Origin of the sequence: Oryzomicrobium terrae, assembly GCF_008274805.1 — a bacterium.
GTDB classification, from domain to species: Bacteria; Pseudomonadota; Gammaproteobacteria; order Burkholderiales; family Rhodocyclaceae; genus Oryzomicrobium; species Oryzomicrobium terrae.
Genome location: NZ_CP022579.1, coordinates 1,294,271 through 1,349,469 on the forward strand (window position 1 = coordinate 1,294,271; position 55,199 = coordinate 1,349,469).

At 65.5% G+C, this 55,199-nt stretch carries 47 protein-coding genes and 10 tRNA genes (2 of these 57 running past the window's edge); 24 read left to right on the forward strand and 33 right to left on the reverse strand.

Features of this window, described 5'->3' with window-relative positions:
• The 4 genes from OTERR_RS05930 to OTERR_RS05945 form a co-directional block, all read right to left on the reverse strand.
• Positions 1–11: the beginning of a short-chain fatty acid transporter gene (locus OTERR_RS05930; protein WP_054622478.1), read on the reverse strand. The gene continues 1,333 nt to the left of window position 1, outside the view; only the first 11 of its 1,344 coding nucleotides appear in the window; it begins with the start codon at positions 9–11; the stop codon falls past the left edge of the window.
• Positions 12–150: 139 nt separating this feature from the next.
• Positions 151–1,356 carry a 3-oxoadipyl-CoA thiolase gene (gene pcaF, locus OTERR_RS05935; RefSeq protein WP_149425133.1) on the reverse strand — a complete coding sequence of 402 codons (1,206 nt, stop codon included), beginning with the start codon at positions 1,354–1,356 and terminating at the stop codon, positions 151–153.
• Between the two features lie 34 nt (positions 1,357–1,390).
• Positions 1,391–2,035, reverse strand: coding sequence for a 3-oxoacid CoA-transferase subunit B (locus tag OTERR_RS05940; protein WP_149425134.1), 645 nt, complete (start codon positions 2,033–2,035; stop codon positions 1,391–1,393).
• 14 nt (positions 2,036–2,049) lie between these two features.
• Positions 2,050–2,730, reverse strand: a complete 681-nt coding sequence (locus OTERR_RS05945; RefSeq protein ID WP_054622481.1) for a 3-oxoacid CoA-transferase subunit A — start codon at positions 2,728–2,730, stop codon at positions 2,050–2,052.
• A 391-nt stretch (positions 2,731–3,121) separates the two neighbouring features.
• On the opposite strand from OTERR_RS05945, the gene OTERR_RS05950 reads away from it, so the two are divergent.
• The gene (locus OTERR_RS05950; RefSeq protein ID WP_149425135.1) at positions 3,122–3,970 is read left to right on the forward strand and encodes an IclR family transcriptional regulator domain-containing protein; all 849 of its coding nucleotides are present in this window, start codon (positions 3,122–3,124) and stop codon (positions 3,968–3,970) included.
• A 97-nt stretch (positions 3,971–4,067) separates the two neighbouring features.
• On the opposite strand, the gene OTERR_RS05955 is transcribed toward OTERR_RS05950, so the two are convergent.
• The 3 genes from OTERR_RS05955 to OTERR_RS05965 are packed head-to-tail and all read right to left on the reverse strand — an operon-like array spanning position 4,068 to position 6,230.
• Entirely contained in the window at positions 4,068–4,370 is a 303-nt protein-coding gene (locus OTERR_RS05955; RefSeq protein ID WP_149425136.1) for a putative quinol monooxygenase, read from the reverse strand.
• A gap of 9 nt (positions 4,371–4,379) precedes the next feature.
• The gene (locus tag OTERR_RS05960; protein ID WP_149425137.1) at positions 4,380–5,567 is read right to left on the reverse strand and encodes an AraC family transcriptional regulator; all 1,188 of its coding nucleotides are present in this window, start codon (positions 5,565–5,567) and stop codon (positions 4,380–4,382) included.
• 18 nt (positions 5,568–5,585) lie between these two features.
• Positions 5,586–6,230, reverse strand: a complete 645-nt coding sequence (locus tag OTERR_RS05965; RefSeq protein WP_149425138.1) for a TetR/AcrR family transcriptional regulator — start codon at positions 6,228–6,230, stop codon at positions 5,586–5,588.
• A gap of 296 nt (positions 6,231–6,526) precedes the next feature.
• Here OTERR_RS05965 and OTERR_RS05970 point away from each other — a divergent pair, with 296 nt between their 5' ends.
• Positions 6,527–7,036 carry an HPP family protein gene (locus OTERR_RS05970; protein WP_149425139.1) on the forward strand — a complete coding sequence of 170 codons (510 nt, stop codon included), beginning with the start codon at positions 6,527–6,529 and terminating at the stop codon, positions 7,034–7,036.
• 119 nt (positions 7,037–7,155) lie between these two features.
• Here the strand turns inward: OTERR_RS05970 and OTERR_RS15980 are convergent, their stop codons facing one another.
• The 4 genes from OTERR_RS15980 to OTERR_RS05990 form a co-directional block, all read right to left on the reverse strand.
• Positions 7,156–7,830 (reverse strand): Asp23/Gls24 family envelope stress response protein, encoded by a 675-nt coding sequence (locus OTERR_RS15980; protein WP_187775318.1) that lies wholly within the window; start codon positions 7,828–7,830, stop codon positions 7,156–7,158.
• Between the two features lie 149 nt (positions 7,831–7,979).
• The gene (locus OTERR_RS05980) at positions 7,980–8,981 is read right to left on the reverse strand and encodes an MBL fold metallo-hydrolase (protein WP_149425140.1); all 1,002 of its coding nucleotides are present in this window, start codon (positions 8,979–8,981) and stop codon (positions 7,980–7,982) included.
• A 288-nt stretch (positions 8,982–9,269) separates the two neighbouring features.
• Positions 9,270–9,827: a DUF2939 domain-containing protein gene (locus OTERR_RS05985; protein WP_187775319.1), complete on the reverse strand. Its 558-nt coding sequence runs from the start codon at positions 9,825–9,827 to the stop codon at positions 9,270–9,272.
• Between the two features lie 303 nt (positions 9,828–10,130).
• Positions 10,131–13,028, reverse strand: a complete 2,898-nt coding sequence (locus OTERR_RS05990) for an adenosylcobalamin-dependent ribonucleoside-diphosphate reductase (protein WP_149425141.1) — start codon at positions 13,026–13,028, stop codon at positions 10,131–10,133.
• 816 nt (positions 13,029–13,844) lie between these two features.
• Here OTERR_RS05990 and OTERR_RS05995 point away from each other — a divergent pair.
• Positions 13,845–14,270, forward strand: coding sequence for a hypothetical protein (locus tag OTERR_RS05995; RefSeq protein ID WP_149425142.1), 426 nt, complete (start codon positions 13,845–13,847; stop codon positions 14,268–14,270).
• Between the two features lie 46 nt (positions 14,271–14,316).
• Here OTERR_RS05995 and hpnE read toward each other — a convergent pair whose 3' ends face one another.
• From hpnE to hpnC, 3 genes are read right to left on the reverse strand one after another with little or no spacing between them, the layout of a single operon-like run.
• Positions 14,317–15,642 carry a hydroxysqualene dehydroxylase HpnE gene (hpnE, locus tag OTERR_RS06000; RefSeq protein ID WP_149425143.1) on the reverse strand — a complete coding sequence of 442 codons (1,326 nt, stop codon included), beginning with the start codon at positions 15,640–15,642 and terminating at the stop codon, positions 14,317–14,319.
• Between the two features lie 46 nt (positions 15,643–15,688).
• Positions 15,689–16,522 carry a presqualene diphosphate synthase HpnD gene (gene hpnD / locus OTERR_RS06005; protein ID WP_149425144.1) on the reverse strand — a complete coding sequence of 278 codons (834 nt, stop codon included), beginning with the start codon at positions 16,520–16,522 and terminating at the stop codon, positions 15,689–15,691.
• Complete coding sequence (hpnC, locus tag OTERR_RS06010) at positions 16,519–17,358, reverse strand: squalene synthase HpnC (RefSeq protein ID WP_149425145.1); 840 nt, start codon at positions 17,356–17,358, stop codon at positions 16,519–16,521. The genes hpnD and hpnC overlap by 4 nt, the downstream gene beginning before the upstream one ends.
• Before the next feature lie 144 nt (positions 17,359–17,502).
• Between hpnC and OTERR_RS06015 the strand changes: the two genes are divergently transcribed.
• The 9 genes from OTERR_RS06015 to OTERR_RS06055 all read left to right on the forward strand — a co-directional run bounded on the left by OTERR_RS06015 (position 17,503) and on the right by OTERR_RS06055 (position 26,414).
• A tRNA-Leu gene (locus OTERR_RS06015) sits at positions 17,503–17,587 on the forward strand.
• An 85-nt stretch (positions 17,588–17,672) separates the two neighbouring features.
• Positions 17,673–18,974 (forward strand): trigger factor, encoded by a 1,302-nt coding sequence (gene tig, locus OTERR_RS06020; RefSeq protein WP_054622494.1) that lies wholly within the window; start codon positions 17,673–17,675, stop codon positions 18,972–18,974.
• A 120-nt stretch (positions 18,975–19,094) separates the two neighbouring features.
• Entirely contained in the window at positions 19,095–19,721 is a 627-nt protein-coding gene (gene clpP, locus OTERR_RS06025; protein WP_054622495.1) for an ATP-dependent Clp endopeptidase proteolytic subunit ClpP, read from the forward strand.
• Positions 19,722–19,822: 101 nt separating this feature from the next.
• Positions 19,823–21,088, forward strand: coding sequence for an ATP-dependent Clp protease ATP-binding subunit ClpX (clpX, locus tag OTERR_RS06030; RefSeq protein WP_054622496.1), 1,266 nt, complete (start codon positions 19,823–19,825; stop codon positions 21,086–21,088).
• A 156-nt stretch (positions 21,089–21,244) separates the two neighbouring features.
• Positions 21,245–23,653 (forward strand): endopeptidase La, encoded by a 2,409-nt coding sequence (gene lon / locus OTERR_RS06035; RefSeq protein ID WP_149425146.1) that lies wholly within the window; start codon positions 21,245–21,247, stop codon positions 23,651–23,653.
• 215 nt (positions 23,654–23,868) lie between these two features.
• Positions 23,869–24,141 carry an HU family DNA-binding protein gene (locus OTERR_RS06040; protein WP_054622498.1) on the forward strand — a complete coding sequence of 91 codons (273 nt, stop codon included), beginning with the start codon at positions 23,869–23,871 and terminating at the stop codon, positions 24,139–24,141.
• 24 nt (positions 24,142–24,165) lie between these two features.
• Positions 24,166–24,241: transfer RNA gene (locus tag OTERR_RS06045), tRNA-Val, on the forward strand.
• 19 nt (positions 24,242–24,260) lie between these two features.
• Positions 24,261–24,337, forward strand: a tRNA-Asp gene (locus OTERR_RS06050).
• 166 nt (positions 24,338–24,503) lie between these two features.
• On the forward strand, positions 24,504–26,414 hold the full coding sequence (locus OTERR_RS06055; RefSeq protein ID WP_149425147.1) for a SurA N-terminal domain-containing protein: 1,911 nt from the start codon (positions 24,504–24,506) through the stop codon (positions 26,412–26,414).
• A 178-nt stretch (positions 26,415–26,592) separates the two neighbouring features.
• Here the strand turns inward: OTERR_RS06055 and fabI are convergent, their stop codons facing one another.
• Positions 26,593–27,399: an enoyl-ACP reductase FabI gene (gene fabI, locus OTERR_RS06060; protein ID WP_149425148.1), complete on the reverse strand. Its 807-nt coding sequence runs from the start codon at positions 27,397–27,399 to the stop codon at positions 26,593–26,595.
• Between the two features lie 116 nt (positions 27,400–27,515).
• On the opposite strand from fabI, the gene OTERR_RS06065 reads away from it, so the two are divergent.
• Genes OTERR_RS06065 through OTERR_RS06075 form a run of 3 tightly spaced genes read left to right on the forward strand, consistent with a single transcriptional unit; the run spans position 27,516 to position 30,538 of the window.
• Entirely contained in the window at positions 27,516–29,711 is a 2,196-nt protein-coding gene (locus OTERR_RS06065) for an ABC transporter substrate-binding protein (RefSeq protein ID WP_149425149.1), read from the forward strand.
• Between the two features lie 45 nt (positions 29,712–29,756).
• A complete protein-coding gene (locus OTERR_RS06070; RefSeq protein ID WP_054622502.1) occupies positions 29,757–30,089 on the forward strand; it encodes a YnfA family protein in 333 nt (110 codons plus the stop codon).
• A 2-nt stretch (positions 30,090–30,091) separates the two neighbouring features.
• Positions 30,092–30,538: a GNAT family N-acetyltransferase gene (locus tag OTERR_RS06075; RefSeq protein ID WP_149425150.1), complete on the forward strand. Its 447-nt coding sequence runs from the start codon at positions 30,092–30,094 to the stop codon at positions 30,536–30,538.
• A 21-nt stretch (positions 30,539–30,559) separates the two neighbouring features.
• Here OTERR_RS06075 and OTERR_RS06080 read toward each other — a convergent pair whose 3' ends face one another.
• A complete protein-coding gene (locus tag OTERR_RS06080; RefSeq protein ID WP_149425151.1) occupies positions 30,560–31,183 on the reverse strand; it encodes a ParA family protein in 624 nt (207 codons plus the stop codon).
• A gap of 136 nt (positions 31,184–31,319) precedes the next feature.
• Between OTERR_RS06080 and OTERR_RS06085 the strand changes: the two genes are divergently transcribed.
• The 3 genes from OTERR_RS06085 to OTERR_RS06095 are packed head-to-tail and all read left to right on the forward strand — an operon-like array spanning position 31,320 to position 35,890.
• Positions 31,320–32,297 (forward strand): ABC transporter permease, encoded by a 978-nt coding sequence (locus OTERR_RS06085; RefSeq protein WP_149425152.1) that lies wholly within the window; start codon positions 31,320–31,322, stop codon positions 32,295–32,297.
• Positions 32,298–32,327: 30 nt separating this feature from the next.
• On the forward strand, positions 32,328–33,761 hold the full coding sequence (locus OTERR_RS06090; RefSeq protein WP_149425153.1) for an ABC transporter permease: 1,434 nt from the start codon (positions 32,328–32,330) through the stop codon (positions 33,759–33,761).
• Positions 33,758–35,890, forward strand: coding sequence for an ABC transporter ATP-binding protein (locus OTERR_RS06095; RefSeq protein WP_149425154.1), 2,133 nt, complete (start codon positions 33,758–33,760; stop codon positions 35,888–35,890). The genes OTERR_RS06090 and OTERR_RS06095 overlap by 4 nt, the downstream gene beginning before the upstream one ends.
• 243 nt (positions 35,891–36,133) lie before the next feature.
• Here the strand turns inward: OTERR_RS06095 and OTERR_RS06100 are convergent, their stop codons facing one another.
• The 9 genes from OTERR_RS06100 to gltX all read right to left on the reverse strand — a co-directional run bounded on the left by OTERR_RS06100 (position 36,134) and on the right by gltX (position 41,395).
• On the reverse strand, positions 36,134–37,924 hold the full coding sequence (locus tag OTERR_RS06100) for a LysM peptidoglycan-binding domain-containing protein (RefSeq protein WP_149425155.1): 1,791 nt from the start codon (positions 37,922–37,924) through the stop codon (positions 36,134–36,136).
• Between the two features lie 226 nt (positions 37,925–38,150).
• Positions 38,151–38,954, reverse strand: coding sequence for an NAD-dependent deacylase (locus tag OTERR_RS06105; protein WP_149425156.1), 804 nt, complete (start codon positions 38,952–38,954; stop codon positions 38,151–38,153).
• 150 nt (positions 38,955–39,104) lie between these two features.
• Positions 39,105–39,181: transfer RNA gene (locus OTERR_RS06110), tRNA-Asp, on the reverse strand.
• Between the two features lie 66 nt (positions 39,182–39,247).
• A tRNA-Glu gene (locus tag OTERR_RS06115) sits at positions 39,248–39,323 on the reverse strand.
• A gap of 6 nt (positions 39,324–39,329) precedes the next feature.
• Positions 39,330–39,405 (reverse strand) — tRNA-Ala (locus OTERR_RS06120).
• Positions 39,406–39,585: 180 nt separating this feature from the next.
• Positions 39,586–39,662: transfer RNA gene (locus OTERR_RS06125), tRNA-Asp, on the reverse strand.
• An 81-nt stretch (positions 39,663–39,743) separates the two neighbouring features.
• Positions 39,744–39,819: transfer RNA gene (locus OTERR_RS06130), tRNA-Glu, on the reverse strand.
• Between the two features lie 15 nt (positions 39,820–39,834).
• Positions 39,835–39,910: transfer RNA gene (locus OTERR_RS06135), tRNA-Ala, on the reverse strand.
• 90 nt (positions 39,911–40,000) lie between these two features.
• Positions 40,001–41,395 carry a glutamate--tRNA ligase gene (gene gltX, locus OTERR_RS06140; RefSeq protein WP_149425157.1) on the reverse strand — a complete coding sequence of 465 codons (1,395 nt, stop codon included), beginning with the start codon at positions 41,393–41,395 and terminating at the stop codon, positions 40,001–40,003.
• A 137-nt stretch (positions 41,396–41,532) separates the two neighbouring features.
• Here gltX and OTERR_RS06145 point away from each other — a divergent pair.
• A tRNA-Val gene (locus tag OTERR_RS06145) sits at positions 41,533–41,609 on the forward strand.
• 163 nt (positions 41,610–41,772) lie between these two features.
• On the opposite strand, the gene dnaQ is transcribed toward OTERR_RS06145, so the two are convergent.
• Genes dnaQ through OTERR_RS06160 form a run of 3 tightly spaced genes read right to left on the reverse strand, consistent with a single transcriptional unit; the run spans position 41,773 to position 43,687 of the window.
• On the reverse strand, positions 41,773–42,495 hold the full coding sequence (gene dnaQ, locus OTERR_RS06150) for a DNA polymerase III subunit epsilon (RefSeq protein ID WP_149425158.1): 723 nt from the start codon (positions 42,493–42,495) through the stop codon (positions 41,773–41,775).
• A gap of 3 nt (positions 42,496–42,498) precedes the next feature.
• Positions 42,499–42,960 (reverse strand): ribonuclease HI, encoded by a 462-nt coding sequence (gene rnhA / locus OTERR_RS06155; RefSeq protein ID WP_149425159.1) that lies wholly within the window; start codon positions 42,958–42,960, stop codon positions 42,499–42,501.
• Positions 42,950–43,687, reverse strand: a complete 738-nt coding sequence (locus OTERR_RS06160; RefSeq protein ID WP_054622512.1) for a class I SAM-dependent methyltransferase — start codon at positions 43,685–43,687, stop codon at positions 42,950–42,952. Before OTERR_RS06160 ends, rnhA begins: the two co-directional genes overlap by 11 nt.
• Before the next feature lie 65 nt (positions 43,688–43,752).
• Between OTERR_RS06160 and gloB the strand changes: the two genes are divergently transcribed.
• Positions 43,753–44,604: a hydroxyacylglutathione hydrolase gene (gloB, locus tag OTERR_RS06165; protein WP_342780114.1), complete on the forward strand. Its 852-nt coding sequence runs from the start codon at positions 43,753–43,755 to the stop codon at positions 44,602–44,604.
• Between the two features lie 61 nt (positions 44,605–44,665).
• On the opposite strand, the gene OTERR_RS06170 is transcribed toward gloB, so the two are convergent.
• Complete coding sequence (locus OTERR_RS06170; protein ID WP_054622513.1) at positions 44,666–45,085, reverse strand: response regulator transcription factor; 420 nt, start codon at positions 45,083–45,085, stop codon at positions 44,666–44,668.
• A 66-nt stretch (positions 45,086–45,151) separates the two neighbouring features.
• Positions 45,152–46,111 (reverse strand): diguanylate cyclase, encoded by a 960-nt coding sequence (locus OTERR_RS06175; RefSeq protein WP_054622514.1) that lies wholly within the window; start codon positions 46,109–46,111, stop codon positions 45,152–45,154.
• A 213-nt stretch (positions 46,112–46,324) separates the two neighbouring features.
• Between OTERR_RS06175 and OTERR_RS06180 the strand changes: the two genes are divergently transcribed.
• Complete coding sequence (locus tag OTERR_RS06180) at positions 46,325–49,996, forward strand: DUF748 domain-containing protein (RefSeq protein WP_187775320.1); 3,672 nt, start codon at positions 46,325–46,327, stop codon at positions 49,994–49,996.
• 36 nt (positions 49,997–50,032) lie between these two features.
• On the opposite strand, the gene OTERR_RS06185 is transcribed toward OTERR_RS06180, so the two are convergent.
• Positions 50,033–50,470, reverse strand: a complete 438-nt coding sequence (locus OTERR_RS06185; protein WP_149425161.1) for a hypothetical protein — start codon at positions 50,468–50,470, stop codon at positions 50,033–50,035.
• 116 nt (positions 50,471–50,586) lie between these two features.
• On the opposite strand from OTERR_RS06185, the gene OTERR_RS06190 reads away from it, so the two are divergent.
• Both OTERR_RS06190 and OTERR_RS15985 read left to right on the forward strand, forming a co-directional pair.
• On the forward strand, positions 50,587–52,101 hold the full coding sequence (locus tag OTERR_RS06190; protein WP_149425162.1) for a DNA recombination protein RmuC: 1,515 nt from the start codon (positions 50,587–50,589) through the stop codon (positions 52,099–52,101).
• A 202-nt stretch (positions 52,102–52,303) separates the two neighbouring features.
• The gene (locus OTERR_RS15985; RefSeq protein WP_187775321.1) at positions 52,304–52,729 is read left to right on the forward strand and encodes a DUF3293 domain-containing protein; all 426 of its coding nucleotides are present in this window, start codon (positions 52,304–52,306) and stop codon (positions 52,727–52,729) included.
• A gap of 260 nt (positions 52,730–52,989) precedes the next feature.
• Here OTERR_RS15985 and OTERR_RS06200 read toward each other — a convergent pair whose 3' ends face one another.
• A complete protein-coding gene (locus OTERR_RS06200; protein WP_054622519.1) occupies positions 52,990–53,403 on the reverse strand; it encodes a cupin domain-containing protein in 414 nt (137 codons plus the stop codon).
• An 11-nt stretch (positions 53,404–53,414) separates the two neighbouring features.
• Complete coding sequence (locus OTERR_RS06205; protein ID WP_149425164.1) at positions 53,415–54,662, reverse strand: polyhydroxyalkanoate depolymerase; 1,248 nt, start codon at positions 54,660–54,662, stop codon at positions 53,415–53,417.
• A gap of 262 nt (positions 54,663–54,924) precedes the next feature.
• Here OTERR_RS06205 and OTERR_RS06210 point away from each other — a divergent pair, with 262 nt between their 5' ends.
• On the forward strand, positions 54,925–55,199 hold the start of the coding sequence (locus OTERR_RS06210; RefSeq protein WP_054622521.1) for a serine/threonine protein kinase. Its footprint extends 2,116 nt past the window's final position; the window shows 275 of its 2,391 coding nt (coding positions 1–275); its start codon is at positions 54,925–54,927; the stop codon falls past the right edge of the window.

Below are 55,199 nucleotides of genomic sequence, written 5' to 3' on the forward strand. Positions count from 1 at the left end.
AGCTTGTTCATACAGTCTCCAATTTACTTTTAACTATCCAACCCTAGGGGTGTGATTCCACGGCCGGGAATTGGCTCCCGGCGCCGGGAAATGCGTCACCTCTGACGGGTGCTTGGCTGAAAAAAACGGTGCGTGTTCGATCGCTGGCGGTCAGACCCTTTCGATGATCAGGGCCAGGCCCTGGCCCACGCCGATGCACATGGTGCACAGGGCGTAGCGGCCGCCGCGGCGTTCCAGTTCGTGCAGGGCGGTGGTCACCAGGCGGGCGCCGCTGGCGCCCAGGGGATGGCCCAGGGCGATGGCGCCGCCGTTGGGATTGACCCGGGGATCGTCGTCGGCCAGCCCGTGGTCCCGGGTCACGGCCAGGGCCTGGGCGGCGAAGGCTTCGTTGAGCTCGATCACGTCCATCTGGTCCAGGCTCAGGCCGGCCTTGGCCAGCACCTTGCGCATGGCCGGGGCCGGGCCGAAGCCCATGATGCGCGGCGCCACCCCGGCGGCGGCGGCCGCCACCACCCGGGCCCGGGGCGTCAGGCCGTGGCGGGCGACGCCGGCTTGCGAGGCCAGCAGCAGGGCGCAGGCGCCGTCGTTCACCCCCGAGGCGTTGCCGGCGGTGACCGTGCCGTCGGGGCGTACCACGCCCTTGAGCTTGGCCAGGGAGTCCAGGGTGGTACCGGGGCGCAGGTGCTCGTCGTGCTCGACGCGCAGGGGCTCGCCTTCCTTCTGCGGGATCAGCACCGGCACGATCTCCGCGGCCAGGCGGCCTTCGGCCTGGGCGGCGGCGGCGCGCTGCTGGCTGCGCAGGGCGAAGGCGTCCTGGTCGGCCCGGGCGATGGCGAAGTCGGCGGCGACGTTTTCCGCCGTCTCGGGCATGGAGTCAACACCGTGACGGGCCTTCATCTCCGGATTGACGAAGCGCCAGCCGATGGTGGTGTCCTCGATCTTCATGCTGCGCGAATAGGCCTGGTCGGCCTTGCCCATGACGAAGGGGGCGCGGGACATGCTTTCCACCCCCCCGGCGAGGAGCAGGTCGGCCTCGCCGCTCTTGATGGCGCGGGCGGCGGTGGCGACGGCATCGAGGCTGGAACCGCACAGGCGGTTGAGGGTGGTGCCCGGCACTTCCACCGGCAGACCGGCCAGCAGGGCGGCCATGCGCGCCACGTTGCGGTTGTCCTCGCCGGCCTGGTTGGCGCAGCCGTAGATCACGTCGTCCACGGCGCTCCAGTCCACGCCGGGGTGGCGTTCCATCAGGGCGCGGATCGGCAGGGCCGCCAGGTCGTCGGCGCGCAGGCCGGCCAGGGCACCGCCGTACTTGCCGAAGGGCGTACGCAGGGCGGCGCAGATGTAGGCGTTTTCCATGGGTCTCCTTGTCGTTGTTCTCTGGGGGGGAGGGTCAGGCGCCGGCATCCACCAGGGGCACGGGCACCAGGGCCTGCAGGTCGGCGAAGCTCAGGCCGTCCACCCGCTCGCGCACCAGCAGACCGTCGCGGGTGATGTCGATCACCGCCACGTCGGTGTACAGGCGGTTGACGCAGCCGATGCCGGTGAGGGGGTAGGTGCAGTACTCGACCAGCTTGCTCTGGCCGGTCTTGGTCAGCAGTTCCATCATCACGAACACCTGCTTGGCGCCGATGGCCAGGTCCATGGCCCCGCCCACGGCGGGGATGGCGTCCGGAGCGCCGGTATGCCAGTTGGCCAGGTCGCCCGTGGCCGAAACCTGGAAGGCGCCGAGGACGCAGATGTCCAGGTGGCCGCCGCGCATCATGGCGAAGGAGTCGCCGTGGTGGAAAAAGCAGCCCCCCTGAAGCAGGGTCACCGGCTCCTTGCCGGCGTTGATCAGCTCCGGGTCTTCCTGGCCGGGGGCCGGGGCCGGGCCCATGCCGAGCAGGCCGTTCTCGCTGTGCAGGAAGATGTCCCGGTCGGCGGGCAGGTAGTTGGCCACCTTGGTGGGCAGGCCGATACCCAGGTTGACGTAGGCCCCTTCGGGAATGTCGCGGGCCACCCGGGCGGCCATTTCGTTGCGATTGAGTCGATTCATGGCGTGGCTCCGGGTCAGCAGGCGGCGGTAGCGGTGGCGGTGGCCACCACGCGTTGGACGAAGATGCCCGGGGTGATCACGCCTTCCGGATCCAGCTCGCCCAACTCGGCCAGTTCGTCGACCTGGGCGATGGTGCAGGCCGCCGCGGTGGCCATGATCGGGCCGAAGTTGCGCGCCGCCTTGCGGTACACCAGGTTGCCCCAGCGGTCGCCGCGGTGGGCCTTGATCAGGGCGAAGTCGGCGCGAATCGGGTACTCCAGCACGTAGTTGCGTTCGCCGATGCGACGGGTTTCCTTGCCCTCGGCGAGCAGGGTGCCGTAGCCGGTGGGGGTGAAGATGGCGCCCAGACCGGCGCCGGCGGCCTGGATGCGGGCCGCCAGGTTGCCCTGGGGCACCAGTTCCAGCTCGATCTCGCCGGCCTGGTAGAGGGCATCGAACACCTGGGAGTCGGCCTGGCGGGGGAAGGAACAGATGATCTTTTTCACCCGCTTGGCCTTGAGCAGGGCGGCCAGGCCGGTTTCGCCGTTGCCGGCGTTGTTGTTGACGATGGTCAGGTCGCGGGCGCCCTGGGCGATCAGGGCATCGATCAGGTGGTTCGGCATCCCGGCCGTACCGAAGCCGCCGATCATGACGGTGGCGCCGTCATGGATGTCGGCCACGGCCGCATCCAGGGATGAAACGATCTTGTCGATCATGGTCTCGCTTGCTGGTTCTCCCCTGCGGGGAGACCTCCTATGGGTGATGAAGGACGAACGTGCGACGATCTTTTGTGCGATAACCGCACGTAGATTCGTATTTCGCACAAAGTCTAGGAGGGCGAATGCAGCAGCGTCAATGGCGATAATCGAAATATTGTTCGATTATCGAACGTACAAAACTGGTGCGCTGCACCATCGGTCCTGGGTGTTGTCGCCTGGAATCCAGGGAAGGGAGGGGCAAGGCGCAGCCCAGGCGTGCGCGATAATCGTTGGCTTGTGCGATATTCGGATAGTTGGTTATGCTGATCGCTTGATGGCTGCCCCGGGCACCCGCCGGCTCCCGGCGCCGGCACCCGGGCAGCCGCGAGAGCCACTGGAACCGAGCCCCATGCACAACACTCCCCCCGCCTCCGACGACCTGCCCGACGCCGCCGGCGACGAGGCCGCCGCCACGCCGGCCGACGACATCTCGGCCCAGGCCGGCGATCCCAACTTCATGGCGTCCCTGGCCCGGGGGCTGGCGGTGATCGAGGCCTTCTCGCCGCAGCGGCGGCAGATGTCGATCTCCCAGATCAGCCAGAAGACCGGCATTCCCCGGGCTGCCGTGCGCCGCTGCCTGTACACCCTGGCCAAGCTCGGTTTCGTCAGCGCCGAGGACGGGCGCAACTTCGCCCTGCGCCCGCGCATCCTGTCCCTGGGCCACGCTTACCTGGCCTCCACGCCCCTGGCCAAGGCGGCCCAGCCGGTGCTGCGCGACGTCAGCAACCGGCTGCACGAGTCCAGCTCCATCGCCATCCTGGACGGGGACGAGATCCTCTACATCGCCCGGGCGTCCACCTCCCGGATCATGACCATCGACCTGGATATCGGCAGCCGCCTGCCGGCGGTCTATACCTCCATGGGCCGGGTGCTGCTCGCCCACCTGCCCGAGGACGAGCGCGAAGCCTGCCTGGGCCGGGCCAAGCTGATCCAGTACACCGCCCACACCCTGATGACCGTGGAGGCCCTGCGGACCGAGCTGGCCCGGGTGCGCGCCCAGGGCTATGCCGTCATCGACCAGGAACTGGAAATCGGCCTGCGCTCCATCGCCGTGCCGATCGCCGCGCCGGACGGCAAGGTGGTGGCGGCCATCAACGTGGGTCTCCAGGCCGCCCGGGTGTCGGTGGCGGAAATGGAGGAACGCATCCTGCCGGTGCTGCGCGACGCGGCCGCCGAACTGGCCCTGCTGTTGGCCTGATACGCGCTCCGCTACGTCGGGACGCACAACGCAAAAGCGCCGGGGAAGTCCCCGGCGCTTTTGCGTTGTGGCGGCGCGGCAAGAGCGTGCGGCGGGATCAGTCGGCCAGGCCGGCGGCTGCCAGCAGGTCGCCCTGAACGAGCCGGGGCGGGACTGCGAGTAGGGTCTCGAAGCGGGCCAGGGCCGCCTGGAGCGGCGGCGAGGCCAGGTGGGCAGAACAGGCCGCATCGTCCCGGTACAGCTCGTAGACGATGAAGCCGTGGGGCACGTCGCGGCGGCGGTGCACCGCGTAGGCCCGGTTGCCCGGCTCCTGGACGGTGCTTCGCACCAGGTCGCGCAGGATGGCTTCGACGGCGGCATCGCTGTCGGGGCGGGCGGTCAGTTCGGCGAGCAGCAGCATGGAGGCTCCTTATCGTGAGGTGGGGGAAGGAGCCGCCAGGATGCCCGCCGACGAGCCGGGCGGATTGTAAAAATGCGTCCCGCTGGCCAGCAGCGTCCGGTACTGGCCCGGGGTCAGGCCGGCCAGGGCGCGGAAGTCGCGGATGCAGTGGGCCTGGTCGTAGTAGCCCAGGGCCAGGGCTGTGTCGGTGAGGGAGGCGTCGGGCGCCAGGGCCAGGCGGCGGGCAGTCTTTTGCAGCCGCACCAGGCGCTTCCAGGCCACCGGGGCGAGGCCGGTGAGGGCGCCGACGCGCCGCTCCAGCTGGCGCCGGCCCAGGTCCAGGTCGGCGGCCAGGCGCGCGATGCCGGCCGCCGCGTTCCCGTCATCGTGGGCGCCATGCCCATCGCCCGCGCCGGCCGGCGACTGGCGGTAGAGCCGCGCCACCGCGGTTTCGGCCAGGGCATCCAGGGCGTCGGCACGCAGCCGGGCGCGCAGGAAGGCCTGCAGCAAGGCGGCCCGGGCGGGCAGGGACGGGGTTTCCGCCAGCCGCACCGCCAGGTGCGCGCCGGCCGGCCCCCACAGGTCGCCGGGGGTGAGGAAGGCATCGGCCAGTTCGGCCCCGGGGATGGCGGTGAAGCGGTGCACCATGCCGGCGCGAAAGCGCACGGCGATGAAATCGACCCGGGGCGCCGGCAGCAATTGCACGGTGCGGCGGCGCAGGGCGAACAGGTGGGCACCGGGCAGCGTCTGGGCGGGGGGCATGACACTTGCCGACACCGCTCCCGTATTCAGCCCCGTATTCAGCCCTGTATTCGCTCCCATTTCTGCTCCCGGATGTCCCACCGCCAGTGCGGGGGCGTGCATACCGGGCGGGGTGCTCGGCAATGGGGGCGGACAGGGATATTCCACCGCTCCGGCCCGGGTAGCGGCGCCAGGGGCCAGCGACGGGGGGGGGCCCTCCGTCGGATCGAAGGCTGCGGCGGAAAACGGCGTGTCGCGGTGGAAATAAACCTCGGCGCCGGCTCCGGGCAGCAGCAGCGGCAGGGCAAGGTCCTGGCCGTGGGGCTGAGAGCGGTGCTGAGGGCGGGGCCGGACGGGAGCCGGCTCCCGGTCCGCGCCCGGCGCCGGGTGTTCCGGGTATTCGGGGTATTGCCAGCCCCAGAAGCGGTCAATGAAGGGCCGCAGGTCCGGGTCGGGGCGCAGGTGGAAGACGCGCATCGGGTTCGTCCGGCGCGGTCAGGCGGCCGGGGGGGCGGCCCCTGGCGTGGTGGGGGGCGCAGGGGAGGCCTGCGTGGTCGGGGCAATGCTCCACCCGGCGGTGAGGGCCGTGGCGGCGGCCCGGGCGGCGGCGGCGAAGGGGGCGATGCTGCCCACCTGGCCAGCGACGATGATGCCCTCGCCGAGGAGGAACACCGCCTGGGCGTTCTGTTCCGGCGCCGGCGCACCGCCTTCGCCCAGGGCCTGGGCGAGGAATTCCAGCACCAGGCGTTTGTGCTCCCAGGCCAGGCGGTGGATCGGGTCGTCGGCGCTGGCGTATTCGGCCGAGGCGTTGATGAAGGCGCAGCCGCAGAAATCGTGTTCGCCGGCCCAGGCGAGCAGGAAGTCCAGGTAGGCCCTGGCCCGGGCGGCGGCCAAGGCCCCCGGCGGACTGCCGGCGGCCACCTTGGCGCCGTGCACCGCCCGCTCCATACGGGCGCGGAAGTCCTCGTCGCGCAGGCGCAGGGCGGCCAGCACTAGGGCTTCCTTGGTGGGGAAGTGGTTGTAGAGGGTCTTCTTGGTGACCCCGGCCTCCCGGGCCAGCTGGTCCACCCCGGTGGCGTGGAAGCCTTGCCGGTAGAAGAGGCGCAGGGCGGTTTCGACGAGTTGGGGGCGTTTGCTCATATACCGAACGGTACACCTAATCACCGCAACCAACATAGTGGTTGTTCTACTAGTGGTTGAAAAAGTAAACAGATCGGTTTAGTTTATATATACCGATCGGTTTACTTTTGTGTCCAACATACCTTTCACCTCACCCCCGCCTTTCAACCACATCATTCACATCAACCCAGCTCAACCCAGCTCAACCCAGCTCAACGCAGATCGATCGCCGCGCTAGCCGCCGGGGCCGGGAAGTCCGCTCCCGATCCCGGTGGCCCGGTCAGCGCTGCCTGCCTTCACCCACTTGGAGATTACCCATGTCGCGCCTGTTGTCCCTCCGCCTCCCCCGTTCCGCGGCCCCGGCGGCGCCTGCCCCCTTCGCCATCCTGGCTTCCATGGCCGGCGCCTTGCTCGCCATCGGCGCTGCCGGGGCCTTGTCCCAGTGGTCCGGCGCCCCCTGGCTGATGGCGCCCCTGGGGGCCAGTTGCGTGCTCGCCTTCGGTCTGCCCGACAGCCCCCTGGCCCAGCCGCGCAGCATCGTCGGCGGCCATCTGATTGCCGCCCTGGTGGGTCTGCTGGTGCTGTGGGGATTGGGCGATGCCTGGTGGTCCGCCGCCCTGGCGGTGGCCCTGGCCCTGGGGGCGATGCAGCTGACCCGCACGGTTCACGCTCCGGCTGGGGCCAACCCCCTGGTGGTGATGGCGGCCCATCCGCCGGCCCACTTCCTGGTCACCCCGGTGCTGCTCGGCGCCTTGGTGGTGGTGGTCTGCGCCCTGATGGTGAACAACCTGCGCCAGCGCGGAAGCTATCCCCGGTATTGGCTGTAAGGGCTGTCGGGCGGCGCGTGCCTCCCGGGACGCGGCGGTTGGCCGGGTCCGGGCCAAAGAAAATCCCGCCGCAGCGGGATTTTTTACTTCCGTCGTTGCTGGATTCCAGGAAGCCGGAATCATGGATGGTGGCTTGTGCCGTAGGGGTTGCCACCCACATCCACGCCGCCGGCCATGGGCAGCCCCGAGGCCGGATTGACCCCGGGGGCGCCATAGGCGTTGCCCATGGCATCGACGCCGCCCACGCCGCCCTGCATCGGCAGGCCCGTGGTGGGGTTGATGGCGGGAGCGTCGAGATAGCTCGGGTTGTGGCCGCTGGTGATGACCACCGTGCGCCGCGAGCGCCCCCGGATCAGGTCGATGAAGAACCAGAGGATGCCGATGGTGAAGCCGGCCAGGGCGCCCAGGACGGCCCAGGCGGAAAATTCGTTGTCGAACACGTAGCCGGCGATGCCGCCGGCCAGCCCGGCACCGAGGCTCAGCGCCAGGGTGTATTGCAGCGAGACAAAGACGAGGATCACCCCGGTAATGCCAGCCGCCCACAGGCCGACCGTCTTGGCGCGGGCCCAGACACCGCTGGATTCCGCCTCGGCGGCCTTGGTGCTGTCCTGGGCTGGAGCGTTCTTCTTGGTGTCCCGGGCGACGTTCTTTTTCGCCCCCTCCTTGGGCTTGGCCGCTTTCTTGGCCTCCGTGGCGGCCGGGGGCGCGGAAGACTCGCTGTCGGCGGCGGCGAGGCCGCTACTGGTCAGAAAAGCGATGAGCAGAAGGCCGGTGATCTTTTGGCAGAACGTCATGGGGTAGGAACGGGCGTGACGATGGCAAGGGGCCGGATTGTAGCGTGCCGCGCTGCGGCGTTGCCCCGGGCCGGAGGGTCGTAAACGGCGCCGCCCCGGCCCGGCATCCGCGCGGGAGCCTGGTCGGGGCGGACGTGTCGGGATGGGACTCAGCGCAGCGGGCCGAATTCCACCGGGACCCAGCTGTAGCGCTTGCCGTCCTGGCGAACGTGGCCGATGCCGGGGAAGGGCAGGTGCATGCCGGCCACCAGCAGCTTTTCCTTGGCGGCATAGGCGAAGATCTTCTGCCGGGTGCGCACGGCCTGGGTCTTGTCGCTATCGAACTCGATGGCCACCGCCGGGCGGGCGAACTGCACCGCGGCGTTGTGCACCAGGTCGCCCCAGATCAGCAACTTCTCGCCGTTGGAGGTGAACAGGTAGCCGCCGTGACCGGGGGTGTGGCCCCGGGCGGCCACGGCGCGCACGCCGGGCAGCAGCTCGGTTTCGCCGCTAAAGGGCTTCCATTTGCCGGCAGCCTGGTAGGGGGCGGCGGCGTCCCGGGCCATCTTGAAGAAGCCCTTGAAGTCCTCCGGCGCCTTGTCGGCGTTGCCCTGGCTCAGCCAGAAATCGCTTTCTTCCTGGGCGACGCGTACCTCGGCGTTGGGGAACACGGCCTTGCCGTCGGGGCCGACCAGGCCATTGGCGTGGTCGCCGTGCAGGTGGGTGAGCAGCACCACGTCCACCTGGGCCGGGGTGTAGCCGGCGGCCCGCAGGTTATCGACGATGTAGCCCAAGGTCGGGCCGAACAGTTTGGCGGCGCCGGCATCCACCAGCACCAGCTTGCTGCCGGTGTTGACCAGGTAGGCGTTGACCGCGGTCTGCATCTTCGGCGCAGAGAGGAATTCCCGGGCGAGCAGGCGCTGGATTTCGGTCTGGCTGGTGTTCTTGAGTAGGGCCGGGTCCAGGTCGATGAAGCCGTCGTAGAGGGCGGTGACTTCGAAGGCGCCGTGCTGGTAGCGGTAGTAGCCGGGCACCTGGGTCTTGACCTGGGGTGCCTCGGCATGGGCCGGGGTGGCCAGGGGCGCAGCAAGGGCGGCGGCGGTCAGGCACAGGGCGGCGGCGCGCAGCAGGCGCTGGGCACGGTGGAAGAACAGTGGCTGGCGTGGGGTCATGAAATGTCCTCGCAGGAACGACGTTGCAACAAAACAGCCGCTTGTGGCGGCGGTGCGACCGAATAGTTTGGCACATCCCACCGGGATTGCGGACGCCATGATGATCGGATGGCCGGAAAGCCACGACTGGCGCGGCGTTTCAAGGCATGTGCCCGGAGAGCCTTTATTGGCGCTGGGTTTGGCAGGGTGGCGGACGGAGTCACGCTGCCGGCACACGGGGGCGTGCAAAGAGAATGGGCCGATCCGGGCCGGGGGCGGTCGTAACCCGGGGCGGCCCGTCCGTCGCGTCTACAGGGGCAGCTTCATCCCGACCAGCTTCCAGCTGGCGAAGCCTTGCCGGGCCAGGATCAGGGTGGTGCGACGGGTGGGATCGTAGCGGTCCGTGGCGGTCATCTCGAAGTGATTCCAGCCGGCATAGCCGGTGCTGATCGTGGTTTTCTGCTCATCCGAGGGGGTGGCCGGAGAAGGCGGCGGCACATCGGTGGGCATCGTTGGTTTGCCCTGGGACGTGGTGGGGATGACCGCATCCCCCCTGACCAGGGTCGCCAGCCCTTCGGGGGTGACGAACGTGTCGATGGTCGCATTGATCATGGTGTTGGCCACCATGGCACCGAAGGTCCCGGCCATCGGATTGTGGGCGGATTCCCGGGCCATCATTTCCATGGCTTTCGGGCGCAGCGCGTCTTTCAGGTTTTCGCGCAGGGCCGGGTAGTCGACGTAGGCGGACAGGGCCTGGCTGTCCTTGGCCTTGGCCGCGGCTTTCATGGCGGCCAGGGAGATGTAGGGGGTGGCGTAGTACCAGCCGCCGAAGGCGACGGCGGCGAGGGCAATGAGGCCTTTGCGCATGAAGATCATCGGTTCGTCTTGGTGAGGAAAGGTACGTCGGTCGATGGCAGCCCTTCCCGGGGCGCCGGTGCATGGCCGGCCCGGGGCGGGAGGTGGGTGCCGCGATAATGACGTTGAATTATCGCATGGTTATGTTTTTGGCATTGCGAGCGGAGGGCGCACTCCCACCTCGAAATGTTTCCCCGTCAGGCTTGCGGTGCCGATGTCTCGCTCGGCAATCAAAACAATGAAAAAGGCGTGTGTCGAGCGATCGACACACGCCTTTCGGGGCCCACCGCGGTGGGCCAGGGAGAATCAACCGGGTTAGCCGCAGGTCCCCACGGCGCCGCAGGCGGTGCAGAAGTCGCAGCCGTCCTTGCGGATCATGGTGTAGTTGCCGCAATCGCCGCACAGCTTGCCTTGCATGGTCTTGGGCGCGGTGCCGCCCTCGGCGTTTTCGAGAATGCCCATCTGCTGCAGCGGCAGGCCGTTCTCGTCCAGGATGCCGAGCATGGCGTAGCGGTGGATCACCAGCTGGGCCAGGTAGGCGACGGTGGACGGGTAGGTCTGCTGCTTGCGCGAGCCGGGCACGAAGGCCATGAAGTCGCCCAGGGGCTCCGGATAGTCGAGCAGCTTGCGCAGCTTCATGCCGATCCAGGCCGGGTCGAGGACGCGCATGTCCAGGGACAGCATCTTGCACAGACCGTCCAGGGAGCGCGGGTAGTTACCCGACAGCCACATGGAGTAGGGACGGGTGACGCCGTCGGGCAGGGTGATTTCCTTCAGGCCCAGGACGAAGTCCTCGCCGGTGGCCGGGTTGAAGACATCCACGGTCCAGGACAGGGTGCCGTCGGTGCCGGTCTTGGGTTCCTTCAGGCTGAACATGGCGTCCAGCACCGGGGAGGGGCCTTCCTGGTTGAGCCAGCCGAGCTGCTCGACGCGGTGGCGCATCAGCTGGGCCATGGCGGACACCACCGAGGGCATGCGCTTCAGCTCGCCGTGGGGCGGGAAGGGCATGTCGAAGGATTCACCGGAGGGCGTCTTGGCCAGGGTGTCGAGCTTGAGTTGCAGCCAGGCCCGGTCGTTGGCGCGCATGTCCATGGACAGGGTCTTGGCCACGGCGCCCAGGCCGCGGGGTTGGGCCGGACCATTCACCCACACCTCGAAGGGCCAGGCCTTGCCTTCCTGCTCGACGTGGCCGATGAACAGGGCGAACTTGCCCAGGGGCGACTCGAGCATGTAGGTCCAGGCCAGATTGCCTTCCGGGATGTTCGGGCGGCCCGGCCACTGTAGGCTGGACAGCACCGGAGCGGGCAGGGACTTGATTTCCAGGCGGCGGTTGGCGTCGGAGACGAAGTCCTGGGGGTTGGACTTTTCTTCAGAACCGACCGGGGCGGCCGACGGGGTGGACTCCACCGACAGCACCGAGCCGAGCACGCTGTTGGGCCGGTAGGTGGCCAGGCCCTTCAGGCCGGACTTCCAGGCTTCCATATAGAGGTCCTGGAATTCGGTGTAGGGGTAGTCGGCCGGCACGTTCACCGTCTTGGAGATGGCGGTGTCGATGTAGGGGGCGACGGCGGCGACCATGTCCTTGTGCGCCTGGGCGGACAGCTCCAGGGCGGTGACGAAGTACTCGGGCAGCTTCTCGACGTTGCCGCCCAGGTGCTTGTACAGACGCCAGGCGTAGTCCTCGACGGCGTATTCCTTGAGGGTGCCGTCGGGCATGCGCTTCTTGCGGTTGTAGGTCCAGGAGAAGGGCGGTTCGATCCCGTTCGAGGCGTTGTCGGCGAAGGCCAGGGAAATGGTGCCGGTGGGGGCGATCGACAGCAGGTGCGAGTTGCGCAGGCCGTGCTTGCGGATGGCCGCCTTGATGTCGTTGGGCAGACGCGAGGCGAAGTTGCCGCCGGACAGGTACAGCTCGGAGTTGAACAGGGGGAAGGCGCCACGCTCCTGGGCCATGTCCACCGAGGTCAGGTAGGCGGTGTCGCGCATGAATTCGGAGATGCGCGAGGCCATGGCGCGAGCTTCCGGGCGGTCGTAGCGCAGGCGCAGCATGGCCAGGGTGTCGCCCAGGCCGGTGAAGCCGAGGCCGATGCGGCGCTTGTTCATGGCTTCTTCGTGCTGGCGCTCCAGGGGCCAGTGGGTCACGTCGAGCACGTTGTCGAGCATGCGGGTGGACACCTTGACCACTTCGGCGAAGGCGTCGAAATCGAACTCGGCCTGCTCGGAGAAGGGATGGCGCACGAACAGGGTCAGGTTGATCGAACCCAGGCAGCAGCAACCATAGGGGGGCAGGGGCTGTTCGGCGCAGGGGTTGGTGGCCTCGATCACTTCGCAGTAATTGAGGTTGTTGTCCCGGTTGATGCGGTCGAGGAACAGGATGCCCGGTTCGGCGTGGTCGTAGGTGGATTTCATCACCTGGTCCCACAGGTCGCGGGCGCGCACCTTGCGGTACACCCACAGGCCGTCTTCGCGCTGGAAGGCGCCGGAGCGCTTCATGTCGGCGTTGGGCTCGGCGCGGTGGGTCAGCTCCACGTCCTTGTCTTCTTCCACCGCCTTCATGAACACGTCGGTGACGCCCACCGAGATGTTGAAATTGGTCAGGTCGCCGTGGTCCTTGGCGTGGATGAATTCCTCGATGTCCGGATGGTCGCAACGCAGCACGCCCATCTGGGCGCCGCGGCGGGCGCCGGCGGACTCGACGGTCTCGCAGGAGCGGTCGAACACGCGCATGTAGGAGACCGGGCCGGAGGCGCGGGACTGGGTGCCCTTGACGTGGGCGCCCTGGGGGCGGATCGAGGAGAAGTCGTAGCCGACCCCGCCGCCGCGGCGCATGGTCTCGGCGGCCTGGGCCAGGGCGGTGTAGATGCCGGGCTTGCCATCGACGATCTCGACGATGGAGTCGCCCACGGGTTGGACGAAGCAGTTGATCAGAGTGGCCTGCAGATCGGTACCGGCGGCGGAGTTGATGCGGCCGGCGGGGACGAAGCCGTTTTCCTGGGCCCAGAGGAATTTCTCTTCCCACTTGGCCCGCTCTTTTTCGGTTTCGACAGCCGCCAGCGCCCGGGCCACCCGGCGACGCACGTCATGGACACTGATTTCCTTGCCCTTGGCGTATTTTTCGATCAGTACCTCGACGGAAATTTCCTGCTCGGGCAGGGGACCCACTTCGGGGGCGTCGGGGATGGCGGTAAGCGACAGCTGTTCGGCAACCTTGCTCATGATTCGGCCTGTCTCCAGAGGGAATTTGGGGGGTGGTGCAGCTTGAATAAATCCAAAAAGCATGGACCCGGCTAGGGTCCGATTCGGGGCAAAATCTACTACATGTAGTGGTTGGGGACAACGTCTTGACTAAATATAGGATTTTCTGGGTCAGGGCGCAAAGCCTATTTGATGCCTTGCAATGACGGGCTTTTATCCTTGATCGGGCGGCAAAATGCGGCCAACGCGCCCGTCATTGGTCGCGGCGATCCGCATGAAAAAATACCGATGACCTAACCGCCAGTCGCCGACGGAAGGGCGGCAGCGAAAATTTTCGGCGTGGGGGGCGGGGAACGGCGACCCGGACCGGCCGATCGTCGAGGTGGTGAACCGGGCGGGCAGCGGGGAAGGCCATGGGAGGAGCACGGGGTGTAACGCTGGGGACGGTCCCTATGGACCCATTCAGGGGCCAAGCGTTCCTTGCATCGCCCGGCGGCTTCCCTATTCCCGGAGCGTCTGCCCGGTTGCTGCCTCCATGGCTGCCAGGTGGGGGGGGGCGATCAAGAGCGTTGCGCTGGTGATACCGGCCCAGCGATTCGCCTAACGCGTTATCGTGAGGGACGGTGCGGGTCCGGCAACGGAGGAGTAATGCAGAGGCGATCGACTACGTGGAGCGGGGCGAGGCGGGCGGGGCTGGTCGTCGCGATTGCCCTGTCGCTGACGGCGGGCAATGTATCCAGCCAGGTTTTGTACGAGAAGCGCGGACCCGATGGGCCGGTCTTTTCCGATGCGCCACTGCCGGGCGGACGACCGGCCGCCGTCCCGGCGGATAACACCATGGCCGCTCCGGCCAAGTCCCGGCCGCCGGCGCCACCGTCATCTCTGGACGCCATTCCTGACGCCGCGCGGGAGCAAGCGCGCCCATTTCGCTACAGCAGTTTTGCCATCGTCTATCCGGAGAATGCCGGCAGCGCCTCGGCCAACACCGCTGCGTTCATGGTACGAGTGCGCATCGAGCCGCCGTTGCGCCTGGATCTGGGCCACGCCATGGCGATACGCCTGAACGGCCAGCCGTTGCCGGGGCGTTATACCCAGGAAGATTTCGTGCTGCCACCCGAGGCATTCGGCGACACGGTGAGCCTCAATCAGCGTTACCGGCTTGAAGCGAGCATCGTTGATGCGCAGGGCGTGGCGCTGATCAGCGCTGCTCCGGTGGATTTCTATTTGCGCCTGGCGCCGCGTTTACTCCGGCCATCCCGCTAGGACCCGTATCGGGCTGCGCTGCCCGAAGGCGGGAGAGAGGGCGGGGCTAGTGGTTGGCCAGCACCGCTCGGGCAGCCCGGCGTCCGGAACGTACCGCCCCTTCCAGGGTGGCGGGCCAGGGCGCCCAGGTCCAGTCGCCGGCCAGGTGCAGACCGGGGGCCAGGGTGATCCGTTCCGGCCGGGGCAGACCGGCCGTAGCGGCAAAGGTGGCGCGGGTTTCCACGATCCGTCTCTGCCAAGCCAGTATTGGCGCGGAGTTTGACGGTACCCCCTTGGAGATCAAGAAGGGGCGCGCCTTTTCAAGGAGGCGCTGCGCCAGTTCCGCTTCGGACAACGTCTGCCAGGGGCCGCTGGCGGAGATGACGCAGGCGAGCACCCCGGGGTTGCCCAGGGGCGCCCGGTCGAACACCCAGACCGGGGCATCGTCGGCGCTGGGGCCGTCGATTTGCACGATGGGTCGGCTCAACCCCGTGTCGGCTGGCAGGCCCAGGTACACCGTGGCGATCGGTTCGTAGCGGTAGGTGGCCAGCTGTTGGCGGATTTCCTGGGCGGCCGGCAGGTCGGGCAGCAGGGCGGCCGCATGCTGGGGGGCGACCGCCAGCACTACCTGATCCGCCGTGATGGCGGCGTCGTCCAGGCGGATCTGCCAACCCTGTCCCTGCCGGGCGATGGCGCGCACCCGGGCCGAGGTGCGCACCTCGCCGCCGTGGGTGGCGACCCAGGTCGCGGCGGGGGCGGGGAACAGGGTGGAGAGGTCGGTGGCGGCCACCAGGTAGTCGGTGGCGCCAGGGGCGTTGGCCCCGGCCCCCAGGGAATCGCCCAGCACCCGGGCGAACACAGCCATGGACGCGGCTTCCAGGGGGGTGTTGAGGGCGGCCAGGCACAGAGGGGCATAGAGGCGCCGGGCCAGCACGCTGCCGGCCAGCCCGGTGGCGGCGAGCCAGCCGGCCACGGTTTGCTGCGGCGGGGCGCTCCAGCCGGCGGCTTCCAGGGTTTTCATGGCGCGCACGGCGCGGAATTTTTCGCCCCAGCCGGCGCCGCGGGCCAGGAGTAGCCCGGCGGCCACGTCCAGGGGCGGGGGCAGGGCGGGCAGGGCAAGGCGCAATTCCGGCGATGCGACGAACAGCCGGTGGCGGCGCAGCACGGTTTTAGGATCAACGCCGATCCGGCGCATTAGGTCCAGGGTGTCGGTGTAGGCGCCGATCAACAGGTGCTGGCCGTTATCCAGCGTCTGGCCATTCAATTCCACCCCCCGGGCCCGGCCGCCCGGCTGGCGGGCCGATTCGAGCACCAGGGGGCGCTCCCCGGCGGCGGCCAGGTCGATGGCGCAGGCCAGACCGGCCCAGCCGGCACCGATGACGGCGACGGTCATGCGTAACGCGAAGGGTGGGGGAAAAGGGGGCGGACCACGACCGGCCTCAGCTGCGCAGCCAGACCTTGAAGACCAGCCACAGCTTGCGGGTGGGGGGCAGGGAGGTGCGATGGGTGAGTACCCGGCAGCCGTCCCGCTCGATCTCGGTGAGCAGGGTCTGGTAGATCTCGGCCATCATCAGCCCGGGGCGCTGAGCCTTGCGGTCGGCCGCCGGCAGGTGGGCCAGGGCCTGGGCGTAGTACTGGCGGGCGCGCTCGATCTGGAAGCGCATCAGGGCCTGGAAGTTGTCGCTCTGGCGCGATTCCAGGATGTCCTTGGCCGGCACGTTGAAGCGCTGCAACTCGTCGATGGGCAGGTAGATGCGGCCGCGACGGGCATCCTCGCCCACGTCGCGGATGATGTTGGTGAGCTGGAAGGCCATGCCCAGGTCGTGGGCGTACTTTTGGGTGCGGTGGTCGGTGCTGCCGAAAATTTCGGCGGCGAGCAGGCCGACCACGCTGGCGACCCGGTAGCAATAAAGAGAGAGGCCCTTGAAGTCCAGGTAGCGGGTCTGGGTCAGGTCCATCTCCATGCCGTCGATGATCTCCAGCAACTGCTCCTGGGGCAGGTTGAAGCGCGGCAGCACGTCCTTCAGGGCCTGGGTTACCGGGTGGCTCGGCTGGCCGGCGTAGAGGGCGGCCACCTCGCGGCGCCACCAGGCGAGCTTGGTGGCGGCCAGGGCGCTGTCGTGGCACTCGTCCACCACGTCGTCCACCTCGCGGCAGAAGGCGTACAGGGCCATGATCGCCTGACGCTTTTCCTGGGGCAGGAAGAGAAAGCTGTAATAGAAGGACGAGCCGCTCTTGGCGGTTTTATCGCGGCAGTAGTCGTGGGGATTCATCGCAGCAGGGCGGAAGCAAGAAGGCGGAACCAGTCGCCGGCCCCCAGGGTGGGGCGGCGGGCGAACACGTCGTAGGAATTGGCCTGGATTTTATCGAGAATGCGCTCGCCTCCGGCCAACGTCAGGGCGATTTCCCACTTGAGTCGGCCGGAAAGGGCGCCGAGCAGCGGGCGGCCGGCATCGAACAGGGCCCGAGTGCGCTCGACTTCGAAGGCGAGCAGGGCGCGAAAACGTTCGTCGGCCACGCCCCGGGCCAGGTCGGCCTCGGTGACGCTAAAGCGTGCCATGTCTTCCTGGGGCAGGTAGATGCGGCCGGTGGTCTCACCGTAGCGGTTCTTCTGCCAGTCGATGCCCACGTCCTGCCAGAAGTTGGTCAGTTGTAGGGCGGTGCAGATGGCGTCGGACTGGGCCAGGTGTGCGGGCTCGGTGCGGCCGAACAGGTGCAGCACCAGCCGACCCACCGGGTTGGCCGAGCGGCGGCAATAGTCGAGCAGGCTGGCGTAGTCGGCGTAGCGGGGCGTCACCACGTCCTGGGCGAAGGCCGAGAGCAGGTCGCGGAAGGGCTGGAGGGGTAGGTGGTGGGCCGCCACCGCCGCCGCCAGGGGAGTGAAGATCGGTTCCAGATCGTCGGGCGGCGGCCCGCACTGCGCCATTTGCGTCAGGGTTGCATCGAGGCGTTGCAGCTCGGCCAGGCGTGGGGCGGCCGGCGCGTCGCCCTCGTCGGCCACGTCGTCGGCGTAGCGGGCGAAGCGGTAGATGGCTTCAATGGGTTGGCGCAGGCGGCGGGGCACCAGCAGCGAAGCGACGGGGAAGTTTTCGTAATGATCGACCGGCATGGAGGGGCGCCAACGTTGGCCGGGGAGCGGCCGCGGCAAGCCGGGCGGAGGGTGGCCCGGGCGGGGTTTTTATAGGTGTTGTTGCAGGCGGCTGACAGTATAGGGGCCGCTCGGTTAAAATGGCAGGCTTTGGCTCACGCATGTGCGGGCGTGGCGGAATTGGTAGACGCACTGGATTTAGGTTCCAGCGCCGCAAGGTGTGAAGGTTCGAGTCCTTTCGCCCGCACCAGAATATTTAGGGTTTTCCGAGGGTTATCTGTGTTTTCCCCGGAATTCCGGTTCATTTTTTCGGATTACTGCACCAAGGACATTTCATGGAAAACACCCAAGTCGCCAACGCCCTGGAGCGTCGTCTCGATCTGACCATCAATGTGGCCGACCTGGACAAGGACGCGGATGCGCGGCTTAAGAAGCTGGGTCGTACCGTCAAGATGGCCGGTTTCCGTCCCGGCAAGGTGCCGTTCAACATGGTCAAGCAGCAGCACGGCCATCAGGCTCGCCACGAAGCCCTGACCGAAGCGCTGGACCGCGCCTTCGGTGAAGCCGTGGCCGCCCAGAACCTGCGCGTTGCCGGCTATCCCCGTATCGAGCCGAAGGATTCCGCCGATGAAGCCCTGATGGCGTTCACCGCGGTGTTCGAGGTGTATCCCGAATTCAAGATCGCCGATCTGTCCGGCAAGGAAATCGAGCGTCCGGTTCTGGAAGTGACTGCTGCCGAGGTCGATCAGACCCTGGAAATCCTGCGCAAGCAGCGCGTGCATTACAAGAATGCCGAGCGCGGCGCCCAGAAGGACGACCGGGTGGTCATCGACTTCCTCGGCAAGAAGGACGGCGTACCCTTCGACGGCGGTCAGGCCAGCGATTACCCCTTCGTGCTCGGCCAGGGCATGATGCTCGGCGATTTCGAAACCGCGGTGGAAGGCTGCAAGGTCGGCGAGTCCAAGACCTTCGACCTGACCTTCCCGGCTGACTACTTCGCCAAGGACCTGGCCGGCCAGACCGTTCAGTTCGAAATCACCGTGAAGCAGGTGCAAGAGCCGGTGCTGCCGGAAGTCGACGGCGAATTCGCCAAGATGATGGGCATCGCCGATGGCGATGTGGAAAAGATGCGCGCCGAGGTGGAAACCAACCTCAAGCGCGAAGTGAAGAAGCGCATCGAAGCCCGGATCAAGGATCAGGTGATGGATGCCCTGGTGGAAACCAACGCCATCGACGTGCCCAACGCCCTGGTCGAAATGGAAGTGCAGCGCCTGATGCAGGCAGCCCGCGCCGACATGGAGTCCCGTGGTATCAAGGCCGACCAGATGCCGGTGCAGCCCGAGTGGTTCGCCGAACAGGCCAAGCGCCGCGTCACCCTGGGTCTGATCCTGGCCGAACTGGTCAAGACCGAAGGCCTGGAAGCCAAGATGGAGCAGGTCAAGGCCAAGGTCGAAGAGGCTGCCCAGAGCTACGAAAATCCGGAGGAAGTGGTACGCTGGTATTTCAGCAATCCGCGCAATCTGGCTGAAGTTGAAGCCATCACCCTGGAAGACAACGTGGTCCAGTGGGTGCTGGCCAAGGCCAAGGCGGCTGACAAGGCCGTTTCCTTCGACGAACTGATGGGCGCCAAGGCCTGAGGATTTTCCTCTCGCCATCGCCGCCGGCCAATGTCGGCGCGGTCGCTGACCTGATGTTTCGAAGCTAATTCGCTGGCCGGGCGCCCCAGTTTGGGGCGCCCGGCCAGCTTGGAGACCCTGATGGAATTCGAAAGCAGCTGGAATCCCCAGGCCCTGGGCCTGGTTCCGATGGTGATCGAGCAGAGCGGCCGCGGTGAACGGGCCTACGACATCTACTCCCGCCTGTTGCGGGAGCGGGTGGTGTTCCTGGTCGGCCCGGTCAACGACGTCACTGCCAACCTGGTGGTGGCCCAGCTCCTGTTCCTGGAAGCGGAAAACCCGGAAAAGGACATCTCCCTCTATATCAATTCCCCGGGCGGCTCGGTCACGGCAGGGATGTCGATCTACGACACCATGCAGTTCCTCAAGGCCGACGTGTCCACCCTGTGCATCGGCCAGGCGGCCTCCATGGGCGCCTTCCTGCTGGCCGCCGGCGCCAAGGGTAAGCGTTTCGCCCTGCCCAACTCCCGGGTGATGATTCACCAGCCTTTGGGTGGCTTCCAGGGCCAGGCGTCGGATATCGCCATCCACGCCAAGGAAATCCTGTCGATCAAAGACCGCCTCAACACCTTGTTGGCCAGCCATACCGGCCAGCCCTTCGAGCGGGTGGAGCGGGACACGGACCGGGATAATTTCCTTTCTGCCCAGGAGGCGGCAGAATACGGCCTGATCGACAAAGTTCTGTCGAGCCGGGCCGACGTGGCTTGATGCGGTCGAAACGGCTGCCTTTTGTATCCAATAATCGGTGGGGGTGAGCGGTTTTTCGCTCACCGGTAGTACAACCCGCCTTCATCAGGGGTAAGCGCCACATGTCCGAGAAGAAGAACAGCAGCGAAAAACTGCTTTATTGCTCCTTCTGCGGCAAGAGCCAGCACGAGGTCAAGAAACTCATCGCCGGACCGTCGGTGTTCATTTGCGACGAGTGTATCGAGCTCTGCAACGACATCATCCGCGATGAGATCGGCGCGGAACAGGGCGCCAAGGGTGGTCGGGGCGAGTTGCCCACTCCCAAGGAAATCTGCTCCATTCTGGACCAGTATGTGATCGGCCAGGAACATGCCAAGCGTATCCTGTCGGTGGCGGTGTACAACCATTACAAGCGTCTGCGCCACCAGGGCAAGACCGATGAGGTTGAGCTGGCCAAGAGCAACATCCTGTTGATCGGCCCCACCGGCTCCGGCAAGACCCTGCTCGCCCAGACTCTGGCCCGGTTGCTCAACGTGCCCTTCGTCATGGCCGATGCCACGACCCTGACGGAAGCCGGTTATGTCGGCGAGGATGTGGAAAACATCATCCAGAAGCTGCTGCAGAAGTGCGACTACGAAGTCGAAAAGGCGCAGCAGGGCATCGTCTATATCGACGAAATCGACAAAATTTCGCGCAAGTCCGATAACCCGTCGATCACCCGCGACGTGTCCGGAGAGGGCGTGCAGCAGGCCCTGCTGAAGCTGATCGAAGGTACCGTGGCCAGCGTGCCGCCCCAAGGTGGGCGCAAGCATCCCAACCAGGACTTCGTCCAGGTCGACACCACCAATATCCTGTTCGTCTGCGGCGGCGCCTTCGACGGTCTGGACAAGGTGATCCGTAACCGCTCGGAAAAGGGGGGGATCGGTTTTGGCGCTGAGGTGAAGAGCCGCGACACCAAGAACGTTACCGAGACCCTGCGCCGGGTCGAGCCGGAAGACCTGATCAAGTTCGGCCTGATTCCCGAGCTGATCGGCCGCCTGCCGGTGGTGGCCACCCTGGCCGAGCTGGAAGAGGCCGCCCTGGTGGAAATCCTGGTCGAGCCGAAAAACGCCCTGATCAAGCAGTACCAGAAGCTGTTCGGTATGGAAGGCGTCGAGTTGGAAGTGCGTCCCGGCGCCTTGCAGGCGATTGCCCGCAAGGCCCTGGAGCGCAAGACCGGTGCCCGAGGCCTGCGCTCGATCCTTGAAGGTGTGCTGCTCGACACCATGTACGAGCTGCCCGGGATGGAGAATGTCACCAAGGTGGTGATCGACGAAAATTCGATTACGGGTGACGCCAAACCATTGTTGATCTACGCTGATCAACCCAAGGTGTCCGGTTCCAACTAAGCCTGACCGATCTGCGCCAATTACGGCGATTCGGCCGCACGCAACGGGGAACCCAGGGGTTCCCCGTTGTCGTCTGGGCGGCTGTCTCAGTTTCGTACTTGAAAAAATTCCCGGTTGCCCCCATGTTGGAGGCAAACCCTAACGCAAGGCTACGCCATGTCTGAATTGACCCCCCCGACCGAGACCGTGGAACTGCCACTCCTCCCCTTGCGGGACGTGGTGGTGTTCCCCCACATGGTGATTCCGCTGTTCGTCGGCCGGCCCAAGTCCATCAAGGCCTTGGAAGCCGCCATGGAAGCGGGCAAGAGCATCCTCCTGGTGGCCCAGAAATCTGCCGCCAAGGACGACCCCAACCCGGAAGATCTCTATCCCATCGGCTGCATCGCCAACATCCTGCAGATGCTCAAGCTGCCCGACGGCACTGTCAAGGTGCTGGTCGAGGGTGGCCAGCGCGCCCGGGTGGTGTCGGTGGACGTGCAGCAATCCCTCTTCATCGCCGTGGCTTCGCCCATTTCTCCCGAAGAAGAGGGGGATCATGAAATCGAGGCGATGCGTCGTGCGGTGATCGCTCAGTTCGACCAGTACGTCAAACTGAACAAAAAGATCCCGCCGGAAATCCTCACGTCGATTGCCGGGATTGAAGAGGCCGGCCGCTTGGCCGACACCATCGCTGCCCATCTGCCTCTCAAGCTGGAGCAGAAGCAGGACGTGCTGGAGCGCTTCGATGTACGCGAGCGCATCGAGAAGCTGCTTGCCCAACTCGAGACCGAGATCGACATCCTCCAGGTGGAAAAGCGCATCCGTGGCCGGGTCAAGCGGCAGATGGAGAAGAGCCAGCGCGAGTACTACCTGAACGAGCAGGTCAAGGCCATCCAGAAGGAGCTCGGCGAAGGTGAGGATGGCGCCGATCTCGAAGAGATGGAAAAGAAGATCAAGGCCGCCGGTATGAGCAAGGAGGGAACGGAAAAGGCCATGTCCGAGCTGAAGAAGCTCAAGCTGATGTCGCCCATGTCCGCCGAAGCTACGGTGGTGCGCAACTACATCGAAACCCTGACGGGTCTGCCCTGGAAGAAGAAGACCCGTATCAGCAAGGATCTGGCCGCCGCCGAAACCACGCTGAACGCCGACCATTATGGCCTGGAGAAGGTCAAGGAACGCATCCTTGAGTATCTTGCCGTGCAGCAGCGCGTCGAGAAGCTCAAGGCGCCGATCCTCTGCCTGGTCGGTCCTCCCGGGGTGGGTAAAACCTCCCTGGGCCAGTCCATCGCCAAGGCCACCAACCGCAAGTTCGTGCGCATGGCCCTGGGTGGCGTGCGTGACGAGGCTGAGATCCGCGGCCACCGCCGCACCTACATTGGTTCCATGCCCGGCAAGATTCTGCAGAGCATGACCAAGGTCGGTGTGCGCAACCCCTTCTTCCTCCTCGACGAGGTGGACAAGATGGGCCAGGACTTCCGTGGCGATCCTTCTTCCGCCTTGCTGGAAGTGCTCGACCCGGAGCAGAACCACACCTTCCAGGATCATTACGTGGAGGTGGACTTCGACCTGTCCGACGTGATGTTCGTGGCTACTGCCAACAGCCTGAACATTCCGGCGCCCCTGCTCGATCGCATGGAGATCATCCGCCTCTCCGGTTACACCGAGGATGAGAAGGTCAACATCGCCATCAAGTACCTGCTGCCCAAGCAGATGAAGAACAACGGCGTGAAGCCCACCGAATTGACGGTGGCTGAGTCCGCCATCCGCGACATCATCCGCTACTACACCCGGGAAGCCGGTGTGCGTAGCCTGGAGCGGGAAATCTCCAAGATCTGCCGCAAGGTGGTGAAGGCCCTGGTGCTGAAGAAGAAGGACGGCAAGGTACAGGTCACCGCCAAGAACCTGGACAAGTACCTGGGGGTGCATCGCTATACCTTCGGTGTTGCCGAGAAGGAAAACCAGGTGGGCCAAGTCACCGGCCTGGCCTGGACCGAGGTCGGCGGCGAACTGCTCACCATCGAATGCGCCGTGGTGCCGGGCAAGGGCGTCATCCAGCGCACCGGTTCCCTGGGCGACGTGATGAAGGAGTCGGTGGAAGCGGCCCGTTCCGTGGTGCGCGCCCGGGCCCAGCGTCTGGGTATCAAGGACGAGGTGTTCGAGAAGAAGGATATCCACATCCACGTACCCGAAGGTGCCACGCCCAAGGATGGCCCCTCTGCAGGTATCGCCATGACCACGGCTCTGGTGTCCGCGCTGACCGGCATCCCGGTCCGTTGCGAAGTGGCTATGACTGGCGAGATAACCCTGCGTGGCGAAGTCTTGGCCATCGGTGGTCTTAAGGAAAAGTTGCTTGCTGCAGTGCGCGGCGGCCTCAAGGTCGCGCTGATCCCCGAGGAGAACGCCAAGGACTTGGTGGATATGCCGGACACGATCAAGAACAAGCTTGAGATCGTGCCGGTGAAATGGATCGATCAGGTGTTGGAACGTGCCCTTGAGCGCCTGCCCGAAGCGCTGCCGGAAGCCGAAGCCGCTGCCGCGGTGCCGGCCGCGGCGGAGCCCCAGGCCAGTGGCGTTATGAAGCACTGAGCCCTGGAAGCATCCTAGTTCGCAAATCGCCGTCTGCGCCTGTCCGGGCAGACGGCGGTTTGCGTTTTAAAAGCCTTTTGTGTCAATGAATTGGCGAGCGATAACTACTACCGCCGATTCTTGGCAAACGGCCGGGAATCCGCTTGACATAAGGATTTTGGCCAGGCTATAAAACGCGTGCAGGTACCCGTCAATCAACTATGTAGGGGGCTTACGTGAACAAATCCGAACTGATCGAACAAATCGCCAAGTCAGCCGAGATTTCCAAAGCTGCCGCTGGTCGTGCGCTGGATGCCACAGTGGCATCCATCAAAACCAGCCTCAAAAAAGGGGGAATGGTGACGCTGGTGGGGTTTGGCACTTTCTACGTAGGCAAGCGGGCGGCGCGAAGTGGCAGAAATCCGCGTACCGGCGCCGCAATCAAGATCAAGGCGGCAAAAGTCCCTAAGTTCCGCGCTGGCAAAGCCCTGAAGGATGCGGTAAACTAATCGACTTAGCCTTTCCCGGTTAATGGGTGCTTAGCTCAGTTGGTAGAGCGTCGCCCTTACAAGGCGAATGTCGGCGGTTCGACCCCGTCAGCACCCACCATTCATCGGGATCGAGGCCTGGAGCGGTAGTTCAGTTGGTTAGAATACCGGCCTGTCACGCCGGGGGTCGCGGGTTCGAGTCCCGTCCGCTCCGCCAGATACCTAAAAAAGGCGAACGAAAGTTCGCCTTTTTTATTGGTTTTTTCGGTTGGTATGCCGTTTTCCCCGATTTTGGCGGAATTGACCGCTTGCCTGACCCTTCGTCGGCAACGTCGGCCGTCGCTCTCCTGCCGCCCTGCACTCTCCGTCCGGAGCCGTGAAACATGTTTGATGCTGTCCGCAACAACAAGCGCATCGTTCAGGTCTTTCTCGCCCTGATCGCCCTTCCGTTCGCCTTTTTCGGAGTCGAGTCCTATGTTCGCAATGCGGGCGGGGACGGCGACGTTGCCAAGGTGGGCAAGACCACTATCTCGGCCCAGGAATTCCAGCGTGCCTACCGCGAGCAACAGGAGCGGCTGCGCGGTGCCCTCGGCGCCAATTTCGACGCCAAGATGTTCGATACCCCCGAGGCTCGCCTCAATGTGGTGAACGGCTTGGTGGATCAGCGCGTCCTGTTGCTCGAAGCGGCCAAGGGGCGGCTCTACGCCAGCGATGCCCAGTTGGCTCAGGTCATTACCCGGATTCCGGCCCTGCAGGAAGATGGTCAGTTTTCCCAGGCCAAGTACGAGCAGGCGCTCAAGGCCCAGGGATTGACGATCCAGGGGTTTGAAGCCCAGCTGCGCCAGGATCTGACCCTCCAGCAGGTCGTTGGCGCCGTGGCCGACACCGGTCTGGTCGCCAAGGCTCAGGCAGCCCAGGTATTGCGCATCCAGATGGAAAATCGCGAAGTGGCGGCCTACTTGCTCAATCCGAGCCAGTTCGTGGCCAAGGCCAAGGTGGACGAGGCCGCAGCGCGCAAGTACTACGACGCCAATGGCGCCCAGTTCCAGGTGCCCGAGCAGGTCAAGGCCGAATACGTGGTGTTGTCCGCCGATGCCCTGAAGGCCCAGTCCGCTGTCGGCGACGCCGAAGTGAAGGCCTGGTACGACAGCCACCAGGATCGCTACCAGCAGGCCGAAGAGCGTCGTGCCAGCCATATCCTGATCATGGCCGAAGCCGCCGCGCCGGCGGCCGACAAAGCCAAGGCGAAGGCCAAGGCCGAGGCGCTGCTGGCCGAACTCAAGGCCAACCCGGCCAAGTTTGCCGAGATCGCCAAGAAAGAATCCCAGGATCCAGGTTCTGCGGCCAACGGCGGCGACCTGGGGTTCTTCGTCAGGGGCGCCATGGTCAAGCCCTTCGCCGACACGGTTTTCTCCCTCAAGGAAGGCGAGACCTCTGGCGTGGTGCAAACCGATTACGGCTACCACATCATCAAGCTGACCGGCATCAAACCGGGTAAGGTGAAACCGTTCGAGGCGGTCAAGGGTGAGATCGAAGCCGAGCTGAAGGCCCAGGCGGCGGCTCGCAAGTACGCCGAAGCCGCGGAGAACTTCAGCAACCTGGTCTATGAACAGTCCGACAGCCTCAAGCCGGCCGCCGACAAGTTCAAGCTGACGATCCAGACCAGCGCCTGGCTGACCCGGAATGCCGCGCCTGCGGATGCCGCCCAGGCCGCGAGCGCTGCCAACCCCAAGGTCCTCGACGCGTTGTTTGCTGACGATGCACTCAAGAACAAGCGCAATACGGCGGCGGTGGAAGTGGCCCCCAATACCCTGGTTGCCGCCCGGGTGCTGGAGCACAAGCCGGCCAGCCAGCATCCCTTCGACGAGGTCAAGGCTGCCATCATCGAGCAACTGACTCGCCAGGAGGTCCTGAAGCTGGTGAAGGCCGAAGGCGAGTCGCAGCTGGCTAAGCTGCAATCCGGCGAGGACAAGCTGGCCTGGAGCCCGGCCAAGGGGGTTTCGCGCATGAGCCCGAGCCAACTGCCGCGGGAGGCCCTGGTCGCCCTGTTCAAGGCCGACGTGAAGAAGCTGCCGGCCTACGTAGGCGTGGAACTGCCGGGCAACGGCTATGGCCTGTTCAAGATCACCAAGGTGGAACGGCCGGAAAAGGTCGACGATACCCAGGTTGCACGCTTGCAGGAACAGTACGCCCAGTTCGCGGCCCAGCAGGATACGGCCGCCTACCTGGCGGCACTGCGCAAGAAGTATGGCGTCGAAATCCACAAGGCGGCTCTCGAGAACAAGGAACGCTAAACACTGCTTGTTTTACGGAGCAAAGCCGAACGGGCCGGGGAGTATTCCACGGCCCGTTTGCTTTGGTCTGCCCGGCGCCGATCTCTGGCTGTATGGACTGGTAACGGCCTGTTCCGCCTGTAAAAACGCCGACGGCGCCACTGGGGCGCCGTCGGGGTTGGGGGGCATTTACTTAAGTTTAGGCGGATTCGCCACCAGCCTCGGCGTTGCCCAATGCAGTGGTGTTAAAGCCGCCATCCACGTACATGGTTTCGCCAGTCATGCCCGACGCCAGGTCGGAGAGCAGGAACGCCGCTGCATTGCCCACTTCGTCGATGGTCACATTGCGACGCAACGGCGCGTGGTGGGCGTTGTAGGCCAGTAGCTTGCCGAAACTACCGATGCCGGAAGCGGCCAGGGTCCGGATCGGACCTGCGGACAGGGCATTAACGCGGATACCCTGAGGACCGAGGGCTACCGCCATGTAGCGGGTTGCGGCCTCCAGACTGGCCTTGGCCAGGCCCATCACGTTGTAGTTGGGCATGGTGCGCTCGGCGCCCAGGTAGGTGAGACAGACCAGGGAGGCATTGTTGCCCTTTTCCAGCAACGGACGCGCGGCCTTGGCCAGGGCCGGAAAGCTGTAGGAGGAAATGTCGTGAGCGATGTGGAACGCTTCGCGGGACAGACCATTGAGGAAGTCCCCAGCGAGGGCCTCGCCCGGGGCGTAGGCAATGGAGTGCACGATCCCGTCCAGCCCTTCCCAGTGCTTGCCCAGTTCGACGAAGAGGTTGTCGATGTCGGCGTCGCTGGCCACGTCGAGGGGGAAGAGCAACTCGGTGTCGAATTCCTGGGCGAACTTGGCGACGCGATCCTTGAAGCGTTCGTTCTGGTAGGTAAAGGCCAGTTGGGCGCCTTCACGGGCGCAGGCCTTGGCGATGCCGTAGGCAATGGAATGTTTGGACAGCAGGCCGGTAATCAGAATGCGCTTGGTGGCGAGGAAACCCATAAATTCTTCCTTATCGTCCCTGAAAACGGATTGCCGGCGATTATAAAGGAAAGCGGAAAAGCCAATGGCTATCCAGCAATGGCGGGAGTTGGGCCAATTTTCGCTACACTCCCGTCATGCGCACGTTTCGATCTTTCGCCCGTCCGGCCTTCGCCGGTTTTCGCGCCGTCTGGCCGCTGCTGGCCGGCTTGGCACTGGCGTCCTGTTCCGGAGAATGGAACAGCCCTTATCCGGCCAGCCAATCCGGACGTAACATCCTCTATACCGCCTTCACCGACCGGCCCAAACACCTCGATCCGGTCCAGTCCTACACCGAGGACGAAATTACCTTTACGGCCCAGATCTACGAGCCGCCGCTCCAGTACCACTACCTGAAACGCCCCTATACCCTGATTCCGGCTACGGTGGAGGCCGTACCCGAACCCCGCTACCTGGATGCCAAGGGACGCTCCTTGCCGGCGGATGCGCCGGCCGACCAGGTGGCTCAGAGCGTCTACGAACTGCGCCTCAAGCCGGGCATCCGCTACCAGCCTCATCCTGCCTTTGCCGTGGATGAGGCCGGACAGCCGCGCTACGTTCCCCTCGATCCGGCGACCCAGGGGCAAGTCCACAGCATTGCCGATTTTCCCCACACCGGAACCCGGGAGCTGCGCGCCGACGACTACATCTACGAGATCAAGCGCCTTGCCCATCCTCATCTGCATTCGCCGATCTTCGGCATGATGGGGGAGCTGATCGTCGGCCTCAAGGAACTGGGCGTCCAACTGCAGCAGGAGGCCAAGGGCTTGCCCGAAGGCGCCTGGCTCGATCTCGACCGCTACGCCCTGCCTGGGGTGGAGAAGGTCGATGACCGCACCTGGCGCATCCACATCAGGGGCAAGTATCCCCAGTTCGCTTACTGGCTGGCCATGCCTTTCTTTGCGCCGATTCCCCGCGAGGTGGACCGCTTCTACAGCCAGCCGGGCATGGCGGCCAAGAACCTGGTGCTCGACTGGTGGCCCGTGGGTACCGGCCCCTTCATGCTCTCGGAAAACGATCCCAACCGGCGCATGGTGCTGACCCGCAACCCCAATTTCCGGGGAGAAACCTATCCTTGCGAAGGGGAGCCCGAGGACCGGACGGCCGGATTGCTGGCCGATTGCGGCAAGTCCCTGCCGTTTCTCGACCAAGCGGTTTTCACCCGGGAAAAGGAAAGCATCCCCTACTGGAACAAGTTCCTCCAGGGCTATTACGACGCCTCCGGCATCGCCTCGGACAACTTCGACCAGGCGGTGCGCTTGGGTGGCAGCGGCGAAGCCACCCTGACCGACGACATGCGCGCCCAGGGCATCCGCCTGCTCTCCAGCGTGCGCGCCTCCACCTTCTACATGGGCTTCAACCTGCAGGACGCCCTGGTGGGCGGCCTGACCCCCGAGGGGCGTAAGCTGCGCCAGGCGGTATCGATCGCCATCGATCAGGAGGAGTTCATCTCCATCTTCATGAACGGTCGCGGTGTGCCGGCCATGGGGCCGCTGCCGCCGGGCATCTTCGGCTACGAGGACGGTCAGGCCGGTATCAACCCCCGGGTCTACGACTGGGTGGCCAATCCGGCCCTGCCCGGCGGGGGCGAGGCGCGACGCAAGTCGGTGGCGGAAGCCAAGCGCTTGCTGGCCGAGGCCGGCTGGCCCAACGGGCGCAACGCCAAGACCGGCGAGCCCCTGGTGCTCAACCTCGACACGACGTCCGGGGGCATGGGCGACAAGGCCCGGCTCGACTGGCTGACCCGTCAGTTCGCCAAGATCGACGTGCAACTGGTGATCCGCTCCACCGACTTCAACCGCTTCCAGGACAAGGTGCGGCGTGGCGCGGTGCAGCTGTATTTCCTCGGCTGGAACGCCGACTATCCGGACCCGGAAAACTTCTTCTTCCTGCTCCATGGCAAGGAAGCCAAGGCCCTTACCCAAGGGGAGAATGCCTCGAACTACATCAACCCCGAGTTCGACCGCCTGTTCGAGCGCATGAAGAACATGGAGAACACACCGGAACGCCTGGCCATTATCCGGCGCATGAATGCCATTCTCCACGACGATGCACCGTGGATCTACGCCTTCTATCCCAAGAGCTATACCCTGAGCCACGCTTGGCTGACCAACCGCAAGCCTATCGAGGTCGGCAACAATACCCTCAAGTATCAGCGTGTCGATGCCGCCGTGCGTGAGCGCAAGCGCGCCGAGTGGAACCGGCCGGTGCTGTGGCCGGTGCTGGTGGCGATCCTGGCCCTGGGGGTCCTGGTGGTGCCAGCGCTGCGCCAAGCCCGGCGGCGTGCCGACTGAGATGGCCAGGCCGATGCAACGCGTGGAGCGGATGGGAGCCCCATCATGTTGATCGCCAAGACCGTCCTGCTCTTTTTGCTCACCGCCGTGGCCGAGATCGTTGGCTGCTATTTGCCCTACCTGTGGCTTCGCCAGGGGGGCGCTGCTTGGCTGCTGCTACCGGCGGCCGCCTCCCTGGCCCTGTTCGCCTGGCTGCTGACCCTGCATCCCGCCGCCAGCGGCCGGGTCTATGCCGCTTACGGCGGCGTCTACGTGGCCGTAGCCTTGGTTTGGCTCTGGGGCGTGGATGGCATCCGTCCGAGCCGCTGGGATCTGCTCGGCGGGGCCGTGACCCTGGCCGGCATGGCGATCATCATGTTCGCGCCGCGGCAGGGCTGATCATGCGGGTGCGCCGCCTGGAGCCCGTCGAACTGGAGTGGGCCAATGCGCGTTACCGGGAGGTGGATTTTCTACCCTCCAGCGCCGCGGATTTCATCGCCGTAGCCGAGGATGCCGCCGGCGAGCGGCTCGGCCTGGGGAGGCTGGCGGCGGTGGGGGCCGGCAGCGGCGAACTGGGAGGCATGGTGGTCTTGCCGGCCTTTCGCGGCCAAGGCGTGGCTGAGGCGTTGGTTGGCTACCTGACGGCGCACTCGCCCTATGCCGCGCTGTTCTGCCTGCCCTTTACCCACCTGGAGGGGTTTTATCGCCGTCACGGCTTTGCCGCGGTGCCGGTGGGGGTGGCGATACCGGATCCCGTGGCGGCCAAGCTTCGCTGGTGCCGTGAGCACTACCCCCAATCCGTGTCGTTGCTGTTGCGCTGCACGGGCAAGGCAGCGTCTGCACCCTGACAAACGGTGCGATCGGGGCGTTCAGCTGTCGACCCACGCCGTGATCGGCTGCCACTGCTCCAGGTCCCGCTCCACCTTGTGCGGTGCCAGGTCGAACAGGGTGGCGCCCTGGGCGGCCACCTGGACGTAGAGCTGGGTGTCGCGCAGGTAGCTAAGTACCGGAAGTTCGTAAGCGTCGAAGAAGCGTTCCAGTTCCCCGGCCGCCCGGGTGCGGGCGTCGACGCGCATGCCGACCACGCCGACCTTGATCTGGCCCTTGCGCACGGTCTTTTCCGCCTGCAGCACTTCCAGGAAGCGGCGCGTGGCGAGGATGTCGAAGAGCGACGGCTGTACTGGCACCAGTACGTGGCTGGCGGCCTTCAGCGCTTTATCGAGGGGCTTGCCGTGGAAACCGGCGGGGGAATCGAGCACCGCGTGGGTGGTGCCCCGGGGCGGCCGGGCCGGAGCGTTGGGGGCGACTTCCCAGCTGCGGATCGGCGCGAGAAAGTCGGGGCGCAGGGCCAGCCATTCCCGGGCCGACTGCTGCACGTCCAGGTCGCCGAGCATGACGGCGTGGCCCTGGCGCGCCAGGTAGCCGGCCAGATTGGTGGCCAGCGTGCTCTTGCCCGCGCCACCCTTGGGATTGGCAATCAGGACCGCTGTCATCGTCGTCCTCCGCTATGGCATAAAGCCTGGATTTTCGCATTAATTCATCCCCCGGCCGCCCTCGTGACCGCCTCCACGCCCATTTGCCCGTCATGGCAGGCTCCCCGCCTGGCCGTTCCGTTGTTATAGTCCGGCCATGTTCGCTTATCTGGTCCGCCGCCTCGCCTACGCCGTGCCCATCCTGCTGGGGGTGAATCTGCTCACCTTCGCCCTGTTCTTCGTGGTCAACACCCCGGACGACATGGCGCGCATGCAGCTCGGGGTAAAGCGAGTGACGCCGGACGCCATCGCCAAGTGGAAGGCGGAGCGGGGCTACGACAAGCCCCTGTTCTTCAACGGCGCGGAGGAGGGCTGCGCCAAGCTCACCGACACCATCTTCTTCGCCAAGTCGGCGCGCATGTTCGTCGGCGACTTCGGGGCCGCCGAGGATGGCCGCGACATCGCCCGGGAGATCGCCACCCGCATCGGCCCCTCCACGGCCCTGGCCCTGCCGACCTTCGTCGTCGGCCTGCTGGTCACGGTCTCGGTGGCGTTGCTGCTGGCCTTCGTGCGCGGCACCCGGCTCGATTTCTGGGGCGTGGTGGCTTGCGTCGCCGCCATGTCGGTATCCAGCCTGTTCTACATCATCTTCGGCCAATGGCTGTTCTCCAAGGTGCTGCGCCTGGTGCCCATCTCGGGCTACGCCGATGGGCTGTCGGCGTTCAAGTTTCTGGTGCTGCCGGTGGCCATCGGCGTGGTCGCCGGGCTCGGCTCGTCGATCCGCTGGTATCGCACCCTGTTTCTTGAAGAAATCGGCAAGGACTACGTGCGTACCGCCCGGGCCAAGGGGCTGTCGGAGGGCACGGTGCTGTTCCGCCACGTGTTGAAGAACGCCATGATTCCGATCCTTACCGGGGTGGTGGTGGTGATCCCCCAGCTCTTTCTCGGCAGCCTGTTGATGGAATCCTTTTTCGGCATTCCCGGCCTGGGCAGTTACACCATCGACGCTATCAATGCCCAGGATTTCTCGGTGGTGCGGGCCATGGTCTTCATCGGGTCGGTGTTGTACATCGCCGGGCTGATGCTCACCGACCTGTCCTACACCCTGGTGGACCCCCGGGTCCGCTTCGACTGACTGCTTGCCGATTTTTACCGTTTGCCGCCGATGCCTTTCCAACCCGTCCTGCTCTGGTCCGATGCCGTGCTGTGGCTGCTCACCGGCCTGCTGGTGGCCCTGGCCGTGGTATCGCGCCGCTCGCCGCCCCTGGCGGCCGCCTGGCGCAAGGTGGGGCAAAGCCGTACCGGTATGGCGGCGGCCACCCTGCTGACGGTGTTCGCCCTGGTCGGCCTGGCCGATTCGCTCCATTACCGCCAGCTCCTGCCGGCTGCCCCGGACAAGCCGGCGGCTTATGGAGTAGAGGTGTTGTCCCTGCTCGACGGTGCCTTGTCCGGGCTGCGCAACCACGGCGAAAAAACCTATTCGGCCCCTTTGGCTACTGTCTCCTACGCCATGGAAACCCGTACCGGGAGCGATGGCGTCCAGCAGCGTGACTTTCCGCCGTTGCGCTTCGGCGGTGCCCAACTCTCCCCCGGTGACAGCTGGGCGGCCGATGTGGCGGTGCGTGGAATCGTTGGGGTGGCGGCTGGAACTCTGCTCTGGTGGCTGATCTCCACGGTGCTGCTCTGGAGCTCAACGCGTGGCGCGGCTTCCGGCGATACCATCGCGCAGATCAAGCCCTGGCGCGGCTTCCAGGCCATCATGCTGAAACGTCCCCCCGGCAGCTTCGCCTGGGATGCGGTGCTGGTGACCCTGCTGCTGATCTGCCTGATCGCCGGCAAGCTGGCCGCCCTGGCTTCCGGCTACCACGTCTTCGGCACTGACAAGGTAGGCCAGGACGTGCTCTACCAGGTCTTGAAGAGCGTGCGCACCGCCCTGGTGATCGGTCTGGTGACGACCCTGGTGACCCTGCCCCTGGGCATTCTGCTCGGCATCGCCGCCGGCTACTTCGGCGGCTGGATCGACGACGCCATCCAATATCTGTACACCGTGCTCAATTCGATCCCGGGGGTGCTCTTGATCGCTGCTGCGGTGCTGATGATGCAGGTGGTGATCGACACCCATCCGGAGTGGTTCGCCACTGCCGCCGAGCGGGCCGACCTGCGCCTCCTGGCCCTGTGCTTCATCCTCGGCTTCACCAGCTGGACCGGGCTGGCCAGGCTGCTGCGCGGTGAGGCCCTCAAGCTGCGCGAACTCGATTACGTCCAGGCCGCCCAGGCCTTCGGCGTGGCCCCGTTCACCATCCTGCTGCGCCACATCCTGCCCAACGTCATGCACATCGTCATCATCACCCTGGTGATGGATTTTTCCGGCCTGGTGCTGTCCGAGGCGGTGCTGTCTTACGTGGGCATCGGCGTCGATCCCACCACCATCAGCTTCGGCACCATGATCAACAACGCCCGCATGGAACTGGCCCGGGAGCCGGTGGTGTGGTGGTCCCTGGTGGCCGCCTTCGCCTTCATGTTCGCCCTGGTGCTGGCCGCCAATCTGTTCGCCGACGCCGTCCAGGCGGCCTTCGATCCGCGCCGGAGCGCCCAATGACCGCCACTTCCTCGGTGTCCGCTGCCCCCGTTCCCTGCAACGCTGGTGCCACCCCGCTGCGTGTGCGCGATCTGTCGGTGGGCTTTGCCACCGCCGGCCGGGTCCTCACCGCCGTGGACCAGGTTTCTTTCGACTTGGTGCCCGGCGAAACCCTGGCCCTGCTGGGGGAGTCCGGTTGCGGCAAGTCGGCCACGGCCCTGGCATTGCTGCGCTTGCTGCCGGAAGCCGGGCGCATCCTGGGGGGGCGGGTCGAGTTGAACGGCGACGAGTTGCTGAGCTTGCCCCAGGAGCGCCTGCGCGAGGTGCGCGGCAACCGGCTGGCGATGATCTTCCAGGAGCCCGCCACCAGCCTCAACCCGGTACTCACCGTGGGCCAGCAGATCGGCGAGGTGCTGGCCCGCCACCGCGACCTCACCGGCGAGCCTGCCCGCGCCCGGGCCGAAGCGCTGCTGCGGCAGGTAGGTATTTCCGACCCGGCCGGGCGGCTGGCGGTCTATCCTTTCCAGCTGTCCGGCGGCATGAAGCAGCGGGTGATGATTGCCATTGCCCTGGCCGCCGAGCCGCGCTTCCTGCTGGCCGACGAGCCGACTACGGCATTGGACGTGACCATCCAGGCCCAGATCCTCGACTTGCTGCGGGAGCTCCAGGCTAAACAGGGTATGGGCATGTTGCTCATCACCCACGATCTGGGAGTGGTGGCCGAGGTGGCCCATCGAGTCGGCGTGATGTATGCCGGCCAGTTGATCGAAATCGGCCGGCGCGACGATTTCTTTCGCCGTCCCGCCCATCCCTATACCCGGGCCTTGTTCGCTGCCCTGCCCGATGTGGCCCAGCGCGGCCAACGTCTGCTTGCTCTGCCTGGCCAGGTGCCAACCCTGGCGCGCATGCCCGCCGGTTGCCGTTTCGCCCCACGCTGCCCCCGGGCCTTTGCCCGGTGCTCGGCGGAGGCCCCGGCCTGGTGGCCGGTGGACGCGGAGAGCGCGCCGGACGATGGCGCTGCGCAACGGGTGCGCTGCCATCTGTTCGACCCCGCCGAGGCGGCCGATCCCCTGGGCCGAGGGCGGGCAATCGCGCCGTCTGCCGCCCCAAGCCCGGCCGCCGTGGTGCCGGTCAGTCCGGCCCCGGAGGCGCCTCTGTTGGTGGTGGACGATCTGCGGGTGCATTTCCCCATCCGCCGTGGCCTGTTCAAGCGCACCGTGGGGTGGGTCAAGGCGGTGGACGGTGTCTCCCTGCACCTGGCCCGGGGGCGCACCCTGGCCCTGGTCGGGGAATCGGGCTGCGGCAAGACCACCGTCGGCAAGGGCATCCTGCGCCTGCTCATGCCTACCGGCGGCAGCGTGCAGCTGGCCGGGCGCACCGTCCCCGAGCGCGGGCGTCAGGCGTTGGCGGACTTTCGCCGTCAGATGCAGATGGTCTTCCAGGACCCGTTCGCCTCGCTCAACCCACACCTCACCGTCGGCGCCATCCTGCTCGAAGGCATGACGGCCCTGGGCGTGGTTGTCCGGGGGGCCAGCGCCGCCCAGCGGAACCAGGCGGTGGCCGCGCTGCTCGACCAGGTTGGTCTGCCGGCGGAAGCGGCGCACCGCTACCCCCACGAATTTTCCGGCGGCCAGCGCCAGCGTATCGCCATCGCCCGGGCCCTGGCGGTACAGCCCGACCTACTCATTTGTGACGAGCCGACCTCGGCTCTGGATGTGTCGGTGCAGGCCCAGATCCTCAATCTCCTGGCCGACCTGCAAGGGCGCCTGGGCTTGGCCTACCTGTTCATCACCCATAACTTCGCCGTGGTCGAGTACCTGGCCCACGAGGTGGCGGTGATGTACCTGGGGCGGATTGTCGAGCGGGGGACGGTGGAAGAGGTGCTGCGCGACCCGCAACATCCCTACACCCGGGCACTGCTGGCGGCAGTGCCCCGAGTGGCGGGAAATACGGTGGAAGAGGGGGGGGCTACCTCGGCGCCAGCCCTGGCCCTGTCGGGCGAAACGCCGTCGCCGGCCAGCCCGCCTCAGGGGTGTCATTTCCAGCCACGCTGCCCCCTGGCCGATGCCGCCTGCCGGGTGCGTTATCCAGACGAGACCCATCTGTCGCCGACCCGGGTGGTGCGTTGCCACCGCCTGGCCAAGCCGTGAACGGGGCTGCTTGGCGATAGTCCAGGCGGACTATTTGCGCCAGGGGAGGGGATCGCTACAGTCCAGTTACCGTGTCGTTTCTTCCGTTATGGCTGCCCTGATGATGGCAGGGCCAAGCCGGATTCCGGACGTGGCTTCATGGCATCTTCATCCGGATAGAGGCTGATCAGCCCCGGGCGAAAAAGGCAAAAGGCGCGTTACGACGCGCCTTTTGCCTTTTTCGTAGCGGTATTGCTGCCGCTGTTAGTCGTTGCGGGCCACCTGGATGGTCAGCGTCTGGCCCGGTTTGATGCCTTGGGCCGAAAGCTTGTTCCAGCGTTGCAGATCGCCCTGATCCACCTTGAAGCGCTTGGCGATGGAGGCCAGGGTATCGCCGCGGCGGATGGTGTAACGGGCGATGCGCGGGGCGCTGGCCTTGGCGGCCACGGCCTTGCTGTCGCTAGCCTTGGCGGTGGTCTTGTCGGCCTTGCCCGATTTTTCCAAGACCACGGTCGTCCGCTCGGGAGCGGCCTTGCCGCCCAGGGTCAGGGTGGTGCCCAGGGCGACCTTGTCGTTCTTCAGGCCGTTGAGCTTCTTCAACTCGGCCAGGGGGATGTCGTAGCGCTTGGCAATGGAAAAGAGGGTCTCGCCCTTGCCGACCTTGTGGCTGCGCGGTGCGGCGGTGCTGGCCGTCGTGGCCGGGGTGGGGGCGGCTGCCGGTATGGCCGGTACCGGGGCAACCATTTCCGGCAGCGCAGCCAGGGTGGTGCCGGTACGCATCGGCACCAGCAGGGTGGCGCCGTTGGGCACCTTGGCCTTGGGAGCGTAGCCGTTGATGGTCTTGATTTCGACCACCGAAAGGCCGTACTGCATGGCGACCTTTTCCAGCTTTTCGTTGCGCTGCAGGACATGAGTGCCCCAGGATGAGAGCGGCTTGTCGTGGGATTCGAGGTTGGCCAGGAAGGTCTCCACCTTGTCCGACGGAATCACCAGATGGGCTTCGCCCTTGATCACCGGCCGGTTGTGGGCCGGGTTGAGGGCAACGAATTCCTGCACCGGCATTTCTGCCAGCTTGGCCGCCACCTTGACGTCGATGTCGGCCGGTTTGGGGATGGTGGCGAAGTAGGGCGTGTTGGGCAGGGCCGGCACGTCGAGCTGGGCCAGTAGGCGTGGGCTGGAGAAGATGTTCTTGAGCGCCTGGAGCTTGGGGACGTAGTTGCGCGTCTCCGCCGGCATGGTCAGGCTCTCGTAATCAGTCGGCAGGCCCTTGGCCCGGTTCTTGGCCATGGCCCGCTGCACGGCGCCTTCACCCCAGTTGTAGGAGGCCAGGGCCAGGTGCCAGTCGCCCTGCATCTCGTAGAGGTTCTGCAGGTAGTCCAGGGCAGCGCTGGTGGAGGCGACGATGTCGCGGCGCTTGTCCACCCACCAGTTCTGTTCCAGCTTGTAGTTCTTGCCGGTGGAGGGGATGAACTGCCACAGGCCTACGGCATGGCTGCGCGAATAGGCCATCGGGTTGTAGGCGCTTTCCACCATGGGCAGGAAGGCCAGTTCGGTGGGCATGCCGCGCCGTTCTACTTCCTCGACGATGTAGTGAAGGTAGCGGCGGCTGCGCTCGACCATGCGGCGAAGGTAGTCCGGCCGGTTGAGGTACCAGGACTGGTTCTGCTCCACCAACTCATTGCTCAGGGTGGGCATGGCGTAGCCGTTGCGGATGCGCTCCCAGAGATCATTGGGGGAAGCCGTCAGATCGATCGTGCGGGGCAGGTCGACGGGGGCCGCCACTTCCTGAATCTGCAAGCCGTTTTCCGTCATGGCGGCGGGGGCTTCGGTCTGTGCCGGTTTGTTTTCTGCGGTGGGGACGGTGACTGCCCAGGCCGAAGGCGGGCGGCGTTCGACGCTCGATGCTGCCGGAGCGGTATCGTAGCCGTTAAGGGATGGAGCGAAGGAGAGGCGGAGGGGGGCGTCGGGTGCGGTGGTTTCAGCCCCGACGGGGGCGGCGGCCAGGCTGCAGCCAAGGAAGAGGGTCAGTAGGCAGGGATGTGGGAAATTCCGCATCGGTGATTCTCGCTGAGTGGTCCCCGTGCCCCGGATGGGGTACGGAGGGGCCCACCCCCGCGTCGCTCGCCGGGGCACGCCGTATCAATCGTCGCAGGACACCGGCGCAGGGTACAAAGTACCGAAGCGGCCGGGCCGTCCGGATCGGACGTCACAAAACCTAAAGATTATAAAAGCCTTCGGCCAAGAAAACCTGACAGGCTGTCCGGTCTTACTGGGCAGGGGGCTAGCCGGGCAGGGGGAGCGTGGGCTCAAGGGCTTGCCAGACGGCCGTTAAGGCATGGGCGGCCCCCAGTTTGATCGGATAGTCCACCAGAGATGAAAGGGGGGTGATGCCTGGATTGATTTCCACCGTGGGAATGCCGTTGGTAATGGCCCAAAGCAACGGTTCGGCAATGTAGGGAAAGGCGCTTGAGGTGCCGATTGAGACGACCAGGTCGAACCCTTCGTCCATGGCGTCGGCCAGAGTGGTCATTGCCTTCATTGGTAAGGCCTCGCCGAACAGGACGACATCCGGGCGTAGGGCCGAGAAGCAGCGCGGGCAACTGGGCGGAATCGCCAGATCCTCGTAGCTGGGAACACTGGCCCGGTAGCTGCAGCGCACGCAGCGTAGACGGTGCAGGGTGCCGTGGACTTCCACCAGGTTGCGCGAGCCGGCGGCGCGGTGAAAACCGTCGATGTTCTGGGTGAACATCAGCAAGTAGGGCAGCTTCTGTTCCAGGGCCGCGAGAACGTGGTGGGCAACGTTCGGCAAGGCTTGGCGGCAGGTCCGTTCGATCTGGATGAGGTACTTCCAGGTGATTTCCGGCCGGTTCTCCAACATTTCCCCCGACAGGGCTTCTTCGATTGGGATGCCGTCGCTGGTCAGCTCCCCGTCGTACAAGCCTCCCACGCCCCGGTAGGTAGGTAAGCCGGAATCTGCCGAGATACCAGCGCCAGTGATGACCAGCACCCGGTTAGAGGTGCGCAGCAGGGCGGCAAGGGCGCCAATCGGGGCGTCAGGGGAAAGGGAAGGATGGGCGGGGGGCATGGAGAAATCTCTCGTCGGCGCAACTGTCGCGAGGGCCTCCCGTTTGCTGTAGCAGCACCACAACAGCAAGGCAGTCGGTGTTCTAGCAAAACTGGAAAAAGGGAGGGTAGAAAACAAAAAACCGGCACAAGGCCGGTTTTTCTTAACTTCTGGCGGAGCGGACGGGACTCGAACCCGCGACCCCCGGCGTGACAGGCCGGTATTCTAACCAACTGAACTACCGCTCCACACGGTAAAACTGCTGTTTCCAATCGCTTGGAAACGATGACTGCCTTGACAGCCACCAGTGTAGGTGGCGTCCCCACGGGGATTCGAACCCCGGTTATCGCCGTGAAAGGGCGGTGTCCTAGGCCTCTAGACGATGGGGACCCGGTTTGGTGGAGGTACGCGGGATCGAACCGCGGACCTCTTGCATGCCATGCAAGCGCTCTCCCAGCTGAGCTATACCCCCAACCGATGGATCGAGATGATAGAGAAGCTGTGTTCCTTTGTAAAGGGGTTTTGCGAAAAAATCTCGCATTTCCCAGCTTCTATCATTTCAATCTGTAAAAGAACAAGTTTTCTCGTCTAAAAATCGCTTGGCGGGCGATTTTTGGGGAGAAAAAACCGGCCGAAGCCGGTTGGATGTTTCTGGCGGAGCGGACGGGACTCGAACCCGCGACCCCCGGCGTGACAGGCCGGTATTCTAACCAACTGAACTACCGCTCCACACGGTAAAACTGCTTTTGCCCGAAATTAGATGCTTTGGACAAAATTTAAGGGGTTGTCACTGACAACCCCTTGAGTAGGTGGCGTCCCCACGGGGATTCGAACCCCGGTTATCGCCGTGAAAGGGCGGTGTCCTAGGCCTCTAGACGATGGGGACCCGTTTCTTCAGTTTTGGTGGAGGTACGCGGGATCGAACCGCGGACCTCTTGCATGCCATGCAAGCGCTCTCCCAGCTGAGCTATACCCCCGACCGAAGAAGCGCGCATTCTAGTGAGGCGATTGGAGGGTGTCAATACCCTTGGCGGCTTTTTCTTGAATGCGCGCTGTTCGTCGGCGCGTTAAGCGCCCAGTAGCCGCTCAATACGGGCCATGACGGTTGCCCGGTCGAACAGGGTGACTACCGCATCCACCGACGGTGTCTGGGTCTGGCCGGTGAGGGCCAGACGCAGCGGCATGGCCAGCTTGGGCATTTTGGCACCGTGAGCGGCGACGACTTCCTTGATCAGGGCGCCGACGGCTGCAGTGGTCCATTCCACACCGGCACAGCGGCCGAGAAAATCCGCCAGGATGGGACGGGTCTCCTCAGTGAGATGCTGGGCCTTCAGCTCCTCGGCCGGGGCGGGCGCCAGATAGAGTCCCTCGCAGGCGTCCGTCAGTTCGACCAGGGTTTGCACGCGCTCCTTGTACAGGGCGATGATCGCTTCCAGTGTCGGCACCGGCGCCGGAGTCACTCCCCGGGCAGCAAGCATGGGGGCGACCAGATCTGCCAAGCGGCCGTTGTCGGCCTGCTTGATGTAGTGGGCGTTGAGCCAGAGCAGTTTTTGCGTGTTGAATTGGGCAGCAGACGGGGTGATGTGGTCCAGGTCGAACCATTGCACCAGTTGCTCGCGGCTGAACACCTCGTCGTCGCCATGGGACCAGCCCAAGCGAGCCAGGTAGTTGATGACCGCTTCGGGCAGGAAACCGTCTTCGGCGTACTGCATCACCGATACGGCGCCGTGGCGTTTGGACAGTTTTTGCCCGTCATCGCCAAGAATCATCGACAGGTGGGCGTATTCCGGCACCGGGGCGCCCAGGGCCTGGAGAATGTTGATCTGGCGTGGTGTGTTGTTGACGTGGTCGTCGCCGCGGATGACGTGGCTGATGCGCATGTCCCAGTCGTCCACCACCACGCAGAAGTTGTAGGTGGGGGTGCCGTCACCGCGGGCGATGATCAGGTCGTCGAGTTCTTCATTGGCGAATTCGATCCGCCCTTTGACCAAGTCATTCCATGCAACCACGCCTTGGCGCGGGTTCTTGAAACGCACGACCGGAGTGACGCCCTCCGGCGTAGCTGGCAGGGCTTTGCCCTCCTCGGGCCGCCAGCGGCCGTCGTAGCGGGGCTTTTCGCCCCGGGCCCGCTGCTCTTCGCGGAGCCGGTCGAGCTCTTCTGGGGTGGTGTAGCAGTAATAGGCTTTGCCGGCCGCCAGCATTTGCTGAATCACTTCCTTGTAGCGGTCCATGCGGCGCATTTGATAGAACGGCCCCTCGTCATGGCCCAGATCCAGCCAGGCCATGCCGTCGAGAATGGCTTGCACGGCTTCCGGGGTGGAGCGGGCCACGTCCGTATCCTCGATGCGCAGGATGAACTGACCACTGTGGCGGCGGGCATAGGCCCAGGAAAACAGGGCCGTACGGGCGCCACCGATATGCAGGAAACCAGTGGGTGATGGGGCAAAGCGGGTGCGGATCATGGAATTCGGTGAAGTGGGGGAAAAGTCCAACATTGTAATGGATGCAGAAAGTGTTTGACCGGTACTAAAGCTTATGTTTAAATGCGCGCCTCACAACGACGCAGCAAGCAACAGCGCAGCGACGAAGTGCAACGGTTGGGTGGTTAGCTCAGTTGGTATGAGCGTTGCCTTCACACGGCAAAGGTCACAGGTTCGAGCCCTGTACCACCCACCAGAAAATTCAAAAAAGCCCGGCTTAGCCGGGCTTTTTTTTATTTCTGCTTTGTTTTCCTTCACCTACATTTGGTTAGGTCAGTACTGTCCAGTACCATCCCGGCCTGGCAAAAGAGACTGTAAGAAAAGGGGCGAGGACGCCCCTTTTCAGCATCTGCCACCGTTCAGCTAGCCTCAGGGGCAGGATGGGGGAGCCACAGACATTTCCCCTTGCTTTCCTTGTCGATCGCCGCCAACACGGTGGCGTGGGCCTGATTTTCATCATCACTGGCGCTGATTACCCGCAACGGCGGGCGCGGGCCTTGCTGGATTTCAATGACCGTGTCTTCCTGCTCCGGGGGGGGGCTGTCCAGTTCCATGACGAGGCTTTCCTGGCCTCGGGTCATGGATAAATAGACGTCGGCCAAGATCTCCGCATCGAGCAAGGCGCCGTGCAGGGTGCGGTTGGAGTTGTCGACGCCGTAGCGCTCGCACAGGGCATCCAGGTTGTTGCGCTTGCCCGGATGCAGATCTTTGGCCATGCGCAGCGTGTCGAGGATGCCGCCGGCGATCTTGGTCACCGGCGGCAGGCCCACCAGCGAGAATTCGTGGTTGAGGAAGCCGACGTCGAAGGGCGCGTTGTGGATGATCAGCTCGGCCCCGGCGAGAAAGTCCGCCAGCTCGTGGGCGATTTCCTTGAACTTCGGCTTGTCGGCGAGGAAATCCAGGGTGATGCCGTGGACCGCCATGGCGCCGGCGTCGATGTCCCGTTCGGGGTGAACGTAGCGGTGCAGGTGGCGACCGGTGAGGCGGCGGTTGACCATTTCCACCCCAGCAACTTCGATCAGCCGGTGGCCTTGGCGCACTTCCAGGCCGGTGGTTTCGGTATCGAGGATGATCTGGCGCATGGTTTAGTGCCCCCGGACTGCTGCTTGCAATTCGTCGATGCCGCGGTTGGCCAGGGCGTCGGCCTTCTCATTGCCCGCATTGCCGGCGTGGCCCTTGACCCACAGCCATTCCACCTTGTGCTGGGCGGCCAGCTGGTCAAGCCGCTGCCACAGGTCGGCGTTTTTTACAGGCTTCTTGTCCGAGGTCTTCCAGCCGTTGCGCTTCCAGCCGTGGATCCAGCTGGAGATGCCTTGCTGCACGTATTTCGAGTCGGTATGCACACGCACCGACACGGGCCGTTTCAGGGCAGTCAGAGCTTCGATGACCGCAGTCAATTCCATACGGTTGTTGGTGGTGTCCGGCTCGCCGCCCCAAAGTTCTTTCTGATGGCTGCCGGAAATAAGCCAGGCGCCCCAGCCGCCAGGGCCGGGATTGCCGCGGCAGGCGCCGTCGGCATAGATTTCAACGATATTTTCAGTGCTCATTACGGTGAGTCAATAAACGACGGTTTTTCTGGGCGATGGGGGCCAGGGCCTTGGCCCGCCGCGGCGTGCTGCGCCAGGCGGGCTGGATCAGGCGCATGCCGGCCACCCGCTTTACGGCGCGCACCATATAGACGCCGCCGGCGAAACCCCACCAGCGGTCCCCGGCCAGCTCCATGAAGCGGCAACGGGAAAAGGAGCGCTCCTGGCGCAGGGGCGGGGCGTAGCAGCCGAAGTTGCCGCGATTCACTTCAAAACCGAGCAGCTGCAGCCAGTCCTTGAGGCGTTGCACCGAAAGGTAGCGGCCGTTCCAGGGAAAGCGGTTGCGCTGTCGCGCCAGGGCACGCCGCGCGCCCCATAGTGACAGTGGGTTGAAGCCGACCACCACTACCTGGCCTTCGGGGATCAGGATGCGTTCGACTTCGCGGAGGATTTGGTGCGGGTCTTCAGCGAATTCCAGCACGTGGGGCAGGATCACCAGGTCGATGCTGCCCGTGGCAAAGGGTAATTCACGGAAATCGCAGGCTACGTCGATGCGCCCCGCTTCTCCGGTATAGAGACGTAGGGGAATGCGGCTGCCGGACAGGAAGTCGCATTCCGGCAGTCCCAGCTGAAGCGCATGGAAACCAAAAATGTCTCCTACCGCCTGTTCGACCTTGGTTTGCTCCCAACCCAGGACGTACTTGCCCTGAGGAGTGGAGAGCCAGTCCTGCAGACCCGGGATCGACATGCTGTATGAGAAATTGACAGAAAGGGCAGAGGGTGGGGAAATCGCGGGATGGAGGATCGATGCGAATGACTGTTGCAATTACCACGCCAATGCCCCTGCCAGGGGCACCTCACGCCAGTTGGGAGATGGGAGAGTACACCCTTACCCGCATTCCCGCGTTTCGCGACAACTATCTCTGGCTACTGGGGGTGACCGGAAGCCTTAATGTCGTCGTGGTCGACCCGGGTGAAGCAGAAGCTGTGGAGGCCGTTCTGGAGCAGACCGGAACGACCCTCGCGGCCATCTTGCTGACCCATCATCATGCCGACCATTGTGGCGGCGTGGCAAGGCTGATCCAGCATTTTCAAGGGATTCCGGTATTCGGCCCCGGGGCGGAGTCTATCACAGGGGTTACCCAGCCATTGTCCGGGGGCGAGGCGTTGTCGGTGCCCGGTGTCAGGGCCCCCGTCCAGGTTCTGGCCGTGCCGGGGCATACAGCGGCTCACCTGGCCTATTTCCTCCCAGGCGAGATCGGCCGGCCCGGCCTGTTGTTCTGCGGCGATACCCTGTTCGGGCTGGGCTGCGGCCGACTCTTCGAAGGCACGGCAGCGCAGATGAATGCTTCCCTGGCGCGGCTGGCCGCCTTGCCGGACGATACCCTGGTGTTCTGTGCCCACGAATATACTTTGCTCAACCTGCCGTTTGCCGAGGCAGTCGATCCGGACAATGCTGCGTTGCTGCATCGGGGCGAGTCGATCCGGCGCTTGCGTGCCTGCGGCGAGGCAACGGTACCGTTTCGCCTGGTCGAAGAGCGGGCAACCAATCCATTCTTGCGCTGCAGTGAACCCGCCATCGCGGCGGCGGTGGCAGATGTAGCGGAAGAAGGTGATCCCGTGGCCGTATTTGCCGCCCTGCGCGAGTGGCGTAACCGCTGGTGAAGACGGGGAGTCCCCGCGCCCCTGTTGCTGCCGTGGGGATTGTTGCGTGGGCGAAGGCGGGTCAGCGGAAGCGGGGCAGGGTGCGCCGGACGCGGGTCAGGGCATCCATGACCTTGGCGGCATTGAAGGGCTTGACGACGAAGCCGGCGGCGCCGGACTTAAGGGCTTCCTGAACGTTCTCAGCACTGGCGTTGCCGGTGACCATGATCACGGCCGTGTCCGGGTAATCGCGGCGGGTGTTGCGCAGCACCTCGATGCCGTCGATTTCCGGCATCACCACATCGAGCAGCACGATGTCCGGGGTTAAGCGGGCCAGGGATTCCAGAGCAGAGACACCGTCCCGGGCCTCACCGACGACTTCGTAGGGTTCTTCGCGCAGGATTGCCTTGAGCAGCGAGCGCATGATCTCGTTGTCGTCCACGATCAGCACGGTAGGCCGGCTGGAGGCGGGAGCTGAGGGCTGTTGCGCAGGAATCGTCATCGCCAGAAGATCAGAAACAAAAAAACCGGGGCAACCGGTCAAAATGCCAGGGATGGTGCGGCAGGTTCAGCAGGCGGGTTCGAGCAACAGCCCTTCGATCCGGGCGACCCGGTTCCGTCCACTACCCTTGGCATTGTACAGGGCCCGGTCGGCGGCCGCGATCAGGTCCGCAGGGGTGGCTTCCGCGCCCGGGACACAGGCGGCCACGCCGCAGGACAGGGTGACATGGCCCAACGGCGAGTCCGGGTGGACCAGCTTGAGTTGCTCGACGCTGTGGCGCATGCGCTCGGCAACGAAGGCAGCGCCGCCCAGGGTGGTTTCCGGCAAGATCATGGCGAATTCTTCACCGCCGTAGCGGGCCAACAAGTCACCGGCCCGCTCCATGGCACGCGACATGGTGGCGGCGACTTGCTGCAGACAGTCGTCCCCGGCCTGGTGGCCGAGGGCGTCGTTGAATTTCTTGAAAAAATCGACGTCGCAAATCACCAGGGCAAGTACCCGGTGATGGCGCTGGGCACGGCGCCACTCGGCTTCCAGGGCGGTGTCAAAGCGGCGCCGGTTGGCCACCCCGGTGAGGCCGTCGATGCTGGAAAGCCGTTCAAGTTCCTGGTTGGCGGCATCGAGCTTACGCGTCAGCACCACCAGGGAACGGCGCATCTGCACGATGCGCTGCATGGCGCGCAGCTTGGCGCGCAGCACCACTTCCGAGACCGGTTTGCCGAGGAAGTCGTCGCCGCCCGCGGCGATGCCCTTTTCCAGGTGGTCGTCGGTGTAGCTGGCGGTGAGGAAAATGATCGGGGTCCATTCCCCCTGGCCTTCGAGTTGGCGCAGGCGGCGCGCCACTTCAAAGCCGTCGATGCCGGGCAGGATCAGGTCGAGCAGCACCAAGTCCGGCCGTTCTTGCTGAAACAGGGCCACGGCCTCCAGCCCGTCACCCGCCGGCAGGGGCTGCATGCCCATGCGCTCGAGTTGGCTGCACACCACCACGCGGGCGGTGCGGGTATCTTCGACGACGAGAACTTTCATGTAGGTGGAAGACGCCTGCCTAGGCGGCGTGCTTCATGTCTCCCGCAGTGCTGCACCGGGTGCAGCGTTGTTATGCCGCTTGTATGACGTGATTGTAGCCCAAAGCCTCCCGTCGGGGACGAAATGCCGACCGTCCGGGGGGCCGTGCGTGACGCTGCAACTCCCGCCACGTACACTGTCATACCGTCACCCCATAATTATTTTAAATCCGCCATGTCCCAGCCTTCGGTTCCGTCCCCCGACGCTTCTTCTTCCTCGTCCTGGAATGCCTTCCGGGAACGTGCGGCAAGGCTGGCACGGCGTCCTGGTGTGCGCCGCGGCGCCACGATCCTCGGCATTGCCTGGTTGGTGTGGCTGGCCGTCGGTTTCGCCTCGGGGCCCTTCCTCAAGGATACGGTGGCGCGGCTGCTGTCGGAAAAGCTGCTGCGGCCGGTGACCATTTCCCGCCTGGCGCTCAACCCGTTCACCCTGCGCCTCGACATCGAGGGCTTCCGCGTCGATTCCCTGCCGGACCAGGGCGACAAGCCCATCCTCGCCTTCGACAAGCTGATGGTGGATCTGTCTTCCTCCACCTTTGTTCGCTTCAAGCCGGTGATTGCCGACCTCGACCTGGAGCGGCCCCAGGTCAACCTGGTGCGCTTCGATGCCGAGCGCACCAACATCTCCGACATCATCGAGGCACTGCGCTCGCCTCCCGATCAGGAAGAGTCGCCGCCGCCCAAGTTCGAATTGCTCGATCTGCACCTGCGCGGCGGCAGCATCACCCTGGACGACCGGGTCGCCGGCACCACCACCACCCTGACCGCCCTGGACCTGAGCTTGCCGCGCCTGGCCAACCTGGGGCAGGGCGAAGATCGGGCCCTGCCGGTGCTCAAGGGGGAGTTGGACGGTGCGCCCTTCGAGCTCAAGGCCGAGGCGGTGCCCTTTGCCAGTGTGCCGGAAGCCACGGTGCGACTGGCCTTCAACGGCCTTGATCCGCTGCCCCTGCTGCACTACGCGGCTTTGCCGCTGGTGGTGGAGAAGGCGCGCCTCGATCTCGACGTCAATGCCCGCCTGCGTCTGGCCAAGGACGAGCCGATCGGCTTGGCACTGAGCGGCGAAGTGGTGTTGCGCGATTTCGACCTACGGCAAAAAGGGGGCGCCCCCTTGGTGGCCGGCGAGCGCCTTGGCATTGTCCTCGACAAGGTCGAACCCCTGGCCGGGGCGGCCCGGGTAGCCGGTATCCGGCTGGAAAAGACTCAACTGCACGTCAGCCGCGATAGTCAGGGCCGGATCAACCTGCTCAGCCTGGCCCCCCCCCCGGCCAAACCGGGTGCCTCGACCAAGCCAGCACCCGCCGCGCCCAAATCGAATGGTGCCGCCAAGCCCCCCGCGGACGAATTCAAATGGTCGGTGGCCAAGGTCGAACTGGCCGACATCACCGTGGTGGTGGACGATAACTTCCAGGGACCGGCCCGCCGGCTCACGGTGAAGGATCTCCAGATCAGCCTGCGCGATGTGACCGCCGGCTTTGCCAAACCGGTGCTGTTCGACCTGTCGGCAGCCATCCAGGCTGGCGACTGGGCCCAGGTGAACACCCTGTCCCTGAGCGGCGGCAAGGCCGACTTGGCTGGCCATGCCATCTCTCTGGAAAAAGCCGCCCTGGATGGGGCCAAGGTTGCCCTGGTGCGGGAAAAGGATGGCCGGCTGGTGATGCCCTTGCCCTTCGTGGCCGAGGCAGATGCCCCGCCTGCCGCGGAGGGGGGCGCCGGCAAGAAAGCCGTGGGGACCACCACGTCGGCCCCGGCTGATGCCGGAGCGGCCGGTTCGGTGGCCCCGGCGTGGCGCGCCCAGGTCGCCCAGGTGGAGGTGAGCGGCGTGGCGGTGGACGTGGAGGATCGCAGTGCGCCCCAGACCGCCCGGATCAAACTGGCGGACCTGAGTGCCAGCCTGGCCGGTGTCGATACCGCCCCGGGCAAGGCGATGAGCGTCAAGTTCGGTACCACCGTGAGCCCGGTTGCCGTGGCTACGGCCGATTCGGGCAAGACGGCCAAGCGCTCTCGTGCGGATGCGAAGGCCTCGGCCAAGCCCAGCACACCGCCCCTGGCCAAGCTTGCCAAGGGGAGCAAGGGCAGCAGCAAGGCCAAGGCTGGCGATAAGGCGACCAACAAGGCCACCGTGCCTGGCCGCCTGGAGGCCGATGGCCAGATCACTCTGGCGCCCCTGGACGTGGCGCTCAACGTGCGTACCCGCCAGATCAGCCTGCAACCGGTTCAGGCCTACCTGGCCGACAAGGTCGGCTTCCGTCTGGCCCGCGGCCAACTCACCGGAGCGCTCAAGGTGGCCCTGGCCGAACCGCGCAGCAAGGGCGCCGGCCAGCCCGGTGCCCTGGCCGGCCGGATCAGCGGCGACATGACGGTGGGCGACCTGTCGGCCCAGGAAGCCCAGAGCAGCGACGAGTTCCTCAGCTGGAAGTCCCTGTTCTTCGGCGGCATCGACGTCAAGGTACCGGTGACCGACGTGGCCGTGCGCGAGGTGGCCCTGTCCGATTTCGCCGCCCGGGTCGAGGTCTCGCCCAAGGGGGATCTCAATCTCAAGCAGCTGATGAAGCCGGCGGTGGCGCCGGCCGATACGCCGGTGTCCGCCGACAAGAACGCCCACTCCGGCAACGCCGGCAAAGAGACGGCAAAGCCCGCCGCCAAACCCGCCGAAGCGGCCCCGGTGGGCAGCGACGGACCGCGCATCAAGGTCGGCAAGGTCACCCTGCAAGGTGGCCGGGTGTTCGTCAACGACCAGTTCGTCAAACCCAATTATTCGGCCCGCCTGGTGGATCTGGGGGGGCGCATCGGCAGTCTGTCCTCGGACCCGGCGGTACGCTCCGACTTCGACATCCGCGGCCGCCTGGGTATTGGCACCCCGATCATCATTTCCGGCAAGGTCAATCCCCTGGCCAAGGACCCGTTCTTGGACCTGAAGATGGAAGCCAAGGGTATCGAGATGACCACTTTCTCGCCCTACTCGGGCAAGTACCTGGGCTACACCATCGAGAAGGGCAAGCTGCTGGTGGACGTGTCCTATCTGGTGGAAAACCGCCAGCTCAAGGCCGAGAACCACGTCTTCCTTGACCAGTTCACCCTGGGTGAGCCGGTGGATAGCCCGGATGCGGTCAAGCTGCCGGTGCGCCTGGCCATCTCGCTCCTGACCAACAACCGGGGCGAGATCGACCTGCGCCTGCCGGTGTCCGGCTCCCTGGACGACCCCCAGTTCTCGGTGGGCGGGGTGGTCTGGCAGGTGCTCAAGAACCTCATCACCAAGGCGGTGACCGCGCCCTTTACCCTGCTCGCCAAGGCTTTTGGCGGCGGCGAGGATCTGGAGCAGCTGGCCTTCGCGCCCGGACGCTCCAGCCTGGACGACAGCCTGCGCGGTAAGCTCGACACCCTGGTCAAGGTGCTCAATGACCGCCAGAGCCTCAACGTCGAAATCACCGGCATCGCTCTGCCGGCGCTGGAAGCCGACGATTACCGCCGCGCCCAGCTCGACCGCAAGGTCAAGGCGCGCAAGCGCAGCCAGGCCGATCCCGATGCCGAGGATGTGACGGTGTCGCCGGCCGAATATCCGGCCCTGCTGGAAAAGGTCTACAAGGACGCCAGCTTCCCCAAGCCACGCAACCTGATCGGCCTGACCAAGAGCCTGCCGGTGGAAGAGATGGAGCGGCTGCTGCTCGCCAACACCCCGGCCGGCGAACCCGAACTGCGCCGGCTGGCCGAGCGGCGGGGCAAGATGGTGCAGGACTACCTGATCGAAAAGGGGATCGCTGCGGAGCGCCTGTTCCTGGTCAATCCTCGCCTCGACACGGCCGAGGCCGGCAGCAAGGAAGGCCCGCGCGTCGCGCTGTCCCTGCGCTGAGGGTAGCCGAGCGATACGAAGGGGGCGGGTTGGCGGTCAGCCGCAGAACTGGGCGAGGAACCACACCAACCCGGCCCCCACCACCAGGGCCAGCAGGCCGAGCAACAGGGCGGCGCGGGCCGGGCTGTGGCCGCGGCTGACGATGCCGCGGCGGCGGTTGTCCACGTAGTTGGCGAATTCGCCGAAGGCGAGAAAGGCCGCCAGGGCAAAGACGATGGAGCCGTAGAAAATGCCCACGGTCTGCCAGTCGCCCACATCCCGGCAGGAAAACGACGCCAACTGGCGCAGCTTCAGGGTGAAGTCTACCCGCAGGCCGTAATACAACCCCAAGCCCAGCAGCAGGCCGAAGATCAGCAGCATGCCGATCAGCATCCAGGTTTCCGGGCGGCGCAATTCGCGCCCCAGGGCCGCCAGGTCGCTGGCGATCCAGAAGAGGGGGGCGAACAGTCGGCGGAACAGGCTGGGACGGGACATGGTTGCGGCGCGATGAATGGGGGGCTGGGGGGCGGGTGCTCTACAATGGCGCACATTCTAACGGCCCGTTATGCCAGAACGGGCTTTGCTGCGACCGCTTGACGATTTTTTTCTCCATGACCGATTCCGTTGCCATTTTTTCCCTCCTTGCCACTGTCTTAGCCGCCCTCGCCGTGGGGGTGGGCGTGCTCGTCTTACAGCGCCTGAACCGCCTCAGTAGCGGTCGGGACGACGCTGCCCTGACCCTCCAGACCCAGTTGGACGCCCTTGAGCGGGGGCTGCGCGACGCCCTGGGCCGGCTCGAAGGCGAGCTGCGTGGCGAGTTGCGCGAGGAGTTCGCCCGCAGTCGCCAGGAAGCCCAGACCGCCGCCTTGCAGCAGCGCGACGAGCAGGGCCGTGGCGCGGCCACCCTGGCCCAGACCCTGTCCGGCCAGGTCGGCAGCTTCGGCCAGACCCTGGGGCAGAACCTGACCCAGAGCGTGCAGACCCTCAACCAGACTCTGAGCCAGACGCTCACCACCCAGATCGGCCAGCTGACCGAGACCCAGACCCGCAGCCTGGACGCCTTCGCCCAGCAGTTGAAGACCGTATCCGACGGCCTGGACGGCCGCTTCGAGCAGTTGCGCCAGGCGGTGGAAGCCCGGCTGGCGGCGCTGCAGCAGGAAAACGGCGTCAAGCTCGACGAGATGCGCAAGACCGTGGACGAAAAGCTCCACGCCACCCTGGAGCAGCGTCTGGGCGAATCCTTCAAGCTCGTCTCCGAACGGCTGGAGCAGGTCCATCGTGGCCTGGGCGAGATGCAGACCCTGGCCGCCGGCGTGGGCGACCTGAAGCGGGTGCTGACCAACGTCAAGACCCGGGGCACCTGGGGCGAAGTGCAGCTGGCGGCCCTGCTCGAACAGATCCTCACCCCGGCCCAGTACGCCACCAACGTGGCCACCGTACCCGGCTCCGGCGAGCGGGTCGAATTCGCCATCCGCCTGCCCGGCAAGGACGACAACGGCTTCGGCGAGACCAGCCCGGTGTGGCTGCCCATCGACGCCAAGTTCCCGGTGGAGGACTACCAGCGCCTGGTGGACGCCCAGGACCGGGCCGACCCGGTGGCGGTGGAGGCTGCCGCCAAGGCCCTGGAAGGGCGCCTCAAGGACGAGGCCAAGACCATCCGCGCCAAGTACGTGGCGCCACCCCACACCACCGACTTCGCCGTGCTCTACCTGCCCACCGAAGGGCTGTACGCCGAGGCCCTGCGCCGCCCGGGCCTGACCGACACCCTGCAGCGCGACTACCGGGTCACCCTGGCCGGGCCCACCACTCTGGCGGCCATGCTCAACAGCCTGCAGATGGGCTTCAAGACCCTGGCCATCGAAAAGCGCTCGTCGGAAGTGTGGGCCGTGCTCGGCGCGGTCAAGACCGAGTTCGGCAAGTTCGGCGACGCCCTGGCCCATACCAAGAAGAAGCTCCAGGAAGCCACCAACTCCATCGACAAGGCCGAGGTGCGCACCCGGGCGGTGGGGCGCAAACTCAAATCGGTGGAAGCCCTGCCCAGCGGCGAGGCCCTGGCCCTGCTCGGCGCCGACGGTGGGGAGGGCGGCGAGACCGGCGATGGCGACGCGGAAGAAGAGCTGGTCTAAGCCTGACGCCGGGCCGGCAAAAATTCGTCGGCCCAAACCCCGCGCCAGTCGGGCATCTTCAAAGGGCCATGCCTGGAAGGCGCGCCAATTCTCGCGCTTGGGGCAGGCCTATCGGAGAACGGCTTACTGCCTTGTTCTTGGCGGGGGGGATGAAAAAAATGCCTGGGGGCCGGGCGATGCCGAGGGGAGTCTCGCGGTGCCCGTGCCGGGCGATTCCGTTGCGCTGGCCTTGCGGTCGCCGCGTCCTGTATTCGGCGCCCTGCTGCGGCCGCAATGTCTGGATATCCACCCCGGCCACGCCAACCCGGCCCTGGCCCAGCTGCTGCGCTGCACCGGAGCGCGCCGTTACGCCGTGATCACCGCCTGCAACCCGGGCTCGCGGCAGCTCGCTGCCGCGGACAACGCCGCGCGCCAGGCCTGGCTGGCGGAGCGTCTGACTTGCCTCAAGCTGCGTTTCTTCCCCGCCTGTAACGGTCCCGACGCCAGCGACTGGCCGGCGGAACCGTCCTTTCTCGTTCTCGATGCCCCCTTGGCCCTGCTGCGCCGCTTGGGCCGGGCCTGCGGCCAGAACGCCCTGGTAGCCGGGCGGCGGGACGGTCGGCCCCGGTTGGTGTGGTTGCACGCCTGATTGGGCGTAGGGGAGGTGGGCGGCGGCGAGGTCACGCCGCGTTTTACCGGGCTGCCTGGTGTTGCGTGAGTTGCCTTGGGCTGGCCAATGGTTTCAATGGCTTCCTGCGCAGGTTTCCAGCGCTCGGTTTTCTGGCAGTTGGTTTCCAGCGCTCCCCGGCCTGTCACCGGCGCCCGGGGCTATTACGATTTTCAGCGGGCGGGCCGTCCGTTTTCCCCGATTTCCCCGAGAGACCGCCAAAGCACAAGTCAGCAGCGTGGTCAGCCCTGGGGGCGGTCTTCGAGCACCTCGGTATCGTCATGGGCATAGGCCGGGGCGCAGCAGCACAGCAGGCGCAGCGGCACGTCGCCGCGGTTTTCGATGCAGTGGGCGGTGCCCGGCGGGATCAGCACCGTGTCGCCCGGGGCCACGCCGAACTGTTCGTTGCCTAAGGTCATGCGGCCGCTGCCGGCGGTGATGTGGTACAGCTCCTCGGTAACGCCGTGGCGGTGCAGCAAGGTGCGCTGGCCGGGGAAGACGGTAGCCTCGGCCAGGCTCTGGGCGCGGGCTCCGGCGTGCACTGCCGGGTGCATCAGCTCCCGGATCTCCGAGCCGTCCTTGGTCACGTAGGCGGGCACTTCGTCCCGCCTCGTGACCTGGGGGGGCTGGGGATTGCCCGGCCGGGGCGCGCTCATCGCCGCGCCTTTCACGCTTGGGCGGTGGCGGGCCGCTCGAAGCGGCGGATGAAGCCGGCCACCTCGGGGCAGATCACCTCACGCCAGCGCCGGCCGCTGAAGATGCCGTAATGGCCGACCTTGGGGCAGAGGAAGTGGCGACGCTGGTCGGCGTCCAGGCTGGCGCACAGGCCGTGGGCGGCCTCGGTCTGGCCCGGGGCGGAGATGTCGTCCAGTTCGCCTTCCACAGTCATCAGGGCGGTCTTGCGGATGGCGGCGGGATCGACTCGGCGGCCACTCACCATCAGCTTGCCCTGGGGCAGGTGGTAGTCGAGGAAGACCCGTTCGATGGTGTCCAGGTAGAACTCGGCGGGCAGGTCCATCACCGCGTTGTATTCGTCGTAGAAGCGGCGGTGGGCCTCGGCCGATTCGCCGTCGCCCTCCACCAGGTGGTGGTAGAACTCCAGGTGGGCGTCGATGTGCCGGTCCGGGTTCATGGCGACGAAGCCGGCGTGCTGCATGAAGCCCGGGTACACCCGGCGCAGGGCGCCCGGATATTTCACCGGCACCCGGGTGATCACCCGGGTTTCGAACCAGGCCAGGGAATGGGCCTGGGCGTAGTCGTTGACCGCCGTGGGGTTGATGCGGGTGTCGATCGGGCCGCCCATCAGCACCATCGAACGGGGCTGGGCCGGGTCGTCGTCGGCGGCCATCAGGGAAATGGCAGCTAGCACCGGTACAGTGGGCTGGCACACCGAGATCACGTGCACATCCGGACCGAGCTGGGCGATGAAGTCCCGGGCGTAGGCCACGTAGTCGTCAAAGCCGAAACCCCCCTGGGAGTGGGGCACCAGTCGGGCATCGACCCAATCGGTGATGTAGACCTCGTGGCGCGGCAGCAGGGCGCGCACCGTGTCGCGCAACAGGCTGGCGTAGTGGCCCGAGAGGGGGGCGAAGACCAGCACCTTGGGGTCGGCGGCGCGGCTGGCGGGCAGGTCGCGGGCAAAGTGCAACAGGCGGCAGAAGGGCTTGTCGGCCACGTATGCTTCACGCACCGCCACGGCCTGGCCGTCCACCACGGTGTCGTGCAGGCCGAAGCCGGGTTTTTCGTAGCGCCGCACCAGGCGGGCGAACAGTTCGGAACCGGCCGCCACCTTGGGGGCGGCGGGCAGGTAGGAAAAGGCGGAGAAGGGATTGCCGAACAAGTGTTGGGTGGTTTCGGCCCACAGGCGGAAAGGCGTGGCCAGGCTGTGCTGGAACTCGTGCAAGTCGTAAAGCATTGGGCTGCCTAAAAATCGGAACCGGCGGATTCTAAAGGACTTTTTCCCCAGGTCCAATGGAAAAAAATAACGGATTTCGTCTCGCTTTCGAGTGTTTTGTCTCTAATTTGAGATTGGTAGTAAAACATCGCTTCCGACACCAGGCGCGATTTGGACGATGGGCGGCGGGGAGCGTGCCAATATTCCTTGTTTTGCCGGTAAGCCCCGGCGCTACAATGAACGCCGCCCGCTATTGGAAACCTTGGCCTTTTAGCCTCTTACCATGACAACATCACAAATCGGCCGATTTCAGATCAAAAAGGAACTGGGGCGGGGAGCGCAAAGCGTCGTTTACCTGGCCTGGGACCCGCATCTGGAGCGGGATATCGCCATCAAGACCCTGCACTTCTCCACGCCGGATCCGGAGCAGAATCGGCGCTTGCTGGAAGAGGCCAGGGCCGTGGGGCGGTTGCGCCATCCCAACCTGGTACCGGTATTCGAGGCGGGGGAAGAGGGCGGCGATATCTTCCTGGTGTTTGAATATGTGCCCGGTTCGAC

What these genes read in the sequence shown, in the direction of transcription:
- pcaF (WP_149425133.1), bottom strand. Translation starts at nt 1,356, where the DNA reads ATGGAAAACGCCTACATCTGCGCCGCCCTGCGTACGCCCTTCGGCAAG.
- OTERR_RS05940 (WP_149425134.1), bottom strand. Translation starts at nt 2,035, where the DNA reads ATGAATCGACTCAATCGCAACGAAATGGCCGCCCGGGTGGCCCGCGAC.
- OTERR_RS05945 (WP_054622481.1), bottom strand. Translation starts at nt 2,730, where the DNA reads ATGATCGACAAGATCGTTTCATCCCTGGATGCGGCCGTGGCCGACATC.
- OTERR_RS05950 (WP_149425135.1), top strand. Translation starts at nt 3,122, where the DNA reads ATGCACAACACTCCCCCCGCCTCCGACGACCTGCCCGACGCCGCCGGC.
- OTERR_RS05955 (WP_149425136.1), bottom strand. Translation starts at nt 4,370, where the DNA reads ATGCTGCTGCTCGCCGAACTGACCGCCCGCCCCGACAGCGATGCCGCC.
- OTERR_RS05960 (WP_149425137.1), bottom strand. Translation starts at nt 5,567, where the DNA reads ATGCGCGTCTTCCACCTGCGCCCCGACCCGGACCTGCGGCCCTTCATT.
- OTERR_RS05965 (WP_149425138.1), bottom strand. Translation starts at nt 6,230, where the DNA reads ATGAGCAAACGCCCCCAACTCGTCGAAACCGCCCTGCGCCTCTTCTAC.
- OTERR_RS05970 (WP_149425139.1), top strand. Translation starts at nt 6,527, where the DNA reads ATGTCGCGCCTGTTGTCCCTCCGCCTCCCCCGTTCCGCGGCCCCGGCG.
- OTERR_RS15980 (WP_187775318.1), bottom strand. Translation starts at nt 7,830, where the DNA reads ATGACGTTCTGCCAAAAGATCACCGGCCTTCTGCTCATCGCTTTTCTG.
- OTERR_RS05980 (WP_149425140.1), bottom strand. Translation starts at nt 8,981, where the DNA reads ATGACCCCACGCCAGCCACTGTTCTTCCACCGTGCCCAGCGCCTGCTG.
- OTERR_RS05985 (WP_187775319.1), bottom strand. Translation starts at nt 9,827, where the DNA reads ATGCGCAAAGGCCTCATTGCCCTCGCCGCCGTCGCCTTCGGCGGCTGG.
- OTERR_RS05990 (WP_149425141.1), bottom strand. Translation starts at nt 13,028, where the DNA reads ATGAGCAAGGTTGCCGAACAGCTGTCGCTTACCGCCATCCCCGACGCC.
- OTERR_RS05995 (WP_149425142.1), top strand. Translation starts at nt 13,845, where the DNA reads ATGGCCGCTCCGGCCAAGTCCCGGCCGCCGGCGCCACCGTCATCTCTG.
- hpnE (WP_149425143.1), bottom strand. Translation starts at nt 15,642, where the DNA reads ATGACCGTCGCCGTCATCGGTGCCGGCTGGGCCGGTCTGGCCTGCGCC.
- hpnD (WP_149425144.1), bottom strand. Translation starts at nt 16,522, where the DNA reads ATGAATCCCCACGACTACTGCCGCGATAAAACCGCCAAGAGCGGCTCG.
- hpnC (WP_149425145.1), bottom strand. Translation starts at nt 17,358, where the DNA reads ATGCCGGTCGATCATTACGAAAACTTCCCCGTCGCTTCGCTGCTGGTG.
- tig (WP_054622494.1), top strand. Translation starts at nt 17,673, where the DNA reads ATGGAAAACACCCAAGTCGCCAACGCCCTGGAGCGTCGTCTCGATCTG.
- clpP (WP_054622495.1), top strand. Translation starts at nt 19,095, where the DNA reads ATGGAATTCGAAAGCAGCTGGAATCCCCAGGCCCTGGGCCTGGTTCCG.
- clpX (WP_054622496.1), top strand. Translation starts at nt 19,823, where the DNA reads ATGTCCGAGAAGAAGAACAGCAGCGAAAAACTGCTTTATTGCTCCTTC.
- lon (WP_149425146.1), top strand. Translation starts at nt 21,245, where the DNA reads ATGTCTGAATTGACCCCCCCGACCGAGACCGTGGAACTGCCACTCCTC.
- OTERR_RS06055 (WP_149425147.1), top strand. Translation starts at nt 24,504, where the DNA reads ATGTTTGATGCTGTCCGCAACAACAAGCGCATCGTTCAGGTCTTTCTC.
- fabI (WP_149425148.1), bottom strand. Translation starts at nt 27,399, where the DNA reads ATGGGTTTCCTCGCCACCAAGCGCATTCTGATTACCGGCCTGCTGTCC.
- OTERR_RS06065 (WP_149425149.1), top strand. Translation starts at nt 27,516, where the DNA reads ATGCGCACGTTTCGATCTTTCGCCCGTCCGGCCTTCGCCGGTTTTCGC.
- OTERR_RS06070 (WP_054622502.1), top strand. Translation starts at nt 29,757, where the DNA reads ATGTTGATCGCCAAGACCGTCCTGCTCTTTTTGCTCACCGCCGTGGCC.
- OTERR_RS06075 (WP_149425150.1), top strand. Translation starts at nt 30,092, where the DNA reads ATGCGGGTGCGCCGCCTGGAGCCCGTCGAACTGGAGTGGGCCAATGCG.
- OTERR_RS06080 (WP_149425151.1), bottom strand. Translation starts at nt 31,183, where the DNA reads ATGACAGCGGTCCTGATTGCCAATCCCAAGGGTGGCGCGGGCAAGAGC.
- OTERR_RS06085 (WP_149425152.1), top strand. Translation starts at nt 31,320, where the DNA reads ATGTTCGCTTATCTGGTCCGCCGCCTCGCCTACGCCGTGCCCATCCTG.
- OTERR_RS06090 (WP_149425153.1), top strand. Translation starts at nt 32,328, where the DNA reads ATGCCTTTCCAACCCGTCCTGCTCTGGTCCGATGCCGTGCTGTGGCTG.
- OTERR_RS06095 (WP_149425154.1), top strand. Translation starts at nt 33,758, where the DNA reads ATGACCGCCACTTCCTCGGTGTCCGCTGCCCCCGTTCCCTGCAACGCT.
- OTERR_RS06100 (WP_149425155.1), bottom strand. Translation starts at nt 37,924, where the DNA reads ATGCGGAATTTCCCACATCCCTGCCTACTGACCCTCTTCCTTGGCTGC.
- OTERR_RS06105 (WP_149425156.1), bottom strand. Translation starts at nt 38,954, where the DNA reads ATGCCCCCCGCCCATCCTTCCCTTTCCCCTGACGCCCCGATTGGCGCC.
- gltX (WP_149425157.1), bottom strand. Translation starts at nt 41,395, where the DNA reads ATGATCCGCACCCGCTTTGCCCCATCACCCACTGGTTTCCTGCATATC.
- dnaQ (WP_149425158.1), bottom strand. Translation starts at nt 42,495, where the DNA reads ATGCGCCAGATCATCCTCGATACCGAAACCACCGGCCTGGAAGTGCGC.
- rnhA (WP_149425159.1), bottom strand. Translation starts at nt 42,960, where the DNA reads ATGAGCACTGAAAATATCGTTGAAATCTATGCCGACGGCGCCTGCCGC.
- OTERR_RS06160 (WP_054622512.1), bottom strand. Translation starts at nt 43,687, where the DNA reads ATGTCGATCCCGGGTCTGCAGGACTGGCTCTCCACTCCTCAGGGCAAG.
- gloB (WP_342780114.1), top strand. Translation starts at nt 43,753, where the DNA reads ATGACTGTTGCAATTACCACGCCAATGCCCCTGCCAGGGGCACCTCAC.
- OTERR_RS06170 (WP_054622513.1), bottom strand. Translation starts at nt 45,085, where the DNA reads ATGACGATTCCTGCGCAACAGCCCTCAGCTCCCGCCTCCAGCCGGCCT.
- OTERR_RS06175 (WP_054622514.1), bottom strand. Translation starts at nt 46,111, where the DNA reads ATGAAAGTTCTCGTCGTCGAAGATACCCGCACCGCCCGCGTGGTGGTG.
- OTERR_RS06180 (WP_187775320.1), top strand. Translation starts at nt 46,325, where the DNA reads ATGTCCCAGCCTTCGGTTCCGTCCCCCGACGCTTCTTCTTCCTCGTCC.
- OTERR_RS06185 (WP_149425161.1), bottom strand. Translation starts at nt 50,470, where the DNA reads ATGTCCCGTCCCAGCCTGTTCCGCCGACTGTTCGCCCCCCTCTTCTGG.
- OTERR_RS06190 (WP_149425162.1), top strand. Translation starts at nt 50,587, where the DNA reads ATGACCGATTCCGTTGCCATTTTTTCCCTCCTTGCCACTGTCTTAGCC.
- OTERR_RS06200 (WP_054622519.1), bottom strand. Translation starts at nt 53,403, where the DNA reads ATGAGCGCGCCCCGGCCGGGCAATCCCCAGCCCCCCCAGGTCACGAGG.
- OTERR_RS06205 (WP_149425164.1), bottom strand. Translation starts at nt 54,662, where the DNA reads ATGCTTTACGACTTGCACGAGTTCCAGCACAGCCTGGCCACGCCTTTC.